This is a genomic window from Actinomycetes bacterium (assembly GCA_035489715.1).
Taxonomy (GTDB): domain Bacteria; phylum Actinomycetota; class Actinomycetes; order JACCUZ01; family JACCUZ01; genus DATHAP01.
Genome location: DATHAP010000081.1, coordinates 1 through 43,102 on the forward strand (window position 1 = coordinate 1; position 43,102 = coordinate 43,102).

43 protein-coding genes and 2 tRNA genes are annotated in these 43,102 nt (G+C 73.0%); 30 read left to right on the forward strand and 15 right to left on the reverse strand.

Translation table 11 applies throughout. From position 1 onward, the window contains the following. The 3 genes from VK640_06890 to VK640_06900 form a co-directional block, all read left to right on the forward strand. A partial coding sequence (locus VK640_06890; GenBank protein ID HTE72910.1) for a molybdopterin-dependent oxidoreductase occupies window positions 1-502 on the forward strand: 502 nt, incomplete at its 5' end. Then, window positions 502-1,239 carry a ferredoxin reductase gene (locus VK640_06895; GenBank protein HTE72911.1) on the forward strand — a complete coding sequence of 246 codons (738 nt, stop codon included), beginning with the start codon at window positions 502-504 and terminating at the stop codon, window positions 1,237-1,239. The genes VK640_06890 and VK640_06895, both read left to right, overlap by 1 nt. Further along, complete coding sequence (locus VK640_06900; GenBank protein ID HTE72912.1) at window positions 1,236-1,517, forward strand: DUF6510 family protein; 282 nt, start codon at window positions 1,236-1,238, stop codon at window positions 1,515-1,517. The genes VK640_06895 and VK640_06900 overlap by 4 nt, the downstream gene beginning before the upstream one ends. Before the next feature lie 21 nt (window positions 1,518-1,538). On the opposite strand, the gene VK640_06905 is transcribed toward VK640_06900, so the two are convergent. The 5 genes from VK640_06905 to orn form a co-directional block, all read right to left on the reverse strand. Next, window positions 1,539-2,213 (reverse strand): ATP-binding cassette domain-containing protein, encoded by a 675-nt coding sequence (locus VK640_06905; protein ID HTE72913.1) that lies wholly within the window; start codon window positions 2,211-2,213, stop codon window positions 1,539-1,541. Between the two features lie 92 nt (window positions 2,214-2,305). Then, window positions 2,306-2,722 carry a DUF6325 family protein gene (locus tag VK640_06910; GenBank protein ID HTE72914.1) on the reverse strand — a complete coding sequence of 139 codons (417 nt, stop codon included), beginning with the start codon at window positions 2,720-2,722 and terminating at the stop codon, window positions 2,306-2,308. Continuing rightward, window positions 2,719-3,003, reverse strand: a complete 285-nt coding sequence (locus VK640_06915; GenBank protein ID HTE72915.1) for an SHOCT domain-containing protein — start codon at window positions 3,001-3,003, stop codon at window positions 2,719-2,721. Before VK640_06915 ends, VK640_06910 begins: the two co-directional genes overlap by 4 nt. 53 nt (window positions 3,004-3,056) lie before the next feature. Beyond that, window positions 3,057-3,132 (reverse strand) — tRNA-His (locus tag VK640_06920). A gap of 58 nt (window positions 3,133-3,190) precedes the next feature. After that, entirely contained in the window at window positions 3,191-3,829 is a 639-nt protein-coding gene (orn, locus tag VK640_06925) for an oligoribonuclease (GenBank protein ID HTE72916.1), read from the reverse strand. Window positions 3,830-3,977: 148 nt separating this feature from the next. On the opposite strand from orn, the gene VK640_06930 reads away from it, so the two are divergent. Continuing rightward, a complete protein-coding gene (locus VK640_06930) occupies window positions 3,978-4,319 on the forward strand; it encodes a hypothetical protein (protein ID HTE72917.1) in 342 nt (113 codons plus the stop codon). 6 nt (window positions 4,320-4,325) lie between these two features. On the opposite strand, the gene VK640_06935 is transcribed toward VK640_06930, so the two are convergent. Beyond that, a tRNA-Arg gene (locus tag VK640_06935) sits at window positions 4,326-4,398 on the reverse strand. A 254-nt stretch (window positions 4,399-4,652) separates the two neighbouring features. On the opposite strand from VK640_06935, the gene VK640_06940 reads away from it, so the two are divergent. The 15 genes from VK640_06940 to VK640_07010 all read left to right on the forward strand — a co-directional run bounded on the left by VK640_06940 (window position 4,653) and on the right by VK640_07010 (window position 19,356). Continuing rightward, on the forward strand, window positions 4,653-5,750 hold the full coding sequence (locus VK640_06940; protein HTE72918.1) for a beta-propeller fold lactonase family protein: 1,098 nt from the start codon (window positions 4,653-4,655) through the stop codon (window positions 5,748-5,750). 88 nt (window positions 5,751-5,838) lie between these two features. Further along, window positions 5,839-6,462 carry an RNA polymerase sigma factor gene (locus tag VK640_06945; GenBank protein ID HTE72919.1) on the forward strand — a complete coding sequence of 208 codons (624 nt, stop codon included), beginning with the start codon at window positions 5,839-5,841 and terminating at the stop codon, window positions 6,460-6,462. 60 nt (window positions 6,463-6,522) lie between these two features. Further along, on the forward strand, window positions 6,523-7,194 hold the full coding sequence (locus tag VK640_06950) for a hypothetical protein (GenBank protein HTE72920.1): 672 nt from the start codon (window positions 6,523-6,525) through the stop codon (window positions 7,192-7,194). Between the two features lie 53 nt (window positions 7,195-7,247). Next, window positions 7,248-8,069 (forward strand): glucose 1-dehydrogenase, encoded by an 822-nt coding sequence (locus tag VK640_06955; protein HTE72921.1) that lies wholly within the window; start codon window positions 7,248-7,250, stop codon window positions 8,067-8,069. A 106-nt stretch (window positions 8,070-8,175) separates the two neighbouring features. After that, window positions 8,176-10,005 carry a glycoside hydrolase family 15 protein gene (locus tag VK640_06960; GenBank protein HTE72922.1) on the forward strand — a complete coding sequence of 610 codons (1,830 nt, stop codon included), beginning with the start codon at window positions 8,176-8,178 and terminating at the stop codon, window positions 10,003-10,005. A gap of 87 nt (window positions 10,006-10,092) precedes the next feature. Continuing rightward, window positions 10,093-10,818: a sigma-70 family RNA polymerase sigma factor gene (locus VK640_06965; GenBank protein HTE72923.1), complete on the forward strand. Its 726-nt coding sequence runs from the start codon at window positions 10,093-10,095 to the stop codon at window positions 10,816-10,818. After that, on the forward strand, window positions 10,815-11,099 hold the full coding sequence (locus tag VK640_06970) for a zf-HC2 domain-containing protein (protein ID HTE72924.1): 285 nt from the start codon (window positions 10,815-10,817) through the stop codon (window positions 11,097-11,099). Before VK640_06965 ends, VK640_06970 begins: the two co-directional genes overlap by 4 nt. Continuing rightward, on the forward strand, window positions 11,096-11,290 hold the full coding sequence (locus tag VK640_06975; GenBank protein HTE72925.1) for a zf-HC2 domain-containing protein: 195 nt from the start codon (window positions 11,096-11,098) through the stop codon (window positions 11,288-11,290). The genes VK640_06970 and VK640_06975 overlap by 4 nt, the downstream gene beginning before the upstream one ends. A gap of 186 nt (window positions 11,291-11,476) precedes the next feature. Beyond that, entirely contained in the window at window positions 11,477-12,223 is a 747-nt protein-coding gene (locus tag VK640_06980) for a hypothetical protein (GenBank protein HTE72926.1), read from the forward strand. 115 nt (window positions 12,224-12,338) lie between these two features. Then, the gene (locus VK640_06985) at window positions 12,339-14,039 is read left to right on the forward strand and encodes an ABC transporter (GenBank protein HTE72927.1); all 1,701 of its coding nucleotides are present in this window, start codon (window positions 12,339-12,341) and stop codon (window positions 14,037-14,039) included. Window positions 14,040-14,046: 7 nt separating this feature from the next. Beyond that, on the forward strand, window positions 14,047-15,714 hold the full coding sequence (locus VK640_06990) for a YfjP family GTPase (protein ID HTE72928.1): 1,668 nt from the start codon (window positions 14,047-14,049) through the stop codon (window positions 15,712-15,714). Between the two features lie 184 nt (window positions 15,715-15,898). Beyond that, window positions 15,899-16,411, forward strand: coding sequence for a single-stranded DNA-binding protein (ssb, locus tag VK640_06995; protein ID HTE72929.1), 513 nt, complete (start codon window positions 15,899-15,901; stop codon window positions 16,409-16,411). Window positions 16,412-16,615: 204 nt separating this feature from the next. After that, window positions 16,616-18,283, forward strand: a complete 1,668-nt coding sequence (gene ettA / locus VK640_07000; protein ID HTE72930.1) for an energy-dependent translational throttle protein EttA — start codon at window positions 16,616-16,618, stop codon at window positions 18,281-18,283. A 7-nt stretch (window positions 18,284-18,290) separates the two neighbouring features. Continuing rightward, complete coding sequence (locus VK640_07005) at window positions 18,291-18,710, forward strand: thioesterase family protein (GenBank protein HTE72931.1); 420 nt, start codon at window positions 18,291-18,293, stop codon at window positions 18,708-18,710. 1 nt (window position 18,711) lies between these two features. Further along, window positions 18,712-19,356 carry a phosphatase PAP2 family protein gene (locus tag VK640_07010; protein ID HTE72932.1) on the forward strand — a complete coding sequence of 215 codons (645 nt, stop codon included), beginning with the start codon at window positions 18,712-18,714 and terminating at the stop codon, window positions 19,354-19,356. On the opposite strand, the gene VK640_07015 is transcribed toward VK640_07010, so the two are convergent. The 4 genes from VK640_07015 to VK640_07030 all read right to left on the reverse strand — a co-directional run bounded on the left by VK640_07015 (window position 19,317) and on the right by VK640_07030 (window position 25,021). Beyond that, window positions 19,317-20,402: a glycosyltransferase family 39 protein gene (locus VK640_07015; GenBank protein HTE72933.1), complete on the reverse strand. Its 1,086-nt coding sequence runs from the start codon at window positions 20,400-20,402 to the stop codon at window positions 19,317-19,319. The genes VK640_07010 and VK640_07015 overlap by 40 nt on opposite strands. Window positions 20,403-20,542: 140 nt before the next feature. After that, window positions 20,543-22,711, reverse strand: a complete 2,169-nt coding sequence (locus tag VK640_07020; protein ID HTE72934.1) for an MMPL family transporter — start codon at window positions 22,709-22,711, stop codon at window positions 20,543-20,545. 157 nt (window positions 22,712-22,868) lie between these two features. After that, window positions 22,869-24,539: a glycoside hydrolase family 13 protein gene (locus VK640_07025; protein HTE72935.1), complete on the reverse strand. Its 1,671-nt coding sequence runs from the start codon at window positions 24,537-24,539 to the stop codon at window positions 22,869-22,871. After that, complete coding sequence (locus VK640_07030; protein HTE72936.1) at window positions 24,536-25,021, reverse strand: globin; 486 nt, start codon at window positions 25,019-25,021, stop codon at window positions 24,536-24,538. The genes VK640_07025 and VK640_07030 overlap by 4 nt, the downstream gene beginning before the upstream one ends. A gap of 65 nt (window positions 25,022-25,086) precedes the next feature. On the opposite strand from VK640_07030, the gene VK640_07035 reads away from it, so the two are divergent. After that, the gene (locus VK640_07035) at window positions 25,087-25,512 is read left to right on the forward strand and encodes an OsmC family protein (protein ID HTE72937.1); all 426 of its coding nucleotides are present in this window, start codon (window positions 25,087-25,089) and stop codon (window positions 25,510-25,512) included. 660 nt (window positions 25,513-26,172) lie between these two features. Here the strand turns inward: VK640_07035 and VK640_07040 are convergent. Both VK640_07040 and VK640_07045 read right to left on the reverse strand, forming a co-directional pair. After that, window positions 26,173-27,228 carry a mechanosensitive ion channel family protein gene (locus VK640_07040; GenBank protein HTE72938.1) on the reverse strand — a complete coding sequence of 352 codons (1,056 nt, stop codon included), beginning with the start codon at window positions 27,226-27,228 and terminating at the stop codon, window positions 26,173-26,175. A gap of 48 nt (window positions 27,229-27,276) precedes the next feature. Then, entirely contained in the window at window positions 27,277-29,403 is a 2,127-nt protein-coding gene (locus VK640_07045) for a prolyl oligopeptidase family serine peptidase (protein ID HTE72939.1), read from the reverse strand. A 103-nt stretch (window positions 29,404-29,506) separates the two neighbouring features. Between VK640_07045 and VK640_07050 the strand changes: the two genes are divergently transcribed. The 5 genes from VK640_07050 to VK640_07070 are packed head-to-tail and all read left to right on the forward strand — an operon-like array spanning window position 29,507 to window position 34,396. Further along, on the forward strand, window positions 29,507-30,031 hold the full coding sequence (locus tag VK640_07050; protein HTE72940.1) for an HNH endonuclease: 525 nt from the start codon (window positions 29,507-29,509) through the stop codon (window positions 30,029-30,031). Between the two features lie 15 nt (window positions 30,032-30,046). Continuing rightward, a complete protein-coding gene (locus VK640_07055; GenBank protein ID HTE72941.1) occupies window positions 30,047-31,495 on the forward strand; it encodes an amidase in 1,449 nt (482 codons plus the stop codon). A gap of 16 nt (window positions 31,496-31,511) precedes the next feature. After that, window positions 31,512-33,659, forward strand: coding sequence for a 4-alpha-glucanotransferase (gene malQ, locus VK640_07060; GenBank protein HTE72942.1), 2,148 nt, complete (start codon window positions 31,512-31,514; stop codon window positions 33,657-33,659). A 13-nt stretch (window positions 33,660-33,672) separates the two neighbouring features. After that, window positions 33,673-34,017: a hypothetical protein gene (locus VK640_07065; GenBank protein ID HTE72943.1), complete on the forward strand. Its 345-nt coding sequence runs from the start codon at window positions 33,673-33,675 to the stop codon at window positions 34,015-34,017. After that, entirely contained in the window at window positions 34,004-34,396 is a 393-nt protein-coding gene (locus VK640_07070) for a DUF5130 family protein (GenBank protein HTE72944.1), read from the forward strand. The genes VK640_07065 and VK640_07070 overlap by 14 nt, the downstream gene beginning before the upstream one ends. Window positions 34,397-34,537: 141 nt before the next feature. Here the strand turns inward: VK640_07070 and pepN are convergent, their stop codons facing one another. Next, window positions 34,538-37,078 carry an aminopeptidase N gene (gene pepN, locus VK640_07075; GenBank protein ID HTE72945.1) on the reverse strand — a complete coding sequence of 847 codons (2,541 nt, stop codon included), beginning with the start codon at window positions 37,076-37,078 and terminating at the stop codon, window positions 34,538-34,540. Window positions 37,079-37,205: 127 nt separating this feature from the next. Between pepN and VK640_07080 the strand changes: the two genes are divergently transcribed. Beyond that, window positions 37,206-37,880, forward strand: a complete 675-nt coding sequence (locus VK640_07080) for a DsbA family protein (protein ID HTE72946.1) — start codon at window positions 37,206-37,208, stop codon at window positions 37,878-37,880. Window positions 37,881-37,922: 42 nt separating this feature from the next. Then, window positions 37,923-38,243, forward strand: a complete 321-nt coding sequence (locus tag VK640_07085; GenBank protein HTE72947.1) for a hypothetical protein — start codon at window positions 37,923-37,925, stop codon at window positions 38,241-38,243. Here VK640_07085 and VK640_07090 read toward each other — a convergent pair. Further along, window positions 38,240-38,893: a DUF429 domain-containing protein gene (locus VK640_07090; GenBank protein HTE72948.1), complete on the reverse strand. Its 654-nt coding sequence runs from the start codon at window positions 38,891-38,893 to the stop codon at window positions 38,240-38,242. The genes VK640_07085 and VK640_07090 overlap by 4 nt on opposite strands. Window positions 38,894-38,919: 26 nt before the next feature. Here VK640_07090 and VK640_07095 point away from each other — a divergent pair, with 26 nt between their 5' ends. Continuing rightward, window positions 38,920-39,405 carry a ribose-5-phosphate isomerase gene (locus VK640_07095; GenBank protein ID HTE72949.1) on the forward strand — a complete coding sequence of 162 codons (486 nt, stop codon included), beginning with the start codon at window positions 38,920-38,922 and terminating at the stop codon, window positions 39,403-39,405. Between the two features lie 8 nt (window positions 39,406-39,413). Here VK640_07095 and VK640_07100 read toward each other — a convergent pair whose 3' ends face one another. Next, a complete protein-coding gene (locus tag VK640_07100) occupies window positions 39,414-40,652 on the reverse strand; it encodes a GNAT family N-acetyltransferase (GenBank protein ID HTE72950.1) in 1,239 nt (412 codons plus the stop codon). A gap of 113 nt (window positions 40,653-40,765) precedes the next feature. Here VK640_07100 and VK640_07105 point away from each other — a divergent pair, with 113 nt between their 5' ends. Together VK640_07105 and VK640_07110 are read left to right on the forward strand one after the other, a co-directional pair. After that, complete coding sequence (locus tag VK640_07105; protein HTE72951.1) at window positions 40,766-41,869, forward strand: PP2C family protein-serine/threonine phosphatase; 1,104 nt, start codon at window positions 40,766-40,768, stop codon at window positions 41,867-41,869. Between the two features lie 141 nt (window positions 41,870-42,010). Next, window positions 42,011-43,102 (forward strand): GAF domain-containing protein (locus tag VK640_07110; GenBank protein HTE72952.1); only part of this gene is annotated, 1,092 nt, incomplete at its 3' end.

Genomic DNA, 43,102 nt, shown 5'->3' on the forward strand with positions numbered 1-43,102 from the left:
CGCCGGCCCGACACCGGGCGTCGACCGTGACCGGTGGAGCCTCGAGGTGGTGACCGAGGCAGGTGACCGCTCCCAGTGGTCGTGGCCGGAGCTGATGGCGCTGCCCCGCGAGACGGTGACCGTCGACCTGCACTGCGTGACGCGCTGGTCGAAGCTCGGCACGTCCTGGACGGGGGTCAGCCTCGACACGCTCCTCGCCGGCGTCGAGACGACGGCGGACTACGCGCTGGTCCACAGCTACGGCGGCTACACCACCAACGTGCCGCTCGCCGACCTGCTCGACGGTCAGGCGTGGGTCGCGTTCGAGTACGAGCACGACGAGCTCGACCCGGAGCACGGTGGGCCGGCCCGCCTCCTCGTCCCGCACCTCTACCTCTGGAAGAGCGCGAAGTGGGTGCGTGGCATCACCCTGACGGTCGACGACGAGCCGGGGTTCTGGGAGAGCGTCGGCTACCACAACTACGGCGACCCGTGGCGCGAGCAGCGGTACTGGGACGAGTGATGCCCTGGCGGGTCGGCACCGTCCGCGCTGTGCACGACGAGACGCCGACCGCCCGGACGCTGGTCCTCGAGGTGCCGGACTGGTCGGGCCACGTGGCCGGGCAGCACGTCGACATCCGGCTCACCGCACCTGACGGCTACTCCGCGACCAGGTCCTACTCGGTCGCCTCGGCGGCCGGACCGTCGGCGACGGTCGAAGTCACCGTCGACCGGGTGCCGGACGGGGAGGTGTCGCCGTTCCTCACCGAGGTGCTCCCGGTGGGAGGAGCGGTCGAGCTGCGCGGCCCGCTCGGCGGGTGGTTCGTGTGGCGGCCCGACGGTGCGGCCGTCGTGCAGCTCGTCGGCGGCGGATCCGGAGTGGTGCCGCTGATGTCGATGCTGCGGACGCACGCCGCCGCTTCGGCTGAGACGCCGATGCGCCTGCTGCTCTCCGTCCGCGACCCGGCCGCGCTGTTCTACGCCGACGAGCTGGCCGCCCTGACCCGCGAAGGCGGCCACCGTGCGCTGACCGTGGTCTGGACCCGGGAGGCGCCGGCTGGTGCCGACCGGCCACCCGGGCGGGTCGATGCCGCGCTGCTCGCAGCGGCCACGATCCCGGCGGCCGACCGGCCGACCTGCTTCGTCTGCGGGCCGAACGGGTTCGTCGAGGCGGCGGCCGCGATGCTGGTCGCCGCGGGACACGCCGCGGCACGGATCAGGACCGAACGCTTCGGACCCACAGGAGGTAGCCGGCGATGAGCGACTCGACCGACCCCACGACCGCGCTCGACGGCAACGCGGCGGCCGGTGTGCTGTCCTCGGTGTTCACCACCGAGCTGACCGCCGCCGTCGCGTGGTGCCTCGGGTGCGGACGAGGCGCCGCCCTGGCCGACGCAGCCTTCTTCGTCGACGCCCCGGGGGCGGTGCTGCGCTGCCGCGGCTGCGAGGGAGTCCTCGTGCGCGTCGTCGTTGCATCGGACCGCACCTGGCTGGACCTGCACGGCGTGGCCGTGCTCGAGCTGCCGGCCGGGCCGTGACCGGCAGCTGAATACTGAGTGCTAGCCCCTCGGGCCGGGCACGACCCGTCCGGAGTCGAGCAGGACCGCGCGGTCCGTCGCCTCGACGACGCGCTGGTCGTGGCTCGCCACCAGCACGGCGGTGCCGCTGGCCGCGGCTGCCTGCACCGTCGCGAGCACGGCGTCCACGTGCTCGTCGTCCTGGTGACCGGTCGGCTCGTCGAGCACCGCGAGCCGCGGGCCGAGGACGAGCGCCCGGGCCAGGGCGGTGCGCTGTTGCTCGCCCATGGAGGTGTCCCAGGTCAGTCGCCCGGTGAGGTGGTGCACGTCGAGGGAGTGCAAGAGCCCCTCGACATCGACCTCGCGCTCGAGGTTCAGCCGTCGCGCGGGCAGTGCGACGTTCTCCATCACCGTGAGCCCGCTGACCAGTCCGTGCTGCTGGGGCAGCACGGACACCACCGACCAGTCCAGCGTGGCGGGCGCCGAGCCGTCGACCTCCACCCAGCCCGAGTCCGCGACCTCCAGCCCGGCCGCCAGGTGACAGAGCGAGGAATTCCCGGACCCGGAGGGCCCGGCGACGCAGACCATCTCGCCGTCGCCGACGGCGAGCGCCACGCCGTCCAGCGCGCGCAGCCGGTGCGGCCCGTCGGCGTAGGTGTGCACGACGTCCCGCACGAAGAGGACGGTCGCCAGGGGCAGCACGGCCGTGCGCAGCACGGGCGATCGCCCGTACACGCAACAAGTTCCTGGGGCACGGCGGGCTGGTGATCCCAGTGCGACAGCTGTCCGGCCGACTGACCGGACCACCGCTACCCTGCGGGGATTCGTGCCCGGTCCTCGGCCGCCAGCCATCCTTCACCGAGCGACCGGCCACCCGCGGCGCCGATGGCGTCGACCAGTTGCGTCGCCCACGTGTGCTCGAGCAGCGCGACCGCGGCGATGCCGCCGGGCTCGACGGCGTCGGCGAGCGACCAGCCCGCCTCGTCCGGGTCGGCGGCGGTGCCTGCTCCGAGGATGTCCGCGGCCAGCGTCCCCGAGCCCGGTGCGGATCCGGGTGGTGCCGGCAGGGTCTCGAAGCTGCCGTCCTCGTCCCGGCGGACCAGGAGCACGTCGACCAGCCGGACGACGCCTGCCTCCCGAAGGCGCTCCAGCTCCGCCATGACCTGGCCCGAGAACGACGGCTCGTCGAAGCCCACGACGAGCACCTGGACCGGCCCGGTCGTCACTGCACCCGGGCCCGGAGCTCGTCGTACTCCGCACTGCTCAGGACACCGCTGTCCCTGAGGTGGGCGAGTGCATCGAGGGTCCCGGCGGTTTCGTGCGGCTCGCGTTGCGGTGTCGAAGCCGGCGACGGTGCCGGGGGAGCAGGAGCAGGGCGGGGAGCGGGAGCGGTCGGCCGCCGGTGGGACGCGGCGTGGGCCTGCGCCGGCGTGAACCGCCCGCCGTAGTAGGGCACGTCGCCGGTCATGCCGGTCATCCGCAGCTGCCTCGGCACCAGGACCACCACGGGTCCACCATGCCGCATGACGGGCCGATCCGGTCGGCCCGTGCGCGGTTTCGTGGGGTGAGTGACGGGACTTGAACCCGCGGCCACCTGGACCACAACCAGGTGCTCTACCAGCTGAGCTACACCCACCATGGAGCACCGCGCCGGTGGCGCGGCGGGAGACAGCATACAAGCCGACGGGACGGCCTCAGGTCGTCGTGCCGGTGCCCGGCGTCAGCTCGAACCGGGCGGCCAGCGCCTTGGCGGTGTCGCCGTCCGGGCCCGGCTGGGGGACGAAGACCGCCTCCCGGTAGAACTTCAGCTCCTCGATGCTCTCGAGGATGTCGGCCAGCGCGCGATGGCCGCCGTGCTTGGCCGGGGTGTTGAAGTAGACCCTCGGGAACCACCGGCGCACCAGCTCCTTGATGGACGAGACGTCGACCAGGCGGTAGTGCAGGTGGGCGTCCAAGTCCTTCATGTCGCGGGCGAGGAAGCCGCGGTCCACATAGACGGTGTTGCCGGCCAGCGGTGCCTTACGGGCCACCGGCACGTGCTCGCGGACGTAGGCCAGCACCTGAGCCTCGGCCTCGGCGAGCGTCGTGCCGGCCGCCAGCTCGGTGAGCAGACCGGAGGACGTGTGCATCTCGCGCACCACGTCGACCATCTGCGCGAGCGCGGCGTCCGGCGGGCGGATCACCACGTCGACGCCCTCGCCGAGCACGGTCAGCTCGGCGTCGGTGACCACGGCGGCCACCTCGACGAGCGCGTCCGTCTGCAGCGAGAGGCCGGTCATCTCGCAGTCGATCCAGACCATCCGGTCGTTGCGCCGGTCGTTGCGCTCGGTCATGGCGGCTCACCCTAGACGTCCGCGCCGGCCTGGGGCCGCCGACCGGCGGTGACTACGCAAAGTAAATGAATCGTGACCATCTGTTGGTGTCATCTGGCCCGGTTTCGGCGCATGCTGGGGATGCCGCAGTCACTGGGGGTGCAGGCAGGTGGGTCAGTCGGAGGACCGGGCTCGTCGCCGCGAGGAGTCGCGCGCGACGGCGCTGCGTGACGACCACGGCCTCGAGGTGATCGGCCACCGGCACGCCGCCGACCTCGACGTCAGCCACGAGGAGCTGCCCTACGAGGAGCCTGACCAGTTCGGCATCCGCATCACCTGGCAGAGCGAGGCCGAGCGGCTCGAGGCCGCCGAGTTCCTCGTCGCGACCCGGATCCAGGAGGACACCCGACGTCGTACGTCGCGCGAGGTGGACGAGATGCGCCATCGCGCCGATGACGACGCGACCGAGCCCCGCGACGCGACCGAGGCACCCGGTCCCGACGGCAGCTGACGTCGGCGCCCCCGGCAGGGATCGAACCTGCGACCATCCGCTTAGAAGGCGGCTGCTCTTTCCACTGAGCTACGGGGGCCCGAGCGGGTGCGCGTAGGTCCACCTCGACCCGCCCCGGACGCCGATCCGGGGCACCTCAGCGGCACGTCCGGAGCCGTCCGGAGACCACCGTAGCGGTGGCCAGCCGCCTGAGCGGGTCGTCCTGCAGCACCCATGTCGCCCGTGCGGCCCGGCGAGTCCGTAACGACCCGGTGCGTCGGACCACTGAACGCCTACCGATCGCCGGGCGACGCGCCTCGGCGGCAACCAGCCCGACGACCCGGAGGTCTCACCATGCCCCGCACCAGGTCCACCGTCGCTCTCGCGGCGAGTGCCGCGCTCGCTGCGGCCCTGCCGCTCACCGGCGTCCCGGCCGCCCACGCCGCCGGGGCGGCGGGCAGCGTCTACGTCCTCAGCAACCAGGTGGCCGGCAACGCCGTCATCCAGTACGACCGGGCGCCCGACGGGCAGCTGACCCCGGTCGGCAGCTTCCCGACCACCGGCACCGGCACCGGCGGCGGTCTCTCCTCCCAGAACGCCGTCGTGGTCGACGACGAAGGCGCCCACCTCTACGCCGTCGACGCCGGCTCGAGCACGATCACGTCCTTCCGCATCGCTGACGGCGGTCTTCAGCGCATCAGCACCGTGCCCTCCGGCGGGACCACGCCGACCAGCGTGGCGGTCCACGGCGACCGGCTCTACGCACTCAACGCGGGGGGCGCCGGCAACGTGGCGTCGTTCGGCGTGACCGACGGTGCGCTCTCGGCGCTGTCCGACGGCACGACCGCGCTCAGCAGCAGCGCGACGTCGCCCGCCCAGGTGTCGGTCACCCCGGACGGCGACCAGCTGGTGGTCACGGAGCGCGTGACGAGCCTCCTCGACGTCATCGAGCTGGACGGCACCGGCCGCCCCGCGTCGCTGGCGAGCGTCCCGTCCGCCGGTGCAGTCCCCTTCGGCTTCGACTTCGACAACAAGGGCCACCTCCTGGTGTCCGAGGCGGCCGCCAGCACGGCGTCGTCGTACGACGTCACGGCCGGCGGTCTCTCCACGATCAGCGCAGCCGTGTCGACGACGGAGAACGCAGCCTGCTGGCTGGTCGCGACCAACAACGGCAAGTTCGCCTACACCGGCAACGCCGGCGGCTCCCTGTCGATCAGCGGGTTCCGTGTCGGGAACGACGGGTCGCTGGTGCTGCTCACGCCCGGTGGCAGGACCGGGGTCACTCCGGCGGGCGTTACGGACCTCGCACTGAGCGCGAACAGCCAGTACCTCTACGGCCGACTGGGCAACGGCTCCGTGGCGGGCTTCGCCGTGAACCAGGACGGCAGCCTGTCGTCGATCGGCGTCACCGCCGGTCTCCCGGCTGGTGCGGCGGGCATCGCCGCTGGGTGATTCCTCGTCTGGCAGGCGGGCGGGCCGTTCACCGGCCCGCCCGCCGTGATTCCCCCACAGCAGGCGGTTCCCGGCCTACCGTCATGGCATGGTCGCGGAGCCCGACACCGACGTGGAGGCCGCGCTCCGCGCCGGCGACCAGTCCGCTTTCGCCCGGCTCGTGCGGACCTGGTCGCCTGTCCTGATGGGGACCGCGATGGCCCTGGGCGGGGACCACGCGACCGCGGAGAAGGCGGTCCGGGCGACCTGGGCCCAGGTGCCGGCGGAGCTCCCGAACCATCGCCCACCGCCGACGTTCCGGGGCTGGGTGTTCGGGCTGCTCGTCGGTCAGCTGGGGATGCCTACCACGTCGGAACCCGGCAGCAGCTCCCCAGCAGATACGGCCGCTCCGACGGTCGACCCCTCGCGGTTCCTCCCGCCGACGCACCACGAGTGGCCGGGGCACTGGGCCGTCCCGCCGACGACCTGGCCGGCGGTGCAGGACGCCAGGGCACAGCGCGGCGTCGGCCGTGTCCTGCGCGACGCTCTCGCCCGGCTCCCCACCGGCCAGCGGGTGGTGGTGGGGCTGCGCGACGTCGCAGGCTGCGAGCTCGGCGAGATCGCCACGATCGTGGCGCAACCCCCCGAGCGGGTCCGAGACGACCTGCATCGTGGTCGCGCCGAGCTCCGCCGTCATCTCGAGCGGCACGTCAGCCAGCCGCAGCCGGCTTGACCGGACCCTCGAGCGGCTCGGCCGGCGTCACGTCGGCCGCGATCGCGAGACGGTGTAGCCATGACGACTCTGCCTGCTTCTGACCACCTCGTCCCGACCCGCCGGTCGCTGCACCGTGCGGCGGAGCACCTGCTTGCCGCCGCGCGCAAGCGCGCGACCGGGGACATCAGCCTGGTGCCGGCACCGGGCGGTGTCGCCACGCCGCCGCTGGGTGACGGCAGCGTGGTCGCGATCGAGGGTGCCGACGTGGTCGTGCGGCGTCCTGAGGGCGTGCGCCGGGCAGCGCTCACGACCCTGGCGGAGACAGCTGCCGCGGTCGGGATCGAGCCCGGGTTCCCGTGGACCAAGCACCGACCGGGCACGGAGTACGAGCCCGACGCCGCACTGCCGGTCGAACCGGCCGCGGCTGCCGCGTTGGCTGCGTGGTTCGCCCTGGGGGAGGACGCGCTGACCACCCTCGTCGCGGAGGTGCCGGCCGAGGAGCCGAGCTTGCCGCAGATCTTCCCGGAGCACTTCGACCTCGGCGTCACCGCTGGGGCGGTCAACTACGGCTTCTCGCCGGGCGACGACGCGATCGTCACGCCGTACGTCTACGTCGGCCCGCACGACGTCCCGAGCAGGACCGGGTTCTGGAACGCGCCGTTCGGGGCCTACCGGACCTGGCAAGAGGTCACCACGCCGCAGGCCGCGCTCGACTTCTTCCACGACGCCCGCTCCGTCCTGGGGCTGTAACGACTCGACACCGGACGTGACTGTGCCTCCAACCACACGCCGAGGAGGCAGTCATGAAAGGTCTGACCGGCAAGGTCGCCGTCGTCACCGGAGGCAGCTCGGGCATCGGGCAGGCCATCGCGATCAGGCTCGGTGAGGAAGGCGTCGACGTGGCGATCAACTACGTCGGACGTCCGGACGGCGCAGAGGAGACCAAGGACGTCATCGAGCACGGCGTCGAGATCTGCATGAAGCAGATGGCTGCGGCCGGGACTCACCCGATCCTCGTCGCCGCGGACGTCTCGCAGGAGGACCAGGTCGCTGCCATGTTCCAGCAGGTCCTGGACCAGTACGGCCGCATCGACATCCTCGTCAACAACGCCGGCATCCAGATCGGCGAGGACACCGACAAGCTGGCCGTCGAGGACTTCGACAAGGTCCTGTCGGTCAACCTGCGCGGCGCGTTCCTGTGCGCCCGGCAGGCCGTCCGACACTTCCTGGAGTCCGGTCGAGGTGGGTCGATCCTCAACGTGTCAAGCGTGCACCAGGTGATCCCGAAGCCGAGGTTCGTCGGCTACTCGGTCTCCAAGGGCGGGATGCAGAACCTCACCCACACGCTTGCGCTGGAGTACGCCTCGCGCGGCATCCGGGTGAACGGGATCGGTCCCGGGGCCACCGTGACCCCGATCAACCGTTCGTGGATCGACGACCCGGTCAAGCGGCAGGCGGTCGAGAGCCACATCCCCATGCGTCGCGCCGGGGACGCGGAGGAGATGGCCGCGGTCGCCGCGTTCCTGTGCTCGGAGGAGGCCGCCTACATCACCGGCCAGACCCTGTTCGTCGACGGAGGTCTGACGCTCTACCCGTCGTTCGAGACGACCTGGTCGAGCGAGTGACCCCGACGGTGATGAACGACCTGTCCGGCCGGGGGCTTGCGTAACGCGGCGGCGGCTGCGTGGACTGCACATCGAACGTCCTGGCGACGACACCCGGAGGCCCGCCATGTCCCGCACCCCGATCGCGGACCACGCCCTGCTCTCCGACCGCCACTCGGCTGCCCTGGTCGACAAGGCCGGGTCGGTGGAGTGGCTGTCCTTCCCGCGGTTCGACAGCCCGTCCGTGCTCGGTCGCCTGCTCGGCGACGACGCGGGACACTGGCAGATCCAGCCCGTGGGCGACTGGCAGAGCACCCGGCGCTACGTGGACCGGACGCTGGTGCTGGAGACGACGTTCACCACGGCCAGCGGGGCCGTGGTCCTGACCGACCTGATGGCGATGGGTGAGGACAACGGCGGCCACCGGCTCGGGACCGGTGTGCCCCACCTGCTGGTACGCCGAGTGTCGTGCGTGGCGGGCGCGGTGGAGATGGAGGTCGACTACCGACCACGGCCCGAGTACGGGCTGGTCGTCCCCTTGCTCGCCGGCGTGCGGGGTGGGGTCACCGCCCGCGGTGGCGCGGAGTGGCTGGTGCTCAGCGCGCCGGTGCGCCTCGATCTCGCCGACGGGCGGGCGACCGGACGGGTGCGCCTCACCGCGGGGGAGACCATCCACCTGGCGCTCCAGCGGTCGACGCTGGAGGAGACGCCGGCACGGGCCTGGTCGCAGCAGGAGCTCGCTGCGGTGCTCGACCGCACCGTGGCGGCGTGGGTCTCGTGGTCCGAGCTGCACCAGGCCTACGACGGACCGTGGGCAGACCTGGTCCACCACAGTGGCCGCGTGCTGCAGGGTCTGTCCTTCCAGCCGAGCGGTGCCATCGTCGCTGCGGCCACCACGTCGCTGCCGGAGGGCGTAGGAGGCGAGCGGAACTGGGACTACCGGTACTCCTGGGTCCGCGACGCCAGCTTCACCATGCAAGCGCTATGGGTGGCCGCCTGCCCGGACGAGGCCAACGACTTCTTCGCGTTCATGACCACGGCCGCCGCATCGTCGATCGGCCCGGGCAAGTCCTTGCAGATCATGTTCGGGATCGGCGGCGAGCACGACCTCACCGAGCGCGAGCTGCCGCACCTCGAGGGCTGGCGCGACAGCAGGCCGGTCCGCGTCGGCAACGGCGCCTGGGACCAGGCCCAGATCGACGTCTACGGCGAGCTGCTCGGCGCCGCCCACCGGCTGTCCGACCAGCTCGGCTCGCTGGACCGGCAGACCCGTGACTTCCTCGTCGCCTGCGCCGACACCGCGTCCGAACGGTGGCGCGAGAAGGACCAGGGCATCTGGGAGGTGCGCGGTGACCCACAGCACTTCCTCTACTCGAAGGTGATGTGCTGGGTCGCACTGGACCGCGCCATCGCCCTGGCCCCCATGCTCCAGGCGGAGGAACGCGTCCCGGCCTGGTCGGCAGTCCGGGACGAGATCCACGCGATGGTGCTGCAGGACGGCTGGAGCGACGAGGCGAAGGCGTTCACCCAGTACGTCGGCTCAGCCGACCTGGACGCCGCCAACCTCATGATGGCGATCGTGGGGTTCCTGCCGCCGGACGACCCGCGTCTGCTCGCCACGCTCGACGCCACGGAGGAGCGCCTCACCGACGACCGCGGCCTGGTGTACCGCTACCGCACCGAGGGTGGCGTCGACGGGCTGGCCGGCGAGGAGGGCACCTTCCTGCTCTGCACCTTCTGGCTGGCCGAGGCGTTCGCCCTCTCCGGGCAGCTGCACCGGGCGGAGGCGGTCTTCGGTCGCGCCGTCGCCTTCGCCAACGACGTGGGCCTGCTGGCGGAGGAGATAGACCCGGACTCCGGCGAGCTGCTCGGGAACTTCCCGCAGGCGTTCAGCCACATCGGTCTGGTCAACGCCGCCTGGGCCATCAGCGAGGCACGTCGGCGGGCCGGCAGATGAGGCGGACCCGGACGCCCGCGTTCGCCGGTAGACGCGAGGGGCGATGGCTACAGTCCGGACCAGGCGCATCGGGACGGAGGTAGACGCATGCAGCGTGAGGCACCGGCGACCGTCTCCACGGCACCTCAGCAGGCGATGGTCGGGCCCGGCGTCCCTGCTCCCCGGGCGGCCGACCCGGACGACCGCGAGCTCGTCGACCGGCTCCGGCTGGGGGACGAAGCGGCCTTCTCCGGCATCGTCAGCGGCTGGTCGCCGATGATGCTGCGGGTGGCCCGCGGCCACGTGTCGACCGACGCCTCCTGCGAGGAGGTCGTGCAGGAGACCTGGATGGCCGTCATCCGAGGGATCGACCGGTTCGAGGGCCGGTCCTCGCTGCGCACGTGGGTGTTCCGGATCCTCACCAACCTGGCCAAGACCCGGGGAGTCCGCGAGGCCCGCTCGGTGCCGATGTCCTCGTGGGCGCCCGCGGACGTCGGCGGCCCCACCGTCGACCCCGACCGGTTCCGTGCCGCCGACGACCAGTACCCGCACAACTGGACCCCCGTCGGCGCGCCCACCCCGTGGCAGGCCGGCCCGGAGCAGTCGGCGGTGGCCGGCGAGACCCGCGAGCTGCTGGGTGCCGCCCTGCAGGAGCTGCCGGAGCGGCAGCGGTTGGTGGTGACGTTGCGTGACGTGCACGGCCTGTCGTCGAACGAGGTCTGCGCTGCTCTGGACCTCAGCCCTGCCAACCAACGCGTGCTGCTGCACCGTGGACGGGCGAAGCTGCGTGCGGTCCTGGAGGACTACTACCGAGGATCGGAGGTGGCGTCATGACGGAGGAGACCCGCGACGCCGTCCCGGGCATGACCATCACCTGCCAGGAAGTGGTCGAGCTCGTCACCGACTACCTCGAGGGCGAGCTGGATGACTCCACACGCGCCGAGCTGGAGGCGCATCTCGCCCTCTGTCCGGGCTGCGACGCCTACCTGACCCAGATGAGGGCGACGATCGACGAGCTGGGGCACGTGCCCGTGGAGAGCCTGAGCGAGGAGGCCCAGGACGGCCTGATGGCCGCCTTCCGCTCGTTCCATGCGCCTGGCTCCGCGGGGACATGAGCAGGCAGATGGACTGCCAGGAGCTCGTGGAGCTCGTCACCGACTACCTCGAAGGAGCGCTCGCCGAGGCTCGTGTCCTCGAGGTGGAGGGGCACCTGCAGGAGTGCGTCGACTGCCTTCGCTACCTCGGGCAGATCCAGCTGACCGCGCGGCTGCTGAGCCAGGTGTCCGAAGACGTCGGGCTGACCTAGCCGTTCACGTGCCGCCGGTGGTGCCACCGCGGACAGGGTGGGTGGTGCTGGCCACCCAGTGGCTCACAGGTCAGCGCCCTGGGGACGTACGCCCGCCGGCCGGACAGTGGGGACGACCGCGACGGACCGCGGTCGCGCCACCGACCCGAGCCGGGCAGGACCCCGGCCGCCGCCGAGGAGAACCCGATGTCCCTGATGGCCAGCCCGCCCCGCTCGATCGAGCTGCCCGCGCCGCGGGTGGCCCCCGACCCGCCCGGCCGCTACGCGCGCAGCCCGCGTCGGGCCGAGACCTTCTACCGCCGGGCCGCCGGCAGCGCGGCCTTCCTGTCCGGACTGCTGGTGTTCGCCAGCATCCTGATGATCCCGTTCGACGGGGTGGGCAGCGAGGGCTACCTGCGCTCGACCGCCGAGCACCCCGACGCCGTGCGGTGGGCGGCGGTCGTCCTGCACTACGGCTTCCTGCTCCTCGTCCCGGCGTCGTTCGGCATGGCCTACCTGTCCCGGCGCGGGTCGCGGTCGCTGTCCAACCTCGGTCTCGTCCTCGCCGTCCTCGGGTCGGGCCTGTCCGGGATCGTCGCCGTCGACTACTACGACCTGGCCCTGGTGAGCACGCTGCCCACGGACCAGGCCGTCGAGGTGTACGACGCCGCAGGCTCCACGGCAGGCGCCGCCCCGGCACTGATCCAGCTGCCGTCGGTCCTCGGCACCGTCCTGGGCACGGTGCTGCTGTCGGTGGCGCTGCGGCGCTCCGGCTTCGGCAGCTGGCTGGCGCCGGTCGCGATGACGCTCGGCTGGGTCGTCTTCCTCGCCGGTGCCCAGCACTTCGTCTCGGCGGCGGTCGGGACGGGGCTGCTGGCCGGCGCCACCGCGCTGGTCGGGCTGCGGATCCTCTACGCCTCGGACCTCGAGTGGGAGACCGGCATTCCGGACTGACCCGCACTCCACGGGGCAAGTGGACCGGTCAGCGGCACGGACTGCGCGCCGCCGGCCGGTCCGCTGGTGTGTCACCGGGTCACGGCGGGCGACGATCTACGCGAGGATGACGACCATGGTCACCGGCGCGGAGAGCGGCGCGCTGCTGGTCGCCCTCGAGGGGCTGGACCGGCAGGTCGCCGGCCTGCGCCTGCCCGTCGAGGCACCGGACGCCGAGCGTGGCCGCACCCTGCAGCGCGAGATCGCCGACCAGCTCGACGACTACGTGCTGCCGCGGCTGCGCCGGCTGGACGCCCCGCTGCTGGCCGTGGTCGGCGGCCCGACCGGCGCGGGCAAGTCGACGCTGGTCAACTCGTTGGTGGGGGTCCGGGTCAGCCCGGCCGGCGTACTGCGGCCGACGACCCGGTCGGCCGTGCTGGCCCACAATCCGGCCGACGGCACATGGTTCGACGACAACCGGATCCTCCCCGGGCTGCGCCGGGTCGGCGCCACCACCGACACCGACGACCCCACGGCGCTCCGGCTCGCCCCGAGCGACCGCATCCCGGCGGGCCTCGCGGTGCTCGACGCCCCCGACATCGACTCAGTGGTGACCAGCAACCGCGAGCTGGCGACCCAGCTCCTCGCGGCGGCGGACATGTGGGTGTTCGTCACGACCGCCGCGCGCTACGCCGACGCCGTGCCGTGGGAGTTCCTGCGGGCGGCCGTGACCCGCGGCACCGCGGTGGCCGTGGTCCTCGACCGGGTCCCGCCGGACGCCGTCGACGAGGTGCGGTCCCACCTCGCGTCCATGCTGACCGAGCAGGGCCTCGGCGGCGCGCCGCTGTTCGTCGTCTCCGAGACGGCGACCTTCGACGCACTGCTGCCCGACGAGTCCGTCGAGCCGATCCGGGCGTGGCTGCACGGCCTGGCCTCCGACGCGTCGCTGCGGGCGGCGGTCGTGCGCCACACGCTCGACGGCGCCGTACGGTCCCTCGGGGCGCGGGTCTTCGAGCTGGCGGCCGCTGCCGACGCACAGGCCGAGACGGTGACCAGACTGGGGCGGGCTGTCGACACGGCCTACGACGAAGCCGTGGCCGACGTCGACGAGGCGAGCAGCGACGGCTCGCTGCTGCGCGGCGAGGTGCTCGCGCGCTGGCAGGAGTTCGTCGGCACCGGTGAGCTGATGCGCTCGCTCGAGGAGAAGGTCGGACGGGTCCGTGACCGGGTGACCGCGGCGGTGCAGGGCAAGCCGGCCCCCGGCACCGAGCTCGCCGAGGCGCTGGAGTCCGGCGTCGAGGCGCTGGTCCGCTCCGCCGCCGACGAGGCTGCCGAGCAGGTGGCCACGGTGTGGGCGGCCGACCCGGCCGGCCGCGTGCTGCTCGGCGACGACCCGTCCCTCCGCCGGGCGTCGGCCGACCTGCGCGATCGCACCGAGCGCGCCGTACGCGAGTGGCAGGGCTACGTGCTCGAGCTTGTGCGCAGCCAGGGCCAGGGCAAGCGGCGCACCGCGCGCTACCTGGCGTTCGGCGTCAACGGTCTCGGGCTGATGGTGATGATCGTGGTGTTCGCGCACACCGGGGGCCTGGTCGCCGGCGAGATCGCGGTGGCCGGTGGCGCGTCGGCACTGAGCCAGAAGATCCTCGAGGCGGTCATGGGCGACCAGGCGGTCCGCTCGCTCGCCGAGTCCGCCCGCGCCGACCTGCACCGCCGGGTCGAGGAGCTGCTCGCGGACGAGCGCCGGCGGTTCGCGGACCGGCTCGCCGGGGTGGCCGTCGACGAGACCGCGGGCGCCGCGCTGCGGGCCGCCGTGCAGGTCGTCGAGGAGGTCCGGTGAGCGCGTCGTGAGCCCGCGGCTGCGCGGCCGGCACCGGCGCACCGACCTGCCCGCGATGCTGGCCGCCCTCGACGAGGCGGTCGAGGTGCTGGACGGCCGGGCCGACCCCAAGGTGCTCAAGCGGGCGCTGGCCGTGGGCAGCCGGGCGGGGGAGCGGCTGCGGCTGTCCGGCGAGCACACCGTCGTGGCGCTGGCCGGGTCGACCGGCAGCGGCAAGTCGTCGCTGTTCAACGCCCTGGCGGGCGAGGACCTGTCGCCGGTCGGGGTGCGCCGGCCGACGACCTCGAAGGCGCACGCGTGCGTGTGGGGAGCCGAGGGGGCCACCACGCTGGTGCAGTGGCTCGGCGTCCCCCGTCGGCAGACCGCCTGGCGGCACGGCACCGGCGACGCGTGGGGCCGCGACTCGGGGTCCCGCCCCACCGCGGACGACCAGCTCGACGGGCTGGTGCTGCTCGACCTGCCCGACCACGACTCCACCGTGCTCGAGCACCGGCTCGAGGTCGACCGGCTGGTCGAGCTCGTCGACCTGCTCGTGTGGGTGGTCGACCCGCAGAAGTACGCCGACCAGGCGCTGCACGAGCACTACCTGCGGCGCCTCGCTGGGCACTCCGCGGTCACGGTCGTCGTGCTCAACCAGGTCGACACGGTCAACCCCTTCGCCGCAGCCGAGTGCGCCGAGGACCTGCGGCGGCTGCTCGACGCCGACGGCCTGCGCCGCTCACCGGTGCTCACGACATCGGTGCGCACCGGCGCCGGCCTGGGCGAGCTGCGGGCGCTGCTGGTCGACGCCGTGGCCCGCAGGCGCGCACGCAACGACCGTCTGGTCGCCGACATCGAGGACGTCGTCGAGCGCCTTGCGCCGGCGGTGGGCGCGGACGAGGCGCCGGGTGTCGGCGACGGCGACCGGCGCCGGCTGGTCGAGGCGCTCGCCGGCTCGGCGGGCGTGCCGGTCATCGGGCGGGCGGTGGAGGAGTCGTGGCGGCTGCGGGCCGCCGGGTCGCTGGGCTGGCCGCCGACCCGGTGGGTGCGCAGGCTGCGACCGGACCCGCTGCGTCGGCTGCACCTCTCGGCGGGCGAGCGGCGCGAGGTGCGCCACATGGTGCGCTCGTCGGTCCCGGAGCCGACGCCGGTGCAGCGCGCCCAGGTCGACACCGCGCTGCGCCAGGTCTGCGACACCGCCGCCGCGAGGCTGCCTGCTCCGTGGCAGCGGTCGGTGCGCCAGGCGGCGCACGGGCGGTCCGGGGACGTGCGGGACGCGCTCGACCGGGCGGTCGTCGGCACCGACCTCGGGACCGACCGCACACCCGTGTGGTGGCGGCTGGCCAGCGGGGCGCAGTGGCTGCTCGTCCTGGCCGCGGTGGTCGGCGCCGGGTGGCTGCTGCTGCTCGGCGTCGGCTCCTACCTCCGCCTCCCGGACCCGCCGACGCCCGATGTCGGCGGCTTCGCCGTGCCGACCCTCCTCCTCCTGGGCGGTGTCGCCCTGGGGCTGCTGCTCGCGCTGGTCGGGCGGGCCGTCGCGAACGGCAGTGCCGTGGTGCGCCGCAAGCGGGCCGAGTCGCGGCTGCGGTCGGCGATCGAGAAGGTGGCCGACGAGCTGATGCTCGCGCCGTTGGAGTTGGAGCTGGCCCGCCACCACCGCGCCCGGGACGCGCTGGAGCGGGCAAGGACCGGCTAGCCGGCTGGCCGGCTGGCCGGCTGACCCGGACGGCCGGCTGAGCGGCTGACCTCTCCACAGCCGGGAGAGAGCGGCCCGTCGTCCACAGATGCGCCACCGGCTCTGTTCCCGCGGCCCACGCGGCCGCCATCCTCGGACCTGCGGCACCCGCCGCACTGCTGCGAGGACGGACAGGAAGGCGACGATGGCGAACGAGACGAATGTGACGGTGACGGGGTACGTCGCGCAGGAGCCCGTCCTGCGCCTCACCGGGTCGGGCACCAAGGTGGTCAACTTCCGGGTGGCCACCACGGAGCGCCGCTACGACAAGGGCGTCAACGGGTGGCGCGACGGCGACACCCTGTTCTTCGCCGTGAGCTGCTGGCGCAACCTCGGCGAGAACGTCCTCGACTCGCTGCACAAGGGTGACCCGGTCGTGGTGCAGGGCCGGCTGCGGGACGGCTCCTGGGAGAAGGACGGCATCACCCACTCCAAGGTGGAGATCGAGGCCAACGCCGTGGGGCACGACCTGGCCAGGGGCGTGAGCCGCTTCACCAAGTCGACGCTCCAGCCACGGGAGCGCTTCGTCGAGGCGGTCGCCGAGCGGTCCGGCGACGTCGGTGACGGTCTCGACCGGGTCGACGGACCCGACGGCCTCGGTAGCGGCGACGCCGACGGCATCGGCGGCGAGCCGGAGATGTCGCCCTCCGCCGCCTGACGCCCTCGCCCGGCCCCGGTACGGGGTCTCCGAACTCGCGTCCGGGTCGCCGCCGTTCCCTCCCCCGGTTCCGGTCGGCGGCCCGGGCGCGACCCTGTGTGCCGGCGCCGGTCCGGGTCGCGCTCGATGTGACCTCGCCGCTCCCGCTGAGGCAGGATGGACGTCTCCCCCCTGCACGGCTACCTGGACGGCGGACGGTTTCCCTTGGCTGAGTTCATCTACACCATGCGCAAGGCGCGGAAGGCGCACGGCGACAAGGTCATCCTCGACGACGTGACCCTGGCCATGTACCCGGGCGCCAAGATCGGTGTGGTCGGCCCCAACGGCGCCGGCAAGAGCACCGTGCTCAAGATCATGGCTGGTCTCGACCAGCCGTCCAACGGTGACGCCCTCCTGTCGCCGGGCTACTCCGTGGGCATCCTCGAGCAGGAGCCGCACCTCGACGAGTCCAAGGACGTCCTGGGCAACGTCCAGGAGGGCATGGGCGAGATCAAGGCGAAGGTCGACCGGTTCAACGAGATCGCCGAGCTGATGGCGACCGACTACAGCGACGACCTGATGACCGAGATGGGCAAGCTGCAGGAGGACATCGACCACGCCGACGCGTGGGACCTCGACTCGCAGCTGGAGCAGGCGATGGACGCGCTGCGCTGCCCGCCGCCGGACGCCGACGTGTCGGTGCTCTCCGGTGGCGAACGCCGCCGGGTCGCCCTGTGCAAGCTGCTGCTCAGCCAGCCCGACCTGCTGCTGCTCGACGAGCCCACCAACCACCTCGACGCCGAGAGCGTGCAGTGGCTGGAGAGCCACCTGGAGAAGTACGCCGGCACCGTCGTCGCCGTGACGCACGACCGGTACTTCCTCGACAACGTCGCCGAGTGGATCCTCGAGCTCGACCGCGGCCGCGCCTACCCGTACGAGGGCAACTACTCGACCTACCTCGAGACCAAGCAGTCGCGGCTCAAGGTCGAGGGCCAGAAGGATGCCAAGCGCGCCAAGCGGCTCAAGGACGAGCTCGAGTGGGTCCGCTCCAACGCGAAGGGCCGCCAGGCCAAGAGCAAGGCCCGCCTGGAGCGCTACGAGGAGATGGCTGCCGAGGCCGAGAAGACCCGCAAGCTGGACTTCGAGGAGATCCAGATCCCCCCGGGCCCGCGCCTGGGCAGCGTCGTGGTCGAGACAGACAAGCTGACCAAGGGCTTCGGTGACCGGCTGCTCATCGACAAGCTGTCTTTCTCACTGCCGCGGAACGGCATCGTCGGCGTCATCGGCCCCAACGGCGCCGGCAAGACCACGCTGTTCAAGATGATCATCGGTGAGGAGGAGCCGGACGACGGGTCGATCAAGGTCGGCGAGACGGTCAAGATCGCCTACGTCGACCAGAGCCGGGGCGGGCTCGTCGACCCCAAGAAGACGCTGTGGGAGGTCGTGTCGGACGGCCTCGACCACATCAACGTCGGCCAGGTCGAGATGCCGTCGCGCGCCTACGTGTCGGCCTTCGGCTTCAAGGGCCCGGACCAGCAGAAGCCGGCCGGTGTCCTGTCCGGCGGCGAGCGCAACCGGCTCAACCTCGCGCTGACCCTGAAGATCGGCGGCAACCTGCTCCTGCTCGACGAGCCGACCAACGACCTCGACGTCGAGACGCTGTCGTCGCTGGAGAACGCGCTGCTGGACTTCCCGGGGTGCGCGGTGGTCGTCTCCCACGACCGGTGGTTCCTCGACCGGGTCGCAACGCACATCCTCGCCTACGAGGGCGACTCCCAGTGGTTCTGGTTCGAGGGCAACTTCGAGTCGTACGAGAAGAACAAGGTGGAGCGGCTCGGTGCCGAGGCGGCGCGCCCGCACCGGGCGACCTACCGCAAGCTGACCCGGGGCTGAGCCCGCCGTGCGCCACCGTTACCGCTGCTCGATGCGGTGGTCGGACATGGACGCCTACGGCCACGTCAACAACGTCGTCTACCTCACCTACCTCGAGGAGGCGCGGGTCGACATGCTCTTCGCGCTCAGCGCGGAGTACGGCGGCAAGGCGCTGTCCGAGGGCGTCCTGGTGGCGCACCACGAGATCGACTACAAGCGGCCGCTGGTCTACCACCCGCGTGGCGTCGACATCGAGATGTGGGTCGGCTCGGTCAAGGCTGCGTCGTTCGAGATCCGCTACGAGGTGCACGACGAGACCACCCTCTTCGCCCGGGCCGCGTCCGTGCTGGTGCCCTTCGACCTCGAGAAGGAGCGGCCGCGGCGGGTGAGCCCCGAGGAGCGGGCGTTCCTCGAGCAGTTCCTGGAGCCGGCGGAGCCGAAGGCCTGACGTGACCCCGGGGCCGCGCGGGGGCGAGCGGTTCGTCGTGGTCGCAGCCGTCGCGGCGCTGGCGCTGTGCGCGCTGGCCGTCGCGGTGTCGTCGACCGACCCGCTGGCGGGGGAGGACCGACTGCTGCAGCGCCTGGCCGTGGCGGAGGGAGGACCCTGGCAGGACCTGTGGGGCGCCGTCGCCCGGCTCACCGACCTGGTGCCGCTGGTCGTGGTGACCGCCGCGGTCGTGCTCGTCCTGCTGCTGCGCCGGCGGTGGTGGGACGCCGCGGACCTGCTGCTGCTCAGCGCGGCCGTCTGGGTGGTCAACCCGGTGCTCAAGTCGGCGGTCGCGCGACCGCGGCCGGACGTCGTCGACCTGCCGTCCGGGCTCAGCGGCTGGTCGTTCCCGGCGGGCCACGCGGCGAACACCATGGTGCTCGTCCTCGCGCTGCTGCTCGTGGCGAACGTCGACGGCCGCCGGCTGCGATGGGCAGCCGTCGTGGGAGCGGCGTTCGTGCTCCTGACGGCGTACGCCCAGCTCGCTCTCGAGCGGCACTACCCCAGCGACCTGCTCGCCGGCTGGCTGCTCTCCCTCGCGCTGGTCGCTGGGACCGCGGCCGTCCGTCAGGGCGGCCCGGAGCCGAGCAGCCACCCGGCGCCGTAGACGCCGGACGCCACGGCCAGCAGGACCAGGACGAGGACCAGCGGCGGCAGGCGCAACCGGGCCAGACCGGTGCTCGGCCACAGCAGCAAGGTGAAGACAGGGAGCAGGTAACGAGGCCGGGAGCCGAAGTAGTGCGAGGTCGAGAAGCTCACCAGCACCGCGACGACGGTGAAGACGATGACCGGCCAGGGATAGCGGCGGGTGTGCCAGACGGCGGCGGCCAGGAGGAGGAGGCCGGCCACGAGCAGGGCGCCGACGCCGGGCCGCGTCGTGACCAGCTCCCACGTCCAGGCCGAGAACGCGCGACCGCCGTCGACATGGTTCTGCCAGCCCTTCGTCACGCCCGAGTACGAGCGCGGGCCCTCGCCGTCCCACCGGACGAATGCGAGGTAGCCCACCAGGCCGAGCGGGGCGACTGCCGCCGAGAGCACCGGGCCGTCGAAGGATCTCCGCCGACGACCCTCCTCGGCCGGTCGTGCCGCGCTGACCAGCGCGGCGACGAGGACGGCGGCCACGACGGCCACGCCGAGCGGCCGGGTCAGGCCGGCCAGGACGGCGAGCCAGGCGGCCAGGAGCAGGCGGTCGGCGAGCACGGCCACCAGGCACCAGGCGGCGAGGGCGGTGAAGAGCGCCTCGGTGTAGGCCATCGACGTCACGGCGGCCACCGGGACGCCGGACCAGAGGCAGGCCAGCACCACGCCGGTGCGGGGGTCGTGCAGCCGGGCCCCGACCTGGTAGATGCCGGCTGCCGCGACGACCGACGAGACGGCGCTGATGACCAGGCCGGCGTCCACGGCGGCCAGGCCGGTGACGCCGGCCACCACCCGCTCGAGCGCGGGGAACAGCGGGAAGAACGCGTAGTCCGCCAGCCGCCTGCCGTCCGGTGCGATGCCGACGTAGCCGTAGCCGTCCTCGGCGATGCGGGCGTACCACTTAGCGTCCCACCGAGTGAGCGCGTGGTACGCCGACGCCGACGACAGCTGCGCACCGACGACGAGGAGCAGCAGGCCCAGCACGCGTTCGGCGACGTGCGCGGCGACCGCCACACCCAGCAGCGACCGTCCCGGAGTCCCGGTCGGGCGCCCCGACGGCGTCAGGAGACCGGCGGCGGCCCCGGATGGGACGGTCGCACCTTGATCAGCCACGTCCTCAGCCAGGCCACGCCTCCTCCGGTCTGGTGCGCCGCTCAGTCGAGGGCACCGACCTTCTGGCTCTCCCCACGACGGGGCTCGGGGATCGCAGCGTGCGGCTCGACGCGCAGCGGCCGGGCCGCCCAGCTCGGCAGCCACCAGTTCCACTTGCCGAACAACGACACCAGGGCCGGCACGAGCAGGGCGCGCACGATCGTCGCGTCGAGCAGGATGCCGATGCCGAGTGCGGTGGCGAAGACCTTGATGTCGGTACCCGGCGACGACGACAGGGCCAGGAAGGACAAGAACAGGATCATCGCGGCTCCGGTCACCAGCCGGCCGGTGCGGGCCAGCCCGGTCACCACCGCGTCGTCGGTGTCACCGCTCTTGTCGTACTCCTCGCGCATCCGGGCCAGGATGAACACCTCGTAGTCCATGGACAGCCCGAAGAGGAACGCGAAGATCAGCACCGGCAGCCAGAACGTCACCGCCCCGGTGGGGGCGATGTCGAAGAGCTGGTCGGACCCGTTGCCCTCCTGCCAGAACCAGACGGTGGCGCCGAACGTCGCCGCGACCGAGACGATGTTGAGCAGCACCGCCTTGATCGGCAGCAGGATGGACCGGAAGGTCCGCACCAGGAGGACGAACGTCACCAGGGCGATCAGGCCGAGCGTCAGCGGGAAGTTCTTGTACACGGCATCGATGTAGTCGAGCACGGTCGGCCCGACACCGGCGATGCCGACGACACCCGGCACGCCGGCCAGTGCGTCGTCGACGTCCCGGACGACACCCGCCTTGGTGGAGTCGACGGTTTCCTCGGTCGGGATGACCGCGACCATGGCCGTGTCGTCCACCCGCCACTTCGCGTTGTCCGGCGCGATCGCCGCCGAGATGCCGTCGACCTCGGTCGACCGGTCGACGACCTGGTCGGCGGATCCCGCCGCGTCGTCTCCTTCGACGAGCACCTCGAGCGGCGACACGATGCCCGACGGCACGCCGCCGTCGGTGAGCTTGACCAGCGCCTCGTAGGTCGGGCCGCCACTGGCCAGCGACGAGGTCTGGGCCTGGCCGATCTTGATGCCGAAGATCGGGATGATCAGCGCGGCGAGGACGCCGAGGGCGAGGATGGCAGCAGCCCAGCGCCACCGGACGACCATCCGGGCCCAGGCCGTCCAGCCGGGAGACTGCTTGCCTTCGTGGCGGATCCGCGGCCAGTCGACCCGCGGGCCGATGCCGCCGAGCAGGGCGGGGAGAAGCGTGAGGATCACCACCGTGCTCGCGAGCGGGATGAGCATGCCGCCGAGACCCATGCTGCGCAGCAGAGGCACCGGGATGGCGAGCAGGGCGCACAACGAGATCGCCACCGTGCCGGCACTGGCGAGGACCGCGCGGCCGGCGTACTGCATCGCGACCACGACCGCGTCGTGGTTGTCGCGGCCGTGCGCGCGTTCCTCCCGCCACCGGTTGACGACGAGCAGCGAGTAGTCGACCGCGACACCGAGACCGACGAGCGCGATGAGGAACTGCACGACGAAGCTGATGTCCATCACGTAGGTGCCGAGCAGCACGATCGTGAACGTCGTGAGGATGGACACGAGAGCGATCAGCAGGGGCACGAAGGCCAGGAAGGAGGCGAAGAGGAACAGCAGCACTGCGAGTGCGCCGAGCCCGCCGAGGATGGTGTCGACGAGCAGGCTGGGTGCCTCCGGGTCGTCACTGCCCTGCGCCAGCAGGTTGTAGCCGGTGATGCTCCAGTCGACGTCGGTCTGCTCGCTGGCCTTCTCGAGCACCGGTCGCATCGCGACGTCGGGCCCGACGTCCTCGAAGCTCAGGAACGGCTCGGGGTAGACCAGCGCGTAGGTCGTGCGGCCGTCGTCGGTGAGGAAGACGTCGTCGCCGGTGTCGGCGTAGCTGAGGATGCGCGTCTTCGGCACGGCCGCCTGGACGTCGTCGAGCGTCGCGGTGATGTCGTCGAGGTGGTCCTCGACCGTGCTGCCCTCCGGCACCGTCGCGACCGCGATGGTGGGCGGGTTGGACCCGCCGTTGCCGTAGATGTCGAGGATCTGCTTCTCGGTCTCGTAGCCGGGCTGACCGGGCAGCGAGAAGTCGACCGTCAGCCGGTCGGCGGTCCGCCCGGCGGCGAACCCGCCGACGACGAGCATCACGAGCCAGAACAGCATCACCAGCTTGCGGTGGCGCAGGACGAACTCGGTGAGACGGATCATCAAGGGACTCCCCATCGGGCGGCAGCGGCGGCTCAGACGCTAGGGCAGACCACCGACTGTGCGGCAACTCATCGCGCAGAGTTCAGGGTGCGGTCAGGGACATCCCGGAGCCGTTCCGGGGCGAACCCCCACAACTCGGGCACCCGAGCGCCCGTCCTCAACTCAGCCAGACCGCGACGTCGCCCGGCAGCCGCTGGGGGTGACCGCCGTCGAGCGGCACGCTGGAGAGCAGCACCCGGTCGTACGTCGGCAGGTCGATCGCCTGCGCGTCGAGGTTGACCGCGCAGACCACCGCACCCGCCGGCGTGCGCCGCCGGAAGACCAGCGAGCCCGCCGGGCTGTCCAGCCACTCCAGCTCGCCGCCCGCGAGCAGCTCGCGGCGCAGCCGGAGCGCGCTGCGGTAGAGCTCGAGCGTCGAGCCGTCCACTCCCTGCTGGGCCTGCACCGACAGGTCGGCCCAGTCGGACGGCTGCGGCAGCCACGGCCTGCCGCTGCCGAAGCCCAGCGAGGGGCCGGCGGGCTCCCACGGCACCGGCACCCGGCAGCCGTCCCGGCCGCGCACCCGGTGCCCCGACCGCTCCCAGATCGGGTCGGCGAGAACCTCCTCGGGCAGGTCGACGACCTCGGGCAGACCCAGCTCCTCGCCCTGGTAGACGTAGGCCGACCCCGGCAGGCCGAGCAGCAGCAGGACCGCCGCCCGGGCCCGCCGCAGACCGAGCTCCGGGTCCAGCGGGGTGTCCGGACGTACCCGCTCGTCGTCGGCTACCCCGCCGCCGGTCCGGTCGAGGCGGGCGTAGCGCGTCGCGTGCCGGGTGATGTCGTGGTTGGACAGCACCCACGTGGTCGGGGCGCCGACCTCGGTGGCGGCGGCCATGCTGACGTCGATGGTCTGCCGCAGCTCGTCGGCGTCCCAGGCCGCCCGCACGAAGTTGAAGTTGAAGGCGGTGTGCAGCTCGTCCGGCCGCGTGTACATCGCGAGCCGGGCCGGGTCGTCGACCCACGCCTCCGCGACGAACGCGCGGTCCCCGGCGTAGGCGTCGCTCACCTTGCGCCAGCCGCGGTAGACCTCGTGCACCTCGTCGCGGTCCCAGAACGGGTGGTTCGGGCCGTGCGACAGGAGCACCGACTCGTCCTCGGCGCCGACGTCCGGGAACGCCTGGTCCTTCTTCAGCGAGTTGGCCACGTCGATCCGGAACCCGTCGACGCCGCGATCCAGCCAGAACCGCAGGATGTCCTCGAACTCCTCGACGACCTCCGGGTTCTCCCAGTCGAGGTCGGGCTGCTCAGGCGCGAACAGGTGGAGGTACCACTCGCCGTCGGGCACCCGCGTCCAGGCCGGACCACCGAAGGTCGACTGCCAGTCGGTCGGCGGCTCCGCACCGCCGGGGCCGCGCCCAGGCCGGAAGACGTAGCGCCCGCGCTCGGGGCTGCCGGGACCGGCCGCGAGGGCCGCCTGGAACCAGGCGTGCCGGTCGGAGGAGTGGTTGGGGACGATGTCGACGATCACCCGGATGCCGAGGTCGTGCGCCTCCGTGACCAGGGCATCCGCGTCGGCCAGGGTGCCGAACACCGGCTCGACGTCCCGGTAGTCGGCGACGTCGTAGCCGCCGTCGGCCATCGGCGACGGGTAGAACGGCGTGATCCAGACCGCGTCGACGCCGAGCTCGCGCAGGTAGGGCAACCGCCACCGGATGCCGGGAAGGTCACCCACGCCGTCACCGTCGCCGTCGGCGAAGCTGCGGACATAGACCTGGTAGATGACGGCGGTCCGCCACCACTCGTGGCCGGTCGTCGGGTCCGGGCGGCGCTCGCTGGCGGTGGAGGTCACCCGGAGGAGTCTGGCAAGACTGTCGATCGGCCCTGCAACGGGCTGTCGTGATAGCTGTTGACCAGGCTGCCGGCGGCCATCACCAGGTAGTCCCAGAGCAGGCGCTCGGGTTCCGGTGGCAGACCGAGCGAGTCGACGGCGTCCCGCATGTGGCCCAGCCAGGCGTCCCGCTCGGCGAGACCGATCCGGAACGGCACGTGCCGCATCCGCAGGCGGGGATGGCCCCGCTGCTGGGAATACGTGCGCGGGCCGCCCCAGTACTGCACGAGGAACATCCGCAGCCGCTGCTCGGCGGCGGCGAGGTCCTGGTCGGGGTAGAGGGGGCGCAGCACCGGGTCGTCGGCGACGCCCTCGTAGAACCGGGCCACCAGCCGCCGGAACGTCTCCTCGCCGCCGACGGCCTCGTAGAAGGTGTCGGCCGCTCCGGAGTCGGGGCGGCCGGTGCTTCCGGTGCTGTCGGCGGGAACGCTCACGTCTGCCATGGTGTCACGCTGGGTACGCCCAGATGGACCCGCCGGACCCACCGACAGACGCACCAGGAGGACCCATGGCCACCACCCGCACCGCGAACGCCCACTGGGAGGGCAACCTCTTCGAGGGCAAGGGCCGCGTCTCGCTCGACTCCTCCGGGATCGGCTCCTACGACGTGAGCTGGCCGGCCCGCACCGAGGAGCCGAACGGCATGACCAGCCCGGAGGAGCTGATCGCCGCTGCCCACTCGTCCTGCTTCTCGATGGCGTTCTCGAACGAGCTGAGCAAGGCTGGTCACACGGTGGAGAACATCGACACCAAGGCCGAGGTGACCTTCCAGCCCGGCAAGGGCATCACCGGCAGCCACCTGACCACCCGGGCGTCGGTGCCGGGCATCTCCGAGGAGGAGTTCGCCAGCATCGCCGAGGTCGCCAAGAAGGGCTGCCCGGTCAGCAGCGCGCTGACCGGCACCGCGATCACCCTCGACGCCGCCCTGGGCTGACACGGAGACCTGCTCGTGGCGTGACGTGACTGCGATCGAAGCGGCGGCTGCCGGGCGCCTCGAGCTGATCTGCTCATGATCGTGAGGGGAATCGGGCACCAGCAGAGCCTGCTCCCCCTCACGATCATGAATGCACGTCCGCGACTGAGCGGTCACTCGCCCCTGCGAGGAGGTGACGCATCGACCTGGCGTAGCGCTCTAGCCGGCACTCGGGTCGGCCAGCTCGGCAAAGTCTCGAACACGAAACACGGCGCAAGGGTGTGCCCCAACGCGTGTGTCAGGCTTCGCGACACGTTACGCCGCGAATCGGGCACGCCCGTCACGCCGAACGGAAGTGCCGTTCTCGCTCGCTTCACTTGCAGGAGCCCGCTGGCTCCCTGACGCAACCGGTGCTCGTGGTGAGTCCATCCCCGCGGGCCCTGCGGGTCGCATCGGTGCCGCTCGAAGATCGTTTGTCTGCCACGCAATGGCCGATTTTCCGGCAAGACGATAGACATCAGGCGCGGGGCGCAGGCACGTCGCAGCGGCCGCCGACGCACGGTGTGGTCTTGGGACGATCTTCGCCTCAGAGTGCGGGTGCGGTGGCTGTCCTGGTCGGCCGCCATGGCGCACATGCCGCACATGTGCCCACCGCCACCGACAGGCGTGCCGGCGCCGTCCTCAGGTCGTGGGCGGTGCGCCCGGTGCGCCAGGTGCGCCAGGTGCGCCCGCGGCGCCGGTTGCTGTGGTCGGGAAGACCGGCGGGGGCACCCGGACGCCCTCGCGGTCGAAGGCCTCCTTGATCCGCTCCCGCAGCTCGCGCTGGACGCCCCAGTGCTCGTTGGGTGCGCACTTGGCGAGCACCCGGATGGTCACCGAGGTGCCGGTGACCGACTCGACGCCGGCCACGGTCGGCACCTCGAGCATCTTGGGGCGCCACGCCTCGTCGTCGTACATCTGCTGCGCCGTGTCGGCGATGACCCCCTGCACCCGGGGGACGTCCTCGGTGTAGGCGACGGCGACGTCGACGATGCCGGTCGACCAGCCCTGGCTGTGGTTGCCCACCCTGAGGATCTCGCCGTTGCGGACGTACCAGACGATGCCGGTGCCGTCGCGCAGCCGGGTCACCCGCAGGCCCACCGCCTCGACCGTCCCGACGGTGCCCAGACCGGTGTCGACCAGGTCACCCACGCCGTACTGGTCCTCGAGGATGAGGAAGATGCCGGACAGGAAGTCCTTGACCAGCGTCTGCGCGCCGAAGCCGACGGCGACGCCGACGATGCCTGCGCTCGCGAGCAGCGGGCCGATCGGCAGGCCGATGACGTCGAGGATCATCAGGAAGGCCACGGTCATCACGACGCCGGTCGTGATGCTGCGCAGGACCGAGGCCATGGTGTCGGCGCGTTGCTTGCGGCGCTCCGAGAGCAGCGGGCTGGACTCGAGGATCTTGTGGCCCTTGCCCTTGGCGAGCACGCCCGGGACGGTGCCCTCCGCGGCCCGGTGGGCGAGGCGGCGGATCAGCCGGTGGAGCAGGAAGCGGACGACGAAGGCGATCGCGAGGATCGAGACGATCGCCGCCGGCTTGGCCAGCAGCCAGTCCGCCGACTCGGCGAGCCAGCGCTCGCCGAACCAGTCGTAGACCCGGTCGCAGAGCGTGCCGGTCTCGCGGTCGTCGACGCAGCTCTCGAATCGGATGGCATGCGGCAGCTGGGCGGTCAGGTCGGCCGCGAACGGCACGGTCGGTCCTCCGGGGCAGGGAACGGTCGGTCGGCGTGCGTCCCGAGGCTAGCGAGAGCCGGCGGGCAGCTGCAGGCCCGTCCAGCGGGCCGCGAAGCCCAGCGTGTCGGCGGTGAGCGCGACGGTGCGGCTCAGGGCGCGCGCTCCGTGACCGACGTCACGCTCGAGCCGCAGCAGCACCGGTCGCGCGCCGCTCGTGGCGTGCTGCAGCGCCGCGCACATCTTGCGGGCGTGCAGGGTGTCGACGCGGGTGTCGCCGTCGAAGACGGTGAAGAGGGTCGCCGGGTAGTCGACGCCCTCACGGACGTGGTGGTACGGCGAGTAGCCGAGCAGCCAGCCCAGCTCCTCGGGGTCGGCCGCCGTGCCGTACTCGTCGTTCCACGTCACGCCCAGCCCGAACTGCTCGTAGCGCACCATGTCGAGCAGCGGGGCCGAGCACAGCACGGCCGACCACAGGTCGGGCCGCTGGGTCAGCGCGACGCCTACGAGCAGGCCGCCGTTGGACCCGCCCGAGCAGGCCAGCCGGTCGGTGCTCGTCCACCCGTCGGTGACCAGCTTCTCGGCCGCGGCGTAGAAGTCGTCGAAGACGTTCTGCTTCCGGTGGCGCATGCCGGCCCGGTGCCAGTCCTCGCCCTCCTCCGAGCCGCCGCGCAGGTTGGCGATGGCGTAGACGCCGCCCGCCTCCACCCAGGCGAGAACCCCGGCGGAGTACCCCGGCGTCATCGGCACCCCGAACCCGCCGTAGCCGTAGAGGATCGCCGGCCGCGGCTCGTCCGGCTCCTTGACCGGTGACACGACCAGCATCCGCACGGTGGTCCCGTCGGAGGAGGTCAGCTCCACCTGGCGGGCGTGCACCTCGGGCACGTCGACCGCCCCCGGCGCGCTCGCCCACAGGGACGTCTCGCCCGTGGTCGCGTCGTAGCGGTAGACCGACGACGGCGTGACCTGGTCGGTGTAGCCGAACCACGCCTCGTGCCCGCCCTCGGGCCGCTCGCTCAGGCCGCCCACCGAGCCCAGGCCGGGCAGCGGGACCGAGCCGGTGCGCTCCCCGGTCCGCAGGTCGTGGGTGGTGACCTCGCTCATCGCGTGCCGGGTCCAGGCGCACAGCAGCACGCCGTCGGCCGGCCCGTTGCTGTCACCGCTGTCCTCGCCGTCGAGGATCGCGTAGCCCTCGAGCACGGCCTCCGGGTCCTCGGGGACGAGGTCGACCCACGTCTCGTGCCGCGGGTCGTCCGGCGTCGTCACGGCGAGCCGGCCGCGGGGTGCGTCCCGGTCGGTGAAGACGTACGCCTGGCCGTCCCTCCCGACGTGCAGCGACGTGCTGGCGTCGACGCCCTCCTGCACCACCCGGAACGCGGGCGACTCGAGCGGCCCGGCCGACAGGTCGGCGAGCCACAGGTCGTTGCGCGGGGCGGTCCCCGCCGACGCTCCGACGACGAGCCAACGGCCGTCCATCGAGACGCTGACGCCGTAGTAGTTCGTCTTGTCCATGCCCTTTCCGAGCACCAGCGCGTCCTCGTCCGGCGGGCTGCCGAGCCGGTGCAGCCAGACCCGGCGGTGGTGCTGCGCCTCGTCCTCGGGCACCAGGTCCGGGGGGAGCCGGCGGACGTAGTAGAACGCCTCGCCGCCGGGCAGCCAGGCCACCGGCGAGTAGCGGGCCCGGTCGACCGGCCCGTCGACGTCGTCGCCGGTGGCGACATCCATGACCCGCAGCACCGACTCCTCGGTGCCGCCCTCCGACAGCTGGTAGGCCAGCAGGTGACCCTCCTTGGACGGCTGCCACGTGTCCAGCGTCGTTGCGCCGGTCGGGTCGAGGCGCATCGGGTCGATCAGCACCCGCTCGGCGCCGTCCGGGTCGACCGTGAGCAGCACGGAGTGCTCCTGCTCCGCCGTGCGGCGCATGAAGAACTGCCGGTCGCCGCGCCACGACGGGGCGCCGACGGTCCCCGCGCCGAGCAGCTCGGTGACCCGCGCCCGCAGGTGCTCGCGACCCGGCACGCCGGTCATCTCGTCGGCGAGCAACGTGTCCTGGGCGTCGGACCAGGCCATCGTCTCGTCGGCCTCGGCGTCCTCGAGCCAGCGGTAGGCGTCGGGCACCGTCGTGCCGTGCAGGACGTCGGCGTCGTCACCTCGTCGGGCCGCCGGGTAGTGCGGAGGGAGGTCAGGGCTCGGCATGGCCGACACCCTAAGGTGCTGGTCTTTTTCCGTCCGCTCGGGCGACACTGGAGCCCTGCGACCCGGCACGAGCCACGTGCCGGGCCTTCGCTGGGAGGCAGGAGTGGGTCACGCCCTGGTGCTCAACGCGACGTACGAACCTCTGTGCGTCGTGCCCGCACGCCGCGCGCTGCTGCTCGTGCTGATGCACAAGGCGGTGTCGGTCGAGGCGTCGGACCTGGTGATGCACAGCGCCACCTTCGCCGTCACGGCACCCGCCGTGGTGCGCCTCATCCGCTACGTCCGCATCCCCTACCGCGGCCCGGTCCCCCTGACCCGGCGCGCGGTCTTCGTGCGCGACGGCGGACGTTGCGTCTACTGCGGCGGCACGGCCACCAGCATCGACCACGTGGTGCCGCGCAGCCGCGGTGGTCGCCACGAGTGGGGCAACGTCGTGTCCGCCTGCCGCCGGTGCAACCACGTGAAGGCCGACCGCACGGTCGCCGACCTGGGCTGGAGGCTGCACCCGCCGGAGGAGCCCACGGGCACCGCGTGGCGCATCCTCGGCACCGGCCGGTCCGACCCGAGGTGGATCCCCTACCTCGAGGCGTACGGCGGCGGCGAGGTCGAGGGGGCCGCGACCGCGTGAGCACCCGGCCGCTCCGTGGGTGAGCTGCACGACCTGACCGCGCTCGAGCAGGGGGCGGCGGTCGCGCGCGGCGAGGTGTCGCCGCGCGAGCTGGCCGACCACTACCTCGACCGGGCGCAACGGCACTCCGACGGCGTCGGTGCCTACGTCACCCTGACGCCGGAGGTCGCCCGCGAGCAGGCCGACCGGCTGGCCGCCGAGCTGCGCGACACCGGTGACGGCGCGGCCGGCGCCCGCTCGCCGCTGCACGGCGTGCCGGTGCCGGTGAAGGACCTCAACCTCACCGCCGGCATCCGGACCACCTTCGGCAGCGCGGCGTTCCGCGACTTCGTGCCCGACGTCGACGACTCTGTCGTCGTGCGGCTGCGTGACGCCGGCACCGTGCTGCTGGGCAAGACCAGCGCCTCCGAGCTGGGCCTGCCCTGCTACACCGAGCCCGACCTGGCGCCGCCGTCCCGGTCGCCGTGGGCGCCGGACCGGATGGCCGGCGGGTCCAGCGGCGGCGCCGCGGCGGCGGTGGCCGCGGGGCTGGCGCCGGTCGCCCACGGCAACGACGGCGGCGGGTCGGTGCGCATCCCCGCCAGCTGCTGCGGCCTGGTCGGCCTCAAGCCGGCCCGCGGGCGGGTCAGCGGTGGCCCGGTGCGCGGCGACGTGAGCGGGCTGCCCTGCGAGGGCGTGCTGGCCCGGACCGTCCGCGACGCGGCCGCGCTGCTCGACGTGATGGCCGGCCCGACGCCCGGCGACCCGCACTGGGCGCCTCCGCTGCCGTCGGGGGAGTCGTTCCTCGGCCACGCCGGCCGCGAGCCCGGACGGCTGCGCGTCGCGCGGTTCGTGACGCCGGTGATCGGCCACGCGGCGGTCCACGACGAGTGCCTGACGGCGTACGACCGGACGACCCGCCTGCTGACGGAGCTCGGCCACCAGGTCGAGGAGATCGCGGCGCCGTTCACCGCCGAGGTGGTGCCGCTCTTCGAGACGGTCTGGTCGGTGCTGCCGACGCTGGCGCCGGTGCCGCAGGGACGGGAGGAGTTGCTGCGGCCGCTCACCCGGTGGCTTCGCGAGCGCGGCCGGTCGGTGGCGGCGAGCGACTTCGCCCTCGCGCTGGCCACCCTGCAGGTCCTGGCTCGGCGTGCCGTCAGGGCGATGGTGGAGTACGACGCGGTGCTCACCCCCACCCTCGCGCGGCCGCCGCTGCCGGTCGGTGCGCTGCGCGACGACGACGACCCGGCCGGTGACTTCGCCGCGCAGGAGGCCTTCACCCCGTGGACCGCGCTGTGGAACCTCACCGGGCAGCCGGCAGTGTCGCTGCCGCTGCACGTGACCGACGCCGGGCTGCCGGTCGGCGTGATGCTCGCCGGGCGGCCGGCCGGCGAGGCCGGGCTGCTGTCGCTGGCCGCGCAGGTGGAGTCGGCGGCGGGCACCGTCTGGACGACGGGAGGCGGTGCGCGGCCGGCCTGCTGGTGAGGGAGGATCGTCCGCGATGCCGACCGACCAGCCGACCGACCCGCTGCCTCCCGACCTGCTCGAGCTAGCCGCCGAGCACGGCGTCTCCACCGACTTCTGGGACTGGCAGGGCCGGCACTGCCCGGTGTCGCGCGAGTCGGTCGAGGCGGTCCTCGCCGCGCTCGGCGTCGCCGCGCACACCGACGAGTCGGTCCGGACGTCCCTCTCCGACGTGCGCGCCCGGCGGTGGCGGCGGGTGCTGCCGCCGTGCGTCGTCACCCGGTCCGGCCGGCCGGCCCAGGTCCCGGTGCACGTGCCGCACGGCGAGCCGGCGGCGGCGTGGGTCGAGCTCGAGGAGGGTGGCCGGGTCGGCCTGGCCCAGGCCGACCGGTGGGTCGAGCCGCGCGAGGTCGACGGCGCCCTGGTGGGCGAGGCGACGTTCGACCTGCCCACCGACCTGCCGCTCGGCTGGCACACGCTGGCCGCCGCCGTCGGGCGTGAGTCGCGGGAGGCGTCCGTCCCCCTCGTGGTGACCCCGGACCGGATGCCCGCCCCCCCGAGGGGTGACCGGGCCGCGGCCTGGGGGCTGATGACGCAGCTCTACTCGGTGCGCTCCCGACGGTCCTGGGGCCACGGCGACCTCGACGACCTCGCCGAGCTGACCCGCTGGGCCGGGCGAGACCTCGGCGCGGGCTTCGTCCTGGTCAACCCGCTGCACGCGCCGGCCCCGGCGCTGCCGGTGGAGCCCTCGCCCTACCTGCCGGTGACCCGCCGCTTCGTCAGCCCGCTCTACCTGCGGGTGGAGCTCGTGCCCGAGTTCGCCTACCTGACGGGTGCGGTCCGGGCCGAGATCGAGCGCACCGCTCTGCTCCAGCGCTCGCTCAACACCGCCGACCTGCTGCTCGACCGCGACGCGGTGTGGGAGGCCAAGCGGTCGGCGCTGACCCTGGTCCACGCGGTGCCGCGCAGCCCGTCGCGGGAGGCGGACCTGCAGGCGTTCCTGCTGCGCGAGGGCCCTGGCCTGACCGACTTCGCGACCTGGTGCGCGCTCGCCGAGGTGCACGGCGGGGACTGGCGGGAGTGGCCGCAGCAGCTGCGCGCGCCGTCGTCCGCCGCGACCATTGCGGCGCGCACCGAGCTGACCGAGCGGGTCCACTTCTACTGCTGGCTGCAGTGGGTGCTCGACGAGCAGCTCGGCCGGGCACAGCGGCTCGCCCTCGACGCCGGCATGCCCGTCGGCGTGGTCCACGACCTGGCCGTGGGCGTGCACCCGCACGGTGCCGACACCTGGGCGCTGCAGGACGTGATGGCCAGCGGGGTCACGGTCGGCGCCCCGCCGGACGCCTTCAACCAGGTGGGCCAGGACTGGTCCCAGCCGCCGTGGCGGCCGGACCGGCTGGCCGAGTCCGGCTACACGGCCTACCGCGACATGCTGCGGACCGTGCTGCGGCACTGCGGCGGGGTGCGGGTCGACCACGTCATCGGTCTGTTCCGCCTGTGGTGGGTGCCGGAGGGGATGCCGGCCGACGCGGGGACGTACGTCCGCTACGACCACGACGCGCTCGTCGGCATCCTCGCGCTCGAGGCGTGGCGGGCCGGCGCCCTGGTGGTGGGGGAGGACCTCGGCACCGTCGAGCCGTGGGTGCGCGACTACCTCGCGCAGCGCGGGCTGCTGGGCACCTCGATCCTGTGGTTCGAGCGCGACGAGAGCGGGCGGCCGCGCCCGCCGGAGACCTGGCGCGAGCTGTGCCTGGCCGCAGTGACGACGCACGACCTGCCGCCGACCGCCGGCTACCTGGCCGGGGAGCACATCCGCATCCGCGACTCGCTGGGCCTCCTCACCCGCTCGGTCGACGAGGAGCGGTCGGTCGACGAGGCGGACCGGGCGTCCTGGCTCGACCTGCTCGTCGAGCGAGGCTGGCTGGCCGCCGACGACCGCGGGGAGGTCGAGGCGGTGACGGTCGCGCTGCACCGGGCCCTGGCCGCCACCCCGAGCCGCTTGCTCGGTGTCGCGCTGACCGACGTCGTCGGCGACCGGCGGGCCATGAACCAGCCGGGCACCGACGACGAGTACCCCAACTGGCGGCTGCCGCTCGCCGACGGGACCGGGACGCCGGTGCTGCTCGACGACCTGGTGACCCGCCCGCTCGCCGGGCGGCTGGCCGACGCGGTCTCGGGCAACTAGTACGGTGCTGCCCGTGACCATCCGCCGACTCCTCGCCTCGACGGTATGCACCGCAGGGCTGGTGCTGGCCACGGCCGCGCCGGCGCTCGCCACCAGCAAGACCGACGACGGCAACGAGCCCGGGCCGGGGCTCAGCGTCATCGAGACGCTGCTGTGGTTCGTCGTGCTGCCGGCCGGCCTCTTCGTCGTCATCGCGATCCTCGCGACGCTGCCGTCGATGTCGCGCGGTCCGCGCTACCGGCCGGGGCTCGGCTGGTGGGCCGCGCCGATCTGGTTCAACGGCCCCGACGACGCCGACTCCGCGGTGCGTACGGCGACCGCGACGACCGGGGGAGGTGGCGCCAGTGCCCGCTGGTGAGGCGTTCTCGGAGCGGCAGCAGCAGGACGTCGTCCGGGCGATCCGGCTGGCGCAGCAGCAGTCGCAGCTGCCGGTCTCGGTCTACGTCGGCACCCTCGAGGGCGACAGCCGGGCGACCGCCCTGCAGCTGCACGGCGCGCTGGGTGCTGACGCCGCGCAGACCGTGCTGGTCGCGGTCGACCCCGGCGCCCGTCGGGTCGAGGTGGTGACCGGCACCGAGGTCCGGCGGCGGCTCGACGACCGGGCGGCGGGGCTGGCCGCGATGACCATGACGTCGGCCTTCCAGGCCGGCGACCTCTCGGGCGGCATCGCCAGCGGGGTGCTCGCCCTCGCCGAGCACGCCCACGCCCCGCGCTCGCTGCACACCGACACCCCCTAGCCAGCCGTCCGACCGGCGCCCCAGCCCAGCCGGCCCCGCGCGAAATGATCACGTCAACATGGTCATGGCACCCCGTGCACGGCTGATACACCGTGCAAGGGGGGTACCGATCATGTAAACGTGATCATTGCCGCCCGGGGGTCAGGCGGCGGCGTCGCGATCCTGGGCCCGCAGCGCCCGGGCGACGCCGTCGCGCGACTCGATCACCAGCCGGCGCAGCGCCGGCACCGCGTCCTCGTGGGCGGCCAGCCACGCGTCGGCCGCGTCCACCGTCGACTGCTCGGCCAGCAGGGTGGGGAACAGCCCGATGACGATGCTCTGCGCGGTCTCGTTGGTCCGGGTGGCCCACACCTCGGTCAGCGACGAGAAGTAGGGGTTGACGAACGAGCGCAGCAGCTCGAGCTGCCCGACCTGCTGGAAGCCGCCGATCACGGCGGTCTGGATCGCGTTCGGCAGCTCGTCGTCGTCCATCACCGAGGCCCACGCCTCGGCCTTGGCGTCGCCGCTCGGCCGGGCCGCGAGCGCGGCGGCCGCCTGCCGTCGCCCGGTCGCAGTGTCGTCGCGGTCCAGCTCGCGGTCGACCTCGTCGTCGTCGGCGAGCCCGGCCGCGACCAGGTGGTGCAGCAGGTGCCAGCGCAGATCGGTGTCGACGGTCAGCCCCTCGAGGGTCGCCTCCCCGTCGAGGTAGCGACGCACCGTCGCGAGGTGCTCCTCGCCGACGGCCGCCGACGCGTAGGCCCTCAGGAACTGGAGCTGGTTGTCGCTGCCGGGTGCCGCCTCGGCGAGCAGCTGGGCGAGACCGTCGGCCAGCCGCCGCCGGTGCTGCTCACGCCGGTCCGGCGCCGAGTAGAGGACCACAGCCGTCTCGGCCTGCCGCAGCACGGTGCGGGTCACCGAGCTGTCGGTCTCGCGGCCGATGCCGCCGAGCACCAGGGTCAGGTAGTCCGACGTCGACATCTCGCCGTCGCGGGTCATGTCCCAGGCGGCCGACCAGCACAGCGACCGGGACAGGGTGTCCTCGAACTCGCCGAGCGCGTCGGTCAGCGTGTGCAGCGACCGCTCGTCGAGCCGGATCTTGGCGTAGGTCAGGTCGTCGTCGTTGACCAGCACCAGGTCCGGCTGGGTCACGCCGACCAGCTCCGGCACCTCGGTCCGGGCGCCGGTGACGTCGAGCTCGACCCGGTGTTGCCGGACGAGGCCCCGATCGGAGCGGGAGTAGAGCCCGACCGCCAGCCGGTGCGAGCGCAGCGTCGGCCAGCCGTCCGGCGCGCTCTGCTCCACCGCGAACGAGATGAAGCGCCCGTGGCCGTCGACCTCGAACGAGGGCCGCAGCGTGTTGACGCCGGCGGTCTCGAGCCACTCCGCCGACCACGCCTTGAGGTCACGGCCGGACGTCTCCTCCAGCTTGCCGAGGAGGTCGGCGAGGGTGGTGTTGCCCCAGGCGTACGCCCGGAAGTACTCGCGGATCCCGGCCAGGAACTCGTCGCGGCCGACCCACGCCGCGAGCAGCTTGAGCACCGACGCGCCCTTGGCGTAGGTGATGCCGTCGAAGTTGACCTCGACGTCCTCGAGGTCGTGGATCTCGGCCGCGATCGGGTGGGTCGAGGGCAGCTGGTCCTGCCGGTAGGCCCACGTCTTGTCCGTGTTGGCGAACGTCGTCCACGCCGACGTCCAGCGGGTCGCCTCGGCCGCGGCCAGGGTGCTGGCCCACTCGGCGAACGACTCGTTGAGCCACAGGTCGTCCCACCACGTCATCGTCACGAGGTCGCCGAACCACATGTGCGCCATCTCGTGCAGGATCGTCACGGCCCGGCGCTCGTAGGACACCTCGGGCACCCGGGACCGGAACACGTAGTCCTCGTGGTGCGTCACGCAGCCGGCGTTCTCCATCGCCCCGGAGTTGAACTCCGGCACGAACAGCTGGTCGTACTTCTCGAACGGGTAGGGCATCCCGAACTCGCGCTCGAAGAACTCGAAGCCCTGCCGGGTCTCCTCGAGGATCACGTCGGCGTCGAGGTGGGCGGCGAGAGAGGCCCGGCAGTACAGCGCCAGGGGGATGACCCGGTCGCCGTCGCGGTACTCGGAGTCGACCCGGTGGTAGGGCCCGGCGACCAGGGCCGTGATGTAGGAGGAGATGCGCGGGGTGGCGGCGAAGCGCCAGGTCGCGTTGCCGAAGCCGGCCGGCTCGGGCGCGGGGGTCGGTTGGTTGGAGACCACCTGCCAGTCGTCCGGTGCGGTGACGGTGAACGCGAACGTCGCCTTGAGGTCCGGCTGCTCGAACACGGTGAACATCCGCCGCGAGTCCGCGACCTCGAACTGCGTGTAGAGGTAGACGGACTTGTCGACCGGGTCGACGAACCGGTGCAGCCCCTCGCCGGTGTGCATGTAGCGGCAGGTCGCCCGCACCCGCAGCGTGTTGTCGTCGGCCAGGCCGTCGAGGCGGATCCGGGTGCCGTCGAACACGTCGGCCGGGTCCAGCGCAGTCCCGTTGAGCTCCAGCTCGGCGATCTCGTCGGCGACCAGGTCCACGTAGGTCGAGGCCCCGGGCTCGGTGCAGCGGAACCGGGCGACGGTCGCGGAGCGGAACGTCACGTCACCGACCGTCAGGTCGAGCTCGACGTCGTACGACGTCACCTCGATCAGCCGGGCCCGGGCCTGGGCATCCTCGCGCGTGATGTTCATGCGGGTTGTCGCGCTGGGCACGAAGGATCTCTCCTCGGTCGGGCAGAAGGACAGGAAATCCTCGCACGGACGCCCGCGCCGGACCCAACGGGAATGTCGAACTGTGATGTCCGAGTTGTGACAGGTCGTGAGCCTTTCCGACCAGTCCTCCCCCTTTTCGGGCGCCGCCGACGTCCCCGGTCCGGGCCGCGCCGAGACCGGCCGGGCGGTCGCGGACTTCTGGTTCGACCCGGTGTGCCCGTGGGCCTGGATCGCGTCGCGCTGGATGCTCGAGGTCGAGCGGGTGCGCGACGTCGAGGTGCGCTGGCACGTGATGTCGCTGGCCGTCCTCAACGAGGGCCGTGACCTGCCGGAGAAGTACCGGCAGGTCATGGCGGAGGCCTGGGGGCCGGTCCGGGTCGTGACGGCGGCCGTGGCCGAGCACGGCGACGGGGTGGCGCTGCCGCTCTACACCGCCCTGGGGAGCCGGTTCCACCTTCAGGGCCGGCCCAGGGACCGGGCGACGGTCCTGGAGGCGCTGCGCGAGGCGGGCCTGCCGGCGCGGCTGGCCGACGCGATGGACGACCCGGCCTGGGACCCGGCGCTGAAGGAGTCGCACCACGCCGGCATGGACCCGGTCGGCCACGAGGTGGGGACTCCGGTGATCCACGTCGAGGGCACGGCGATCTTCGGCCCGGTGGTGACACCGGCCCCGCGCGGCGAGGCGGCTGGCCGGCTGTGGGACGGGGTCCGCCTGGTGGCCGGGACCGACGGCTTCTTCGAGCTGAAGCGGTCCCGAACCCGGGACCCGGTCTTCGACTGAGCCCAGCCCGCGCCCCGGGATGGACCGATCGGGCCCATCCGGGTGACGCGGGCGCCCCGGCGGCGCATGCTGGACCCCGAGGTGGTGGGGAACGTGATGATCAATGCGCGGCCGGGCTACTGGGACATGGACCGGTGCTCGTGGGTGGGTGTCGAGCCGACGTACGTCGTGCCGCCCCTGCGCCACGCCGAGCACCCGCACGACCGGGTCGCCGGCCGGCCGGGGCCGGCCGTCCCCGCGCCGCGGCACCGCCGGGAGCAGCCGCCCGGGCTCGAGGCCAGCGAGACGACCGAGACTACCGAGACCATCGAGTCCATCGAGTCGATCGAGTCCATCGAGACCGTTGCGAACGAGCAGGTCTAGGTCACGATCCGCATCGGGCGTCCCCGGGCGTCCCGTGGCGGCGGCCCGACGGGGAGCACCTGCGCGACCCCGTCCAGCCAGCGCCGTCCCGACCACGCCGCGGCCAGCGCGTCCGGGGCGTCGTCCCCGGGCGGCACGGACGCGAGGTCCAGCCCCGGCAGCCAGGAGCGCAGCGCGGCGAGCCGGTCGGCGCGGCCGGCCGCCGTCTTCTTCCGGTCGAGCACCCGGCCGGCGAGAGCGGCGAAGGACAGCTCCGGGTGCACCTCCACCAGCCGGGGGTCGTCAGCGGCGTCGTCGACCTCGCGCATCCGGTCGACGATGTGCCAGGTCTGGATCGACAGACCGGCACCGTCGGCCAGCTCGCGGTGGCGGGAGCTGGCCGCGGGGTGGTCGGGGTGGTCGAGCACGTCGCGGGGCGGGGCGAGGAAGACCCGCGGGTGCGCCGCTCCGAGGAGCCGCTTCGCCTGCAGGTCGCAGGCGCGCCGGCCCGTGTGCGGCAGGCCGATCGGCATGTCGATCGCCACCACCTCGGCGTCGACCGCCAGCGCCGCCCGGACGTCGGGCAGCGCCAGCCACCGCACGTCCTGACCCCGCACCAGCGCGCCGACCCAGCCCCCGCGAGCCCCGTCGACCCCGAGCACCCCGCTCACGTTCGGTCCCTGCCAGACTGCCGCGCATGCGCGTGCACCTCGGGTCCGACCACGCCGGCTACGAGTTCAAGTCCCATCTCGCGGGGTGGCTGCGCGAGGAGCGTTACGAGGTCGTCGACCACGGCCCGGTCGACTACGACCCGGTCGACGACTACCCACCCTTCGTCCTGCGCGCGGCCGCCGCGGTGGTCAACGACCCGGGCAGCCTGGGCGTCGTGATCGGCGGCTCGGGCAACGGTGAGGCGATCGCGGCGAACAAGGTGCCCGGGGTGCGGGCCGCGCTGGCGTGGAACGACGACACCGCGGGCCTGGGCCGGGAGCACAACGACGCCAATGTCGTCAGCGTGGGCGCCCGCATGCACACCCTGGACGAGGCGACCCGGCTGGTCGAGCGGTTCCTCACGACGCCGTTCAGCGGGGACGAGCGGCACTCCCGGCGGATCGCGATGATCGCCGACTACGAGACCGGCCACGAGCTCCCCGAGCTGCCCGGCCCGCCGACCGGCCCGTGACCGCCGGATCAGAAGACCCAGCTGGTCCACGGCGCCGGGTGGTGGGCGAGAGCCGCTGACGCTGCCGTCACCGAGCCCGGCCTCCGCTCCGCCACCAGGCCTGCATCGGCGAGCTGCGCTACGGGCGTGCCGCCCAGGTAGGCCGCCCCGAGCTCGCGCACGTCCATCGACAGGTCCGGTGCGTCGTCGGCCGGCGCGCACGCCGCGTCCCCGCCCGCGGTGGCGCGCAGCCGCCACGTGCCGGCGTTCCACGGGCACAGGTCGTCGCGCACCTCGATCACCAGGTCGACGTCGGTCGCATAGGTGCGTCCGGTGAGCGCGCGCGGCAGGTCGACCAGGCGTACGTAGAGGCAGTCGGTCAGGGACGGCTTGGCGCTGCGGGGGTCGCTCAGCCAGTGCAGCACCGGGTCGTCGACGGCGACCCGCACCGTGGCATGGCCCATCAGGTCGAGGTCGAACAGGTAGCGGTAGAGCGCGGCGAGCGCCGCGGGGTCCGCCGCCATGGCCTCCTGCACCGTGACGTCGCCCTTGCCGAAGCGCTCGTCCCAGTGCTGCTCGGTCCGGTAGAGCGCGAAGCCGCGTACCCCGTCGCCGTCCTCGGCCACCACGGCCCGCTTGGGTGACGCCGCGCCGCGCATCGAGGCCAGGTCGCGCACCGTGCGCTGCCACCAGGGCTCCTCCCGCAGCACGACGCCCGGCCGGGCGGCGGCCACCGCGTCGTAGACCGGCACGAAGGCCTTCCAGTCGGCGGCGTCGACCAGCCGCAGCCGCAGTCCCGGGTCGTCGGGCGCGCCGGCCTGCAGCGCGGTCGCGCTGCGGGGCACGTCGAGGCTGTAGGCCCGGGTGGCCAGGCCGTAGCCGAACCTCCCGTAGATCGCCGGCTCGGACGCCCAGAGGATGGCCAGCGGCTCGTCGCCCTGGTCGTGGACCGCGTGCAGCTGGTGGGTCATGAGCGCCCGCAGCACCCCCCGGCGACGGTGCGTGGGCAGCACGCCGACCCAGCTCACCCCGGCGGCAGGGACGGCGGCCCCGCCCGGGACGGTGAGCTCGAAGGAGTACGCCGTCGCGATCCCCGCGAGCACCCCGCCGTCATAGGCGCCGATCCCTCGGCCGCCCTTGTGCAGCTCGCGCTCCTGCGCCTCCATGTCCTCGGGCACGCCGACGCCGAACGCGTGGGCGTCGACGTCGCGGAACGCCTCCCAGTCCTCGTCGGGGACGGGCCGGACGGTCCACGGCTGGGCGCTCATGACCAGGTGCCTACCAGAGGCTGAGGGCCGGGACCAACGCCATTACGCCGCCCGGGTGGCCCAATCCGGCGACCCGGCGTCCCCGGCCTGTCACGGTCGGTACGGTTCTCCCCATGTCCGCCGCCACCTCGCGTCGTCGGCGCGCCCGGCGGTCCGCCCTCTGGTGGCGCGCCAGGACGTACGTCAAGCGGCACCTGCTGTACTCCGACGGCTTCACGCTCCTTGTCCTCAGTCTCTGCGCCGGCGCCCTCGGCGTGCTGTTCACCCGCGACCGCGGGCTCTTCCCGCTCTCGATGCTGGCGCTGGTGGTGCTGGCCGGCGGGTTCCTGCTCAGCGTGCGCAGCCTGCTGCTGCTCGACGTCGTGGTCGCCGCCGTCGTGGTCTTCGACCTGGTGCGCGTCGACGACGTCGCGAAGGGCGCCATCATCGTCGTGGCCGGGACCGCGGCGATGGTCCACCTTCTGGCGCGCAGCCGCGGGCGGCTGGGCGTGCAGGGGACACGAGGCGACTCGATGCTGGTCGACCTGCGCGACCGGCTGACCGCGCAGGGGGAGATGCCCGCGCTGCCGGACGGCTGGTCGGCCGAGATCGTCCTGCGCTCCGCGGGCGGCGCGTCGTTCTCCGGCGACTTCCTGGTCGCGACCCGCTCCGACGACGGCACGCACGTCGAGGTCGCACTCGTCGACGTCTCGGGCAAGGGCGTCGACGCGGGCACCCGCGCGCTGCTGCTGTCCGGCGCGTTCGGCGGCCTGCTCGGGTCGGTGCCGCACGAGGAGTTCCTGCCGGCGACCAACCGCTACCTGATCCGGCAGCACTGGGAGGAGGGCTTCGCGACCGTCGCCCACGTCGTCATCGACCTGGCCACGGGAGAGTACGTCGTGTCGGTCGCCGGCCACCCGCCCGCCGTCCACTTCACGTCGGGCTCGGGTCGCTGGCGGGTCAGCGAGGCCAGCGAGGGGCCGCTGCTGGGCATCTTCCCGGACGCCAAGTTCGTGTCCGAGCGCGGCCGGCTGGAGCGCGGGGACGCGCTGCTGATGTTCACCGACGGCCTGATCGAGAAGCCCGGCCAGGACATCGCGGTCGGCATCGACAAGCTGCTGGGTGAGGCGGAGCGGCTGGTCACCCGCGGCTTCCGGCACGGTGCCCGCAAGCTGATCGACCGGGTCGCCGCGGCGCACAACGACGACCGGGCGGTCGTCCTGATCTGGCGGGACTAGGCCGGGCCCGGGGCGCCGGAGCGTTGCCCGCACCGGCGGGTGGGAGCACACTCCCTGGTGGGGGGTGCCCTCTCACGGGGCAGCTCTCGGGCCCATGGCCCGACGCGGGCCCGCAGCGCCCTGTGCGGCGAGGGGGTCCGCATGCCCAGCGACGAGGCAGCAGCTTCAGGTCCCGGCCACCCGGACGACGGCGAGCTCGGGCGCCTGCGCGCCGACCTCCGTGAGTCCCGCGAGCACCTCGAGGCCACCGGCGAGGTTCTGACGGCCCTGGGTCGCTCCGCGGCCGACCTGAAAGGCGTGCTGGGGACGGTGGTCGAGAGCGCCCGCCGCCTGTGCGGGGCGGACGCCGCCCTGGTCTACCTCCTCGAGGAGGGCACGTTCCGGGTCGCCGTGGAAAGTGGTGTGTCCGACGACTACCTCGACTACACCCGCCAGCAGCCCTTGGTTGCGGACCGGGCGAGCCTGACCGGCCGGGTGGCCCTGGACCGACGGGCTCAGCAGATCGCGGACGTCCTCGCCGACCCGGACTACGGACGGCCCGACATCCAGCGCGTGGGCGGGTTCCGGACCGCCCTCGGAGTGCCCATGATCGTCGAGGCCGAGGTCGTCGGCGTGCTCGCTCTCTGGCGCAGCGAGGTCGACCCGTTCAGCGAACGAGCCATCCAGCTGGTCAGCACCTTCGCCGCCCAGGCGGCGATCGCGATCCGCAACGTCGACCTGGTCCGGGACCTGCAGGCCCGCACGACCGAGCTGGCGGACAAGGTCGGTCAGCTGGAGGCTCTTCGCGAGATCGGGCACGTGGTGAACTCCAGCCTCGACCTGGACGAGGTGCTCACCACCATCGTCACGCACGCGGTCCAGCTCACCGGCACGGACGGCGGCTCCCTCCTCGAGCTCGACACCGCGACCCAGGCGTTCCGGATCCGGGCGGCCTTCGGCACCACAGCCGACCTCCTCCGTCGGCTCGGCGAGACCCACATCTCCTTGGACAACTCCTTGGTCGGCCGGGCCTGCCTCGAGGGACAGCCCCAGATGGAGCAGGACCTCGAGACGGCGGCCCTCGATCCACACCTCACGCAGCTCAAGGAGGCCGGGTGGCGCTCGGTGCTGGCGGTCCCGATCCAGCACGAGGCGGAGATCGTGGGGGCGTTGGTCGTGCGGCGACGCAGCTCTGGCGGGTTCCCGGTGGAGACTCCGGAGCTGCTCCAGACCTTCGCCGGTCAGTCGGCGCTC

What these genes read in the sequence shown, in the direction of transcription:
- VK640_07105 (HTE72951.1), top strand. Translation starts at nt 40,766, where the DNA reads ATGTCCGCCGCCACCTCGCGTCGTCGGCGCGCCCGGCGGTCCGCCCTC.
- VK640_07020 (HTE72934.1), bottom strand. Translation starts at nt 22,711, where the DNA reads ATGATCCGTCTCACCGAGTTCGTCCTGCGCCACCGCAAGCTGGTGATG.
- ssb (HTE72929.1), top strand. Translation starts at nt 15,899, where the DNA reads ATGGCGAACGAGACGAATGTGACGGTGACGGGGTACGTCGCGCAGGAG.
- VK640_06980 (HTE72926.1), top strand. Translation starts at nt 11,477, where the DNA reads ATGTCCCTGATGGCCAGCCCGCCCCGCTCGATCGAGCTGCCCGCGCCG.
- VK640_06940 (HTE72918.1), top strand. Translation starts at nt 4,653, where the DNA reads ATGCCCCGCACCAGGTCCACCGTCGCTCTCGCGGCGAGTGCCGCGCTC.
- malQ (HTE72942.1), top strand. Translation starts at nt 31,512, where the DNA reads ATGCCGACCGACCAGCCGACCGACCCGCTGCCTCCCGACCTGCTCGAG.
- VK640_07100 (HTE72950.1), bottom strand. Translation starts at nt 40,652, where the DNA reads ATGAGCGCCCAGCCGTGGACCGTCCGGCCCGTCCCCGACGAGGACTGG.
- pepN (HTE72945.1), bottom strand. Translation starts at nt 37,078, where the DNA reads ATGAACATCACGCGCGAGGATGCCCAGGCCCGGGCCCGGCTGATCGAG.
- VK640_06975 (HTE72925.1), top strand. Translation starts at nt 11,096, where the DNA reads ATGAGCAGGCAGATGGACTGCCAGGAGCTCGTGGAGCTCGTCACCGAC.
- VK640_07035 (HTE72937.1), top strand. Translation starts at nt 25,087, where the DNA reads ATGGCCACCACCCGCACCGCGAACGCCCACTGGGAGGGCAACCTCTTC.
- VK640_06955 (HTE72921.1), top strand. Translation starts at nt 7,248, where the DNA reads ATGAAAGGTCTGACCGGCAAGGTCGCCGTCGTCACCGGAGGCAGCTCG.
- VK640_06900 (HTE72912.1), top strand. Translation starts at nt 1,236, where the DNA reads ATGAGCGACTCGACCGACCCCACGACCGCGCTCGACGGCAACGCGGCG.
- VK640_06965 (HTE72923.1), top strand. Translation starts at nt 10,093, where the DNA reads ATGCAGCGTGAGGCACCGGCGACCGTCTCCACGGCACCTCAGCAGGCG.
- VK640_07095 (HTE72949.1), top strand. Translation starts at nt 38,920, where the DNA reads ATGCGCGTGCACCTCGGGTCCGACCACGCCGGCTACGAGTTCAAGTCC.
- VK640_06945 (HTE72919.1), top strand. Translation starts at nt 5,839, where the DNA reads ATGGTCGCGGAGCCCGACACCGACGTGGAGGCCGCGCTCCGCGCCGGC.
- orn (HTE72916.1), bottom strand. Translation starts at nt 3,829, where the DNA reads ATGACCGAGCGCAACGACCGGCGCAACGACCGGATGGTCTGGATCGAC.
- VK640_06895 (HTE72911.1), top strand. Translation starts at nt 502, where the DNA reads ATGCCCTGGCGGGTCGGCACCGTCCGCGCTGTGCACGACGAGACGCCG.
- VK640_07045 (HTE72939.1), bottom strand. Translation starts at nt 29,403, where the DNA reads ATGCCGAGCCCTGACCTCCCTCCGCACTACCCGGCGGCCCGACGAGGT.
- VK640_06970 (HTE72924.1), top strand. Translation starts at nt 10,815, where the DNA reads ATGACGGAGGAGACCCGCGACGCCGTCCCGGGCATGACCATCACCTGC.
- VK640_06960 (HTE72922.1), top strand. Translation starts at nt 8,176, where the DNA reads ATGTCCCGCACCCCGATCGCGGACCACGCCCTGCTCTCCGACCGCCAC.
- VK640_06950 (HTE72920.1), top strand. Translation starts at nt 6,523, where the DNA reads ATGACGACTCTGCCTGCTTCTGACCACCTCGTCCCGACCCGCCGGTCG.
- VK640_07030 (HTE72936.1), bottom strand. Translation starts at nt 25,021, where the DNA reads ATGGCAGACGTGAGCGTTCCCGCCGACAGCACCGGAAGCACCGGCCGC.
- VK640_06985 (HTE72927.1), top strand. Translation starts at nt 12,339, where the DNA reads ATGGTCACCGGCGCGGAGAGCGGCGCGCTGCTGGTCGCCCTCGAGGGG.